This is a genomic window from Paraburkholderia mimosarum LMG 23256 = NBRC 106338, from assembly GCF_000739815.1.
In the GTDB taxonomy this organism is placed as follows: domain Bacteria; phylum Pseudomonadota; class Gammaproteobacteria; order Burkholderiales; family Burkholderiaceae; genus Paraburkholderia; species Paraburkholderia mimosarum.
Genome location: NZ_BBJJ01000046.1, coordinates 1 through 56,393 on the forward strand (window position 1 = coordinate 1; position 56,393 = coordinate 56,393).

Annotated in this window: 46 protein-coding genes; 15 read left to right on the forward strand and 31 right to left on the reverse strand. The window is 65.3% G+C overall.

The window, feature by feature from the left end:
• A partial coding sequence (locus tag BMI01S_RS25925) for a hypothetical protein (protein ID WP_042290975.1) occupies positions 1 to 496 on the reverse strand: 496 nt, incomplete at its 3' end.
• Positions 497 to 1,009: 513 nt separating this feature from the next.
• Here BMI01S_RS25925 and BMI01S_RS42595 point away from each other — a divergent pair.
• Positions 1,010 to 1,219, forward strand: coding sequence for a hypothetical protein (locus BMI01S_RS42595; RefSeq protein ID WP_202905085.1), 210 nt, complete (start codon positions 1,010 to 1,012; stop codon positions 1,217 to 1,219).
• A 264-nt stretch (positions 1,220 to 1,483) separates the two neighbouring features.
• Here BMI01S_RS42595 and guaA read toward each other — a convergent pair whose 3' ends face one another.
• The 3 genes from guaA to guaB form a co-directional block, all read right to left on the reverse strand.
• Positions 1,484 to 3,067, reverse strand: coding sequence for a glutamine-hydrolyzing GMP synthase (guaA, locus tag BMI01S_RS25930; RefSeq protein WP_028211438.1), 1,584 nt, complete (start codon positions 3,065 to 3,067; stop codon positions 1,484 to 1,486).
• Positions 3,068 to 3,268: 201 nt separating this feature from the next.
• Positions 3,269 to 3,991 (reverse strand): hypothetical protein, encoded by a 723-nt coding sequence (locus BMI01S_RS25935; protein ID WP_028211437.1) that lies wholly within the window; start codon positions 3,989 to 3,991, stop codon positions 3,269 to 3,271.
• Between the two features lie 6 nt (positions 3,992 to 3,997).
• Entirely contained in the window at positions 3,998 to 5,458 is a 1,461-nt protein-coding gene (guaB, locus tag BMI01S_RS25940) for an IMP dehydrogenase (protein WP_028211436.1), read from the reverse strand.
• Between the two features lie 291 nt (positions 5,459 to 5,749).
• Between guaB and BMI01S_RS25945 the strand changes: the two genes are divergently transcribed.
• Positions 5,750 to 6,796, forward strand: a complete 1,047-nt coding sequence (locus tag BMI01S_RS25945) for a DMT family transporter (RefSeq protein WP_081723499.1) — start codon at positions 5,750 to 5,752, stop codon at positions 6,794 to 6,796.
• A 144-nt stretch (positions 6,797 to 6,940) separates the two neighbouring features.
• Here BMI01S_RS25945 and BMI01S_RS25950 read toward each other — a convergent pair whose 3' ends face one another.
• Positions 6,941 to 7,273 (reverse strand): RnfH family protein, encoded by a 333-nt coding sequence (locus tag BMI01S_RS25950; RefSeq protein WP_028211435.1) that lies wholly within the window; start codon positions 7,271 to 7,273, stop codon positions 6,941 to 6,943.
• Positions 7,270 to 7,707 (reverse strand): type II toxin-antitoxin system RatA family toxin, encoded by a 438-nt coding sequence (locus BMI01S_RS25955; protein WP_028211434.1) that lies wholly within the window; start codon positions 7,705 to 7,707, stop codon positions 7,270 to 7,272. The genes BMI01S_RS25950 and BMI01S_RS25955 overlap by 4 nt, the downstream gene beginning before the upstream one ends.
• A 102-nt stretch (positions 7,708 to 7,809) precedes the next feature.
• Here BMI01S_RS25955 and smpB point away from each other — a divergent pair, with 102 nt between their 5' ends.
• Positions 7,810 to 8,256, forward strand: coding sequence for an SsrA-binding protein SmpB (smpB, locus tag BMI01S_RS25960; RefSeq protein WP_028211433.1), 447 nt, complete (start codon positions 7,810 to 7,812; stop codon positions 8,254 to 8,256).
• A 101-nt stretch (positions 8,257 to 8,357) separates the two neighbouring features.
• On the opposite strand, the gene BMI01S_RS25965 is transcribed toward smpB, so the two are convergent.
• The 3 genes from BMI01S_RS25965 to ppsA form a co-directional block, all read right to left on the reverse strand.
• Positions 8,358 to 9,317, reverse strand: coding sequence for an SPFH domain-containing protein (locus tag BMI01S_RS25965; RefSeq protein ID WP_028231858.1), 960 nt, complete (start codon positions 9,315 to 9,317; stop codon positions 8,358 to 8,360).
• A gap of 59 nt (positions 9,318 to 9,376) precedes the next feature.
• Positions 9,377 to 9,850, reverse strand: coding sequence for an NfeD family protein (locus BMI01S_RS25970; RefSeq protein WP_028211431.1), 474 nt, complete (start codon positions 9,848 to 9,850; stop codon positions 9,377 to 9,379).
• Between the two features lie 143 nt (positions 9,851 to 9,993).
• On the reverse strand, positions 9,994 to 12,387 hold the full coding sequence (gene ppsA, locus BMI01S_RS25975; RefSeq protein ID WP_042290977.1) for a phosphoenolpyruvate synthase: 2,394 nt from the start codon (positions 12,385 to 12,387) through the stop codon (positions 9,994 to 9,996).
• Positions 12,388 to 12,785: 398 nt separating this feature from the next.
• On the opposite strand from ppsA, the gene ppsR reads away from it, so the two are divergent.
• Positions 12,786 to 13,601, forward strand: a complete 816-nt coding sequence (gene ppsR, locus BMI01S_RS25980; RefSeq protein WP_028211429.1) for a posphoenolpyruvate synthetase regulatory kinase/phosphorylase PpsR — start codon at positions 12,786 to 12,788, stop codon at positions 13,599 to 13,601.
• A gap of 89 nt (positions 13,602 to 13,690) precedes the next feature.
• On the opposite strand, the gene BMI01S_RS25985 is transcribed toward ppsR, so the two are convergent.
• The 16 genes from BMI01S_RS25985 to rpsB all read right to left on the reverse strand — a co-directional run bounded on the left by BMI01S_RS25985 (position 13,691) and on the right by rpsB (position 30,246).
• A complete protein-coding gene (locus tag BMI01S_RS25985; RefSeq protein ID WP_028231859.1) occupies positions 13,691 to 14,476 on the reverse strand; it encodes a TrmH family RNA methyltransferase in 786 nt (261 codons plus the stop codon).
• 105 nt (positions 14,477 to 14,581) lie between these two features.
• A complete protein-coding gene (gene rnhB, locus BMI01S_RS25990; RefSeq protein ID WP_036045841.1) occupies positions 14,582 to 15,358 on the reverse strand; it encodes a ribonuclease HII in 777 nt (258 codons plus the stop codon).
• Positions 15,355 to 16,524 (reverse strand): lipid-A-disaccharide synthase, encoded by a 1,170-nt coding sequence (gene lpxB, locus BMI01S_RS25995; protein WP_028231861.1) that lies wholly within the window; start codon positions 16,522 to 16,524, stop codon positions 15,355 to 15,357. Before lpxB ends, rnhB begins: the two co-directional genes overlap by 4 nt.
• Positions 16,525 to 16,527: 3 nt before the next feature.
• A complete protein-coding gene (gene lpxA, locus BMI01S_RS26000; RefSeq protein ID WP_028231862.1) occupies positions 16,528 to 17,316 on the reverse strand; it encodes an acyl-ACP--UDP-N-acetylglucosamine O-acyltransferase in 789 nt (262 codons plus the stop codon).
• Between the two features lie 78 nt (positions 17,317 to 17,394).
• On the reverse strand, positions 17,395 to 17,859 hold the full coding sequence (gene fabZ, locus BMI01S_RS26005) for a 3-hydroxyacyl-ACP dehydratase FabZ (RefSeq protein ID WP_028211424.1): 465 nt from the start codon (positions 17,857 to 17,859) through the stop codon (positions 17,395 to 17,397).
• 395 nt (positions 17,860 to 18,254) lie between these two features.
• Complete coding sequence (lpxD, locus tag BMI01S_RS26010; RefSeq protein WP_028211423.1) at positions 18,255 to 19,331, reverse strand: UDP-3-O-(3-hydroxymyristoyl)glucosamine N-acyltransferase; 1,077 nt, start codon at positions 19,329 to 19,331, stop codon at positions 18,255 to 18,257.
• 36 nt (positions 19,332 to 19,367) lie between these two features.
• Positions 19,368 to 19,913 carry an OmpH/Skp family outer membrane protein gene (locus BMI01S_RS26015; protein WP_028211422.1) on the reverse strand — a complete coding sequence of 182 codons (546 nt, stop codon included), beginning with the start codon at positions 19,911 to 19,913 and terminating at the stop codon, positions 19,368 to 19,370.
• Between the two features lie 61 nt (positions 19,914 to 19,974).
• Entirely contained in the window at positions 19,975 to 22,281 is a 2,307-nt protein-coding gene (bamA, locus tag BMI01S_RS26020; RefSeq protein WP_028211421.1) for an outer membrane protein assembly factor BamA, read from the reverse strand.
• Positions 22,282 to 22,349: 68 nt separating this feature from the next.
• Positions 22,350 to 23,738 carry an RIP metalloprotease RseP gene (rseP, locus tag BMI01S_RS26025; RefSeq protein ID WP_028211420.1) on the reverse strand — a complete coding sequence of 463 codons (1,389 nt, stop codon included), beginning with the start codon at positions 23,736 to 23,738 and terminating at the stop codon, positions 22,350 to 22,352.
• A 108-nt stretch (positions 23,739 to 23,846) separates the two neighbouring features.
• Positions 23,847 to 25,028 (reverse strand): 1-deoxy-D-xylulose-5-phosphate reductoisomerase, encoded by a 1,182-nt coding sequence (locus tag BMI01S_RS26030; protein ID WP_028211419.1) that lies wholly within the window; start codon positions 25,026 to 25,028, stop codon positions 23,847 to 23,849.
• Between the two features lie 66 nt (positions 25,029 to 25,094).
• Entirely contained in the window at positions 25,095 to 25,904 is an 810-nt protein-coding gene (locus tag BMI01S_RS26035; protein ID WP_028211418.1) for a phosphatidate cytidylyltransferase, read from the reverse strand.
• Complete coding sequence (locus BMI01S_RS26040; RefSeq protein ID WP_028211417.1) at positions 25,898 to 26,674, reverse strand: isoprenyl transferase; 777 nt, start codon at positions 26,672 to 26,674, stop codon at positions 25,898 to 25,900. Before BMI01S_RS26040 ends, BMI01S_RS26035 begins: the two co-directional genes overlap by 7 nt.
• Before the next feature lie 85 nt (positions 26,675 to 26,759).
• Positions 26,760 to 27,320: a ribosome recycling factor gene (gene frr, locus BMI01S_RS26045; protein WP_028211416.1), complete on the reverse strand. Its 561-nt coding sequence runs from the start codon at positions 27,318 to 27,320 to the stop codon at positions 26,760 to 26,762.
• A gap of 92 nt (positions 27,321 to 27,412) precedes the next feature.
• Positions 27,413 to 28,129 carry a UMP kinase gene (gene pyrH, locus BMI01S_RS26050; RefSeq protein ID WP_028211415.1) on the reverse strand — a complete coding sequence of 239 codons (717 nt, stop codon included), beginning with the start codon at positions 28,127 to 28,129 and terminating at the stop codon, positions 27,413 to 27,415.
• A gap of 268 nt (positions 28,130 to 28,397) precedes the next feature.
• On the reverse strand, positions 28,398 to 29,279 hold the full coding sequence (gene tsf, locus BMI01S_RS26055) for a translation elongation factor Ts (RefSeq protein WP_028211414.1): 882 nt from the start codon (positions 29,277 to 29,279) through the stop codon (positions 28,398 to 28,400).
• Between the two features lie 211 nt (positions 29,280 to 29,490).
• Positions 29,491 to 30,246 carry a 30S ribosomal protein S2 gene (gene rpsB, locus BMI01S_RS26060; protein WP_028211413.1) on the reverse strand — a complete coding sequence of 252 codons (756 nt, stop codon included), beginning with the start codon at positions 30,244 to 30,246 and terminating at the stop codon, positions 29,491 to 29,493.
• A 423-nt stretch (positions 30,247 to 30,669) separates the two neighbouring features.
• On the opposite strand from rpsB, the gene map reads away from it, so the two are divergent.
• From map to BMI01S_RS44085, 3 genes are all read left to right on the forward strand, one after another.
• The gene (gene map / locus BMI01S_RS26065) at positions 30,670 to 31,491 is read left to right on the forward strand and encodes a type I methionyl aminopeptidase (protein WP_028211412.1); all 822 of its coding nucleotides are present in this window, start codon (positions 30,670 to 30,672) and stop codon (positions 31,489 to 31,491) included.
• A gap of 307 nt (positions 31,492 to 31,798) precedes the next feature.
• The gene (locus BMI01S_RS26070; protein ID WP_028231863.1) at positions 31,799 to 34,378 is read left to right on the forward strand and encodes a [protein-PII] uridylyltransferase; all 2,580 of its coding nucleotides are present in this window, start codon (positions 31,799 to 31,801) and stop codon (positions 34,376 to 34,378) included.
• A 26-nt stretch (positions 34,379 to 34,404) separates the two neighbouring features.
• Entirely contained in the window at positions 34,405 to 36,507 is a 2,103-nt protein-coding gene (locus BMI01S_RS44085) for a pseudouridine synthase (RefSeq protein WP_081723500.1), read from the forward strand.
• Positions 36,508 to 36,588: 81 nt separating this feature from the next.
• Here the strand turns inward: BMI01S_RS44085 and def are convergent, their stop codons facing one another.
• The 5 genes from def to BMI01S_RS26105 all read right to left on the reverse strand — a co-directional run bounded on the left by def (position 36,589) and on the right by BMI01S_RS26105 (position 45,802).
• Complete coding sequence (def, locus tag BMI01S_RS26085; protein ID WP_028211408.1) at positions 36,589 to 37,122, reverse strand: peptide deformylase; 534 nt, start codon at positions 37,120 to 37,122, stop codon at positions 36,589 to 36,591.
• On the reverse strand, positions 37,119 to 39,197 hold the full coding sequence (ligA, locus tag BMI01S_RS26090; protein WP_028211407.1) for an NAD-dependent DNA ligase LigA: 2,079 nt from the start codon (positions 39,195 to 39,197) through the stop codon (positions 37,119 to 37,121). The genes def and ligA overlap by 4 nt, the downstream gene beginning before the upstream one ends.
• Positions 39,198 to 39,535: 338 nt before the next feature.
• Complete coding sequence (locus tag BMI01S_RS26095) at positions 39,536 to 40,819, reverse strand: cell division protein ZipA C-terminal FtsZ-binding domain-containing protein (RefSeq protein WP_028211406.1); 1,284 nt, start codon at positions 40,817 to 40,819, stop codon at positions 39,536 to 39,538.
• 144 nt (positions 40,820 to 40,963) lie between these two features.
• Positions 40,964 to 44,482 (reverse strand): chromosome segregation protein SMC, encoded by a 3,519-nt coding sequence (gene smc / locus BMI01S_RS26100; RefSeq protein ID WP_028211405.1) that lies wholly within the window; start codon positions 44,480 to 44,482, stop codon positions 40,964 to 40,966.
• A gap of 348 nt (positions 44,483 to 44,830) precedes the next feature.
• Positions 44,831 to 45,802 carry a DMT family transporter gene (locus BMI01S_RS26105; RefSeq protein WP_042290980.1) on the reverse strand — a complete coding sequence of 324 codons (972 nt, stop codon included), beginning with the start codon at positions 45,800 to 45,802 and terminating at the stop codon, positions 44,831 to 44,833.
• Positions 45,803 to 46,156: 354 nt separating this feature from the next.
• Between BMI01S_RS26105 and dapC the strand changes: the two genes are divergently transcribed.
• From dapC to cls, 6 genes are all read left to right on the forward strand, one after another.
• Positions 46,157 to 47,380, forward strand: a complete 1,224-nt coding sequence (dapC, locus tag BMI01S_RS26110; protein ID WP_028231866.1) for a succinyldiaminopimelate transaminase — start codon at positions 46,157 to 46,159, stop codon at positions 47,378 to 47,380.
• Between the two features lie 81 nt (positions 47,381 to 47,461).
• Complete coding sequence (dapD, locus tag BMI01S_RS26115; RefSeq protein ID WP_028211403.1) at positions 47,462 to 48,289, forward strand: 2,3,4,5-tetrahydropyridine-2,6-dicarboxylate N-succinyltransferase; 828 nt, start codon at positions 47,462 to 47,464, stop codon at positions 48,287 to 48,289.
• Complete coding sequence (locus BMI01S_RS26120) at positions 48,289 to 48,654, forward strand: ArsC family reductase (RefSeq protein ID WP_028231867.1); 366 nt, start codon at positions 48,289 to 48,291, stop codon at positions 48,652 to 48,654. Before dapD ends, BMI01S_RS26120 begins: the two co-directional genes overlap by 1 nt.
• A 109-nt stretch (positions 48,655 to 48,763) precedes the next feature.
• On the forward strand, positions 48,764 to 49,903 hold the full coding sequence (gene dapE / locus BMI01S_RS26125; protein ID WP_028231868.1) for a succinyl-diaminopimelate desuccinylase: 1,140 nt from the start codon (positions 48,764 to 48,766) through the stop codon (positions 49,901 to 49,903).
• Between the two features lie 21 nt (positions 49,904 to 49,924).
• Positions 49,925 to 50,821 carry a 50S ribosomal protein L3 N(5)-glutamine methyltransferase gene (prmB, locus tag BMI01S_RS26130; protein ID WP_028211400.1) on the forward strand — a complete coding sequence of 299 codons (897 nt, stop codon included), beginning with the start codon at positions 49,925 to 49,927 and terminating at the stop codon, positions 50,819 to 50,821.
• Between the two features lie 156 nt (positions 50,822 to 50,977).
• Positions 50,978 to 52,420 (forward strand): cardiolipin synthase, encoded by a 1,443-nt coding sequence (gene cls, locus BMI01S_RS26135; protein WP_028231869.1) that lies wholly within the window; start codon positions 50,978 to 50,980, stop codon positions 52,418 to 52,420.
• Between the two features lie 24 nt (positions 52,421 to 52,444).
• On the opposite strand, the gene BMI01S_RS26140 is transcribed toward cls, so the two are convergent.
• Positions 52,445 to 52,927 (reverse strand): glutathione peroxidase, encoded by a 483-nt coding sequence (locus BMI01S_RS26140; protein ID WP_028211398.1) that lies wholly within the window; start codon positions 52,925 to 52,927, stop codon positions 52,445 to 52,447.
• Positions 52,928 to 53,075: 148 nt separating this feature from the next.
• Here BMI01S_RS26140 and BMI01S_RS26145 point away from each other — a divergent pair, with 148 nt between their 5' ends.
• Together BMI01S_RS26145 and BMI01S_RS26150 are read left to right on the forward strand one after the other, a co-directional pair.
• Positions 53,076 to 55,034: an ATP-binding cassette domain-containing protein gene (locus tag BMI01S_RS26145; protein WP_028231870.1), complete on the forward strand. Its 1,959-nt coding sequence runs from the start codon at positions 53,076 to 53,078 to the stop codon at positions 55,032 to 55,034.
• A gap of 80 nt (positions 55,035 to 55,114) precedes the next feature.
• Entirely contained in the window at positions 55,115 to 56,266 is a 1,152-nt protein-coding gene (locus BMI01S_RS26150; RefSeq protein ID WP_081723501.1) for a CaiB/BaiF CoA transferase family protein, read from the forward strand.
• The last annotated feature ends 127 nt before the right edge of the window (positions 56,267 to 56,393 follow it).

The window sequence follows — 56,393 nt, forward strand, 5'->3', positions numbered from 1 at the left end:
CCGGGCCGAGTGTGGTTCCGGAAAACGCATGGGGAAACCTTAAATTGACCAGCTGATAGGCATAGGCCCAAATCATGCCGATCAGGATGTAAAGGGCTATCGCTCCGTCGATCCGGTCAAATGTGACTTTGCCCGGGCCGAACACGATCATCCCGAGGGTTGCACCAATCAGCGCGACCGCCGCGAGAGCGGTTTCGTCACGTATCGCCAGCGTGTAATCCGCCGGAAACAGCCAGCTGGCGCAGCGCACCGTTACGGCAATGAGAGCACCCAGAGCGATCAGAGGGAAGACGCCGGGTCGTTCTTTTGACGTCACGACCCCGGCCGCGAGGATCAACGAGAAAAGCACGTCCTGCACGATACGGCTGACCTGACTACCGGGCTCGCTGAAGAACGGGATACCGAAAAGCGATACAACGAGGAGCGCAAGAAGTGCGGCCATGCTGGCCTTGCGCAGCCGCGTGAGGCAGTCCGCAAGTCGTTGGACGTACGTCATCGTTTCTCCCGTCAGGCAACAACAGCACGGTCAGCCGTGAAGAGTGGATACGAAAGCGGGATTCGCAATCGCATTGCCGGGCGCTCGCTGCTCACCCTCGGCCCACGATGAGTCGCGGTGGAAGTTCGAAGCGCACTGAATCCGTGATGCGATAAAGCGAATATCACACTGCCGGCCGGCAAATGGACGCTTGATGCAGATCAAAAAGGGTGCATCGAGCACCGCTGACGCTCGCCACACGAGCGGGAATCCGGCAGATTGCGGCTTTGAGTCGTGGTGTCGGTGTGCCAGTCAAGGGCCGGTGAGTCGTCGAGCCCTATGACTGCCAGAATGGCAATCACCCTCCGAATGGCTGTTTGCTGATGCGACGACAATAAGCATAATGCAGCAAATCACTAAATACAGGACGAGCGTTCTTTAACATGCTTGGCCCGGAATGGACCAAACCGGAAGGGATGTTAAATTACGGATACTGGTTGTGGCCTATCAGCAGGTATGTCGAGCGGCACGGGAATGAAAACGGAAATTGTCATTGTCCTTTTTAAAGGAGCTGAACAATTTACCGGTGAGTACGGCATCCGTCCACTGCTGAAAGAGCACCCCAAGGAAGTTATGGACGAGTTGATCTTGTGGACTAGCGATGAAAATTTTCATGTCCGAAGGCTTGCCAGCGAAGGGGTTAGAATACGCCTACCGTGGTCACAAAAACTTTTTTTGCATTAGATGAATTTGAACGATACACAATGCACCGGAAAAAGCCAAGTATATAATTGCAGAGTGTGAGAAGACTAAAAAGAGCACGGCGCGAGAATGGATTGTCAAGCATGGCATGAGAAATCAATCATAGAAATTAATTGAAAAACGCCACCCTTATTAATGATCCATACAAACGACAAGAACATGAAAAAAGCCCGCAGAATCGCGGGCTTTTTTGGCTTTACTTCGGGTCGTCGCCAGACCTTGCCAGATCACGCACCAAAATGACACTCACTCCCACTCGATCGTCGCAGGCGGCTTGCCCGAGATGTCATAGACAACGCGATTGATGCCGCGCACTTCGTTGATGATGCGGTTCGACACGTGGCCAAGCAACTCGTGCGGCAGATGCGCCCAGTGCGCCGTCATGAAGTCGAGCGTCTGCACAGCGCGCAGTGCGACGACGTATTCGTACGTCCGGCCATCGCCCATCACGCCCACGCTCTTCACCGGCAGGAACACCGCGAACGCCTGGCTCGTGAGGTCGTACCACGACTTGCCCGTTTCCTTGTCGATCGTGGTGCGCAGCGTCTCGATGAAGATCGCATCCGCGCGGCGCAGCAGGTCCGCGAAATCGCGCTTCACCTCGCCGAGAATGCGCACGCCAAGGCCCGGGCCCGGGAACGGATGGCGATACACCATGTCAGGCGGCAGGCCAAGCTTCACGCCCAGTTCGCGCACTTCGTCCTTGAAGAGTTCGCGCAGCGGTTCGAGCAGCTTGAGGTTCAGCGTTTCCGGCAGGCCGCCGACGTTGTGGTGGCTCTTGATCGTGTGGGCGGCCTTCTTGCCCTTGCCCGCCGACTCGATCACGTCCGGGTAGATCGTGCCTTGCGCGAGCCACTTCGCATCGGTGAGTTTGCCCGCTTCCGCCTGGAACACCTCGACGAACTCGGCGCCGATGATCTTGCGCTTCGCTTCCGGGTCGGTCACGCCCGCGAGCTTCGACATGAACGCCTCGCTGGCGTCGACATGGATCACCTTCACGCCGAGGTTGTCGGCGAACATCGACATCACCTGCTCGGCTTCGTTCAGGCGCAGGAGGCCGTGATCGACGAAGACGCAGGTCAGCTGGTCGCCAATCGCGCGGTGCAGCAGCGCCGCCGCCACCGACGAATCCACGCCGCCCGACAGGCCGAGAATCACGTGCTCGCTGCCCACCTGCTTGCGAATCGATTCGACGGCTTCGTCGATGTAGTGTCCCATCTCCCAATCGGCCCTGGCGCCGCAGATGCCGAGCACGAAGCGCTCGAGCATCGCGCGGCCCTGCACGGTGTGCGTGACTTCCGGGTGCCATTGCAGGCCATAGAAGTGGCGCGCCTCGTCGGCCATTGCCGCGATCGGGCACGATTCCGTCGAGGCCATCAGCTGGAAGCCGGCCGGCATTTCGGTGACCTTGTCGCCATGGCTCATCCAGACCTTGAGCATGCCGTGGCCTTCGCTCGTGCGGAAGTCTTCGATACCTTCGAGGAAGCTCGTGTGGTTGCGCGCGCGCACTTCGGCGTAGCCGAATTCGCGCAGATGGCCGCCGTCGACCTTGCCGCCGAGTTGCTCGGCCATCGTCTGCATGCCGTAGCAAATGCCGAGCACCGGCACGCCCAGCTCGAACACGGCCTGCGGCGCGCGCGGGGTGTCGGTGTCGGTGACCGAGTTCGGACCGCCCGAAAGGATGATGCCCTTCGGCGCGAATTCGCGCACGAAGGCGTCGTCGACGTCATACGGATGGATTTCCGAGTAGACGTGGGCTTCGCGCACGCGACGGGCGATGAGCTGGGTGACTTGCGAGCCGAAGTCGAGAATCAGGATTTTGTCGTGCATGGCTGCGGACGAGACCTAAAAAAGAACGGATACAGAAAGCCGCGCCACATGCGAGAAGCGCGGCATGATTTCATCAGGACCGGGGCACCGCGCTACGGCGGAACCGGGTGGCGCAATTGCGGACGCGATATGCGTGCTGTTTCGGGCGCTGCTTCGGGCGCATTATGTCTGGCGTTTCGGAGGCCGGGTTTGCGCGCGGCATCAGCCACGCAGTGGAGGCCTCGGTGCGTCGGCCGCTTCGTCGCGAGCCGCCAGCCGCGCCTCTTCAGCTTGCGCCGGGCCAGCGGCCGGCGGGGCCACAGTCGACGCTCGTGGCGTTACCGGCGGAACGGCGGCGGGTGTCACGGTCGGGACTTCCACAGCGGATTCGACCGGCGGCGCCGGCCGTTTCGGCTCGTTCGCACCGCCCCACGCCACCGTTCGCAGAAAACCCGGCTTCGCGTACGACACCGGCTGTTCACGAAGTTCGCGCTCATCCTTCGCCGCCTTGCGCCGTTGCGCGGAACTGCCGCTCGTCTGGCCTTTCTGGCGCTGGCGCACCGCGCCCGCGAGCCGGGCGCCGCCGAGTCCGAGGATGATCAGCCACACGCCAACCGCACCGGCCACCAGTTGCCCAAAACCCGAGAGCCGCGGCGCACGCAAGCCTATCAGCCAGACCAGCATGAGCACGCCGGCAATCCAGTTGACGTGTCCCACCGTGCGCCCTACCGGCACCGTCATTTCGCCGTGGAACGCAGCGCGCAGCGCAAGCCACGCGAACCCGAGCAGCACCACGCCAAACGCCTGCCCGACGAGCACCGGCTGCGTCTGCTCGAGTTGCAACGCGTTGTAGACCGCGGTCCAGGGCGTGAGGACAAACAGCACGCCGAACCCCAGCAATGTCAACGCATCGACAATCAGCAGCACGCGCAGCAGCGGCTTCATCGGGGCTTAGTCCACGTGATAGTTGGGCGCTTCCTTGGTGATCTGCACGTCGTGCACGTGCGATTCGTTCAGGCCCGCGCCAGTAATCTGCACAAACTCCGCCTTCGCATGCAGATCGTCGATCGTACGGCAGCCGCAGTAGCCCATTGAAGCACGCACGCCACCGATCAGCTGGAACAGGATTGCATTGATTGGGCCCTTGTAGGCGACGCGGCCTTCGATGCCTTCCGGCACGAGCTTGTCGATATTGGCCGAGTTGTCCTGGAAGTAGCGGTCCGCAGCGCCGTCCTTCATCGCGCCGACCGAGCCCATGCCGCGGTACGACTTGAACTGGCGGCCCTGGTACAGGAACACGTCGCCCGGCGACTCTTCAGTGCCGGCAAACATGCTGCCCATCATCACGGCGTTCGCGCCGGCTGCCAGCGCCTTCGAAACGTCGCCCGAGTAGCGCACGCCGCCGTCGGCGATGCACGGCACGCCCGTGCCCTTGAGCGCATCAGAGACGTTGGCGATCGCACTGATCTGCGGCACGCCCACGCCTGCCACGATACGCGTCGTGCAGATGGAGCCCGGGCCGATACCGACCTTCACGCCGTCGGCGCCGTACTCGACGAGCGCGCGCGCCGCGTCGGCCGTGGCGATGTTGCCGCCGATCACCTCGACGTGGGGGAAGTTGCGCTTGACCCACTTGACGCGCTCGAGCACGCCCTTGCTGTGGCCGTGCGCCGTATCGACCACGATCACGTCCACGCCGGCCTGCACCAGCAGTTCCACGCGCTCTTCATTGTCGGGACCGACGCCGACTGCCGCGCCTGCGCGCAGCTTGCCGTGCTCGTCCTTACAGGCGGCCGGGTGCTCGGTCTGCTTGGTGATGTCCTTGACGGTCATGAGGCCGCGCAGTTCGAACGCATCGTTCACGACCAGCACGCGCTCGAGGCGGTGGCTGTGCATGAGCGCCTTGGCTTCGGTCAGCGGCGTGCCTTCCTTGACGGTGACGAGGCGCTCGCGCGGCGTCATGATCGAGCGCACCGGCTCTTCCAGACGCGTTTCGAAGCGCAGGTCGCGATTCGTGACGATGCCGACGAGCTGCGCGCCCTCCACGACCGGGAACCCCGAAATGCCATGCTGCTGCGAGAGTGCGATGACTTCCGCGACCTTCATTTGCGGCGGAACCGTGATCGGATCGCGCACGACGCCCGACTCGAAGCGCTTCACCTTCGCGACCTCGCGCGCCTGTTCGGCCGGCGTGAGGTTCTTGTGGATGATGCCGACGCCGCCCTGCTGCGCCATGGCGATGGCCAGACGGCCTTCGGTGACGGTGTCCATCGCGGCCGACACGAGCGGAATGTTCAGGGAGATATTGCGGGTCAGCCGGGTCTTCAGGCTGGTGTCGCGCGGGAGAACGTCGGAGAAGGCGGGGACGAGGAGCACGTCATCGAACGTGAGTGCTTTCTGGATCAGACGCATGGCAAATCCTATAGGCGCAAAAGCAGATTATACGCGATAGCGCCCTGGAAATCATCAGTGTGAACAGTAGCTTAGCGTCGTTTTCGGGATTATTTCCATTGCCTGCCCCCACTAACGCACGCCATGCCCAAGCGCCGCACCTCCGACCCGAATATCCGGCCCGGCCGCCGCCTGCGCCCGACGCACGGTGCAGGATCGAACAAGACGGCCGCGCGGGCCGCCGGCTAAGCTTCGCGACATTCCGTTAGACAGGCCCGGTCGGGCCATCCGAAGTTTCTGGAGGCAATGCAAATGCAGCGTGGTGTGTTGTACGGCGTGCTCGCCGGCGCGTTATGGGGAACCGTGTTCGTCGTGCCCCGGCAGCTGGCGGAGTTCTCGCCACTGCTCCTCAGCGCTGGCCGCTATGTCATGTACGGGCTCGTCTCGCTTGCCGCGCTCGTACCCATGCTACGTCGCGTGTGGCCGCGCATCACGCGGGCCGACCTGATCGCGCTCGTGAAACTCGCGCTCGTCGGCAACGTGCTCTATTACCTCTTTCTCGCAAGTGCGATCCATCTGGTGGGCATCTCGCCCGCATCGCTGATCGTCGGCGTACTGCCCGTCACGGTCACGCTGCTCGGGCGCCGCGACCACGGCGCGGTGCCCATTTCACGGCTCGTCTGGCCACTCGCGATGATCGCGGCCGGCATCGTCTGCATCAACGTGGACGTATTCACCGCCGCGAACGCCGGCGGGCCGGCGAGCGCGCTTGCGCGCCTCGCCGGCATCGGCAGTGCCGTCGGCGCGCTCGTGTGCTGGACGTGGTTCGCAGTCGAGAACGCCCGCTATCTGCAGCGCAATGCGCACTTCGGCGGCAACGAATGGTCGGTACTGTGGGGCGTCGTCACGGGCGCGCTCGGCGGCCTGCTTTGGCTCGGCATTCTCATCCTGCCGTCGGGGTGGGTGCAGGAAAGCGTGGCAAGCTCCCGCTGGTCCACCTTCTGGCAGCTCAACCTGGTACTCGCGATCGGTGCGTCGTGGCTCGGCAACGGCCTCTGGAACGCCGCCGCCAAGCGCCTGCCGCTCACGCTCTCGGGTCAAATGATCGTCTTCGAGACACTCTTCGCGCTGCTGTACGGCTTTATTTACGATCACCGGCTGCCGCGCGCGCTGGAAGTCGCGGCGATCGTATTGCTGGTGGCGGGCGTGAGCTGGTCGGTACGCCAGCACTCGGGCGACGCTCAGGAAACCCTGCATGGCGACGGGATCGTGCCGGAAGGCGATCTGCCGGGGACCACCAACGAAACTCGCCGCGAGCGGCGGAACACGGACCTGCGGCGAAGCGGCACTACCGCGTAAACGGACTCGCGCGCGCGCACGAGGGAAGAAGCTCAGAGCCGGCGCGCCCCAGGAAGCCGAATGGGCGGGACAGCGCAAGCCGTCCCGCCCATTACGTTCGTGCGGCATCGGTGTGGCGGCCTCCCGGCAACCCGTTTTGTCGCCCTAGCGTGAATCCTTGGGCAGCCACTTGCGCCCCTCGACCGAACCTTCCCGGCGGCTCTTGTCGACGCGGCGCTGGCGCGCCATCTTCGGATCGACGATCAACGGGCGATAGATCTCCACGCGGTCGTGGTCGGCGAGGACGGTGTCGAGCGGCTTGAGCTTGCCGAAGACGCCCACCTTCAGCCTGTGGGGATCGATTTCGGGATGGCGCGCGAGAATGCCGCTCGCCTCGATGGCCTGCTGGACCGTCGCCCCCGGCGCCAGTTCGATGCTGATGAGCGTTTGCGCATCCGGCAGCGCGTAGCAGACGTCGATGGAAAGATTGGCGCTCATGGCTTGCCGTAGCGCTGGTCGGCGCGCTTCACGAAGGAGTCGACGAAGGTGTTCGCGATGTGATTGAACACCGGCCCGATGAGCTTCTCGAGGATGATGCTCGAGAACTCGTAATGCAGCGCGAACTCGATCTTGCAGGCGTCGGCGCGCAGCGGCGTGAAACGCCAATAGCCCGTGAACTTGCGGAACGGACCGTCGGCGAACTCCATGTCGATCCGTTCGGGCCGCTTTTGCGAGTTGCGCGTGGCGAAGTGCTGCTTGATGCCCTTGAAGTTGATGTCGATCTTCGCCTCCATGCCGGTTTCGTCCTGTCGGCGGATCTCGACGCCGCCGCACCACGGCAGGAAATTGGGGTAGTCGGCGACGTCGGTGACGAGGTCGAACATCTGCTCCGCCGAATGGCGAATCAACACGGTTTTCTGGACATCCGCCATAAATTGCGCAATGCGTGGCAAGGTTGAAAGCGCCGCGGGCTTTCGGGAGCCCGCTTTGCTAAAATCGTAATTTTAAACGAGTTGGGCCGATCCCATTTTCCTATGAGCATCATCGATAACAGAAAAGCGTTCTTCGATTACTTCATCGAAGAACGCCACGAGGCTGGGCTCGTGCTGGAGGGATGGGAAGTGAAGGCGATGCGCGCCGGGCGCGCCAACATCAAGGAGAGCTACGTCATGATCAAGGACGGCGAGCTCTACCTGATCGGCACGCACATCAGCCCACTGCCCGAAGCCTCGACGCACATCCACCCGGACCCCACCCGCATACGGAAGCTGCTGCTGCGCCGCGAGGAAATCGACAAGCTGATCGGCAAGGTCGAGCAGCGCGGATTCACGCTCGTGCCGTTGAATTTTCACTACAAGGGCGGGCGCGTGAAGTGCGAGATCGGACTCGCCAAGGGCAAGAAGTTGCATGACAAGCGCGAAACCGAGAAGAAGCGCGACTGGGAGCGCGAGAAAGCGCGCCTGATGCGCTCGCCGACCTGATCCGGCAATCGTTCGATCGTTGTCGATCGTTGAATAGCAAGCGGGCCGCTCATGCGGCCCGTTTTTGTTTCGTCCCTCGCGGCGCCCTGCCGCTGCGACGCCTAGGCACCCTTCGCCGCACCCGCTCCTCTGATCTGCCCCTCCCGCAAGCCCGCGCGGTTCACGATCGTGAGCGCCGAGGCGATCATCGAGCTGAGGTCGCCCATGTTTCCCGGCACGATCAGTGTGTTGCCCTGCTTCGCGAGGTTGGCGAACGCGTTCACGTACTGCTCGGCGACCTTGAGGTTGACCGCATCGATGCCGCCATGCTCCTGGATCGAAGCGCCGATCTTCTGGATGGCCTGCGCATTCGCTTCGGCCACCGCCAGAATGGCCGCCGCCTGCCCCTGCGCCTGGTTGATCGCGGCCTGCCGCTCGCCTTCCGACTTCTGGATCGCCGCCTCGCGCGCGCCCGACGCCAGATTGATCTGCTCCTGCTTGCGGCCCTCGGAAGCCGCGATCAGCGCACGCTTTTCGCGCTCGGCGGTGATTTGCGCCTGCATGGCGTGAAGAATTTCCTTCGGCGGCGTGAGGTCCTTGATTTCGTAGCGCAGCACCTTCACGCCCCAGTTCGACGCGGCTTCATCGAGCGCCGACACGACGCTGTGATTGATGAAATCGCGCTCCTCGAAGGTCTTGTCGAGTTCGAGCTTGCCGATCACGGAGCGCAGCGTGGTCTGCGAGAGCTGCGTGATCGCGAACACGAAGTTGCTCGACCCGTACGATGCCTTCATCGGGTCGGTGACCTGGAAGTACAGCACGCCGTCTACCTGAAGCTGCGTGTTGTCGCGCGTGATGCAGACCTGGCTCGGCACGTCGAGCGGGATCTCCTTGAGCACGTGCTTGTAGGCCACGCGGTCCACGAACGGCAGCACGATCGTCAGCCCCGGCGTGAGCGTCGCGTGATAGCGCCCGAGCCGCTCGACCACCCAGGCGTGCTGCTGCGGCACGATCTTGATGGTCTGGGCGATCAGCACGACGACGATCACGAGCAGAATCAGGCCGACGACTGGGACTTGCATACGGGACCTCCGTTCGCTTCAGTGTGGTTTATTGGTTGCGTTTTTCTCTACCCCGCCGGTCACGCATGGCGGGCGCCGCCGGGTGCATCGGCTGCATGGCGCTCCCGCTTCGCCGCAACGACGAGACAACTGCCGCGCACCGCCTTGATGACATAGAGCTGAGCGTCTTCGGGCTCGCCGGGCGCGAGTTCGACGTCCCATTCGGCGCCGCGATACATGGCGCGCGCGCGGCCGTTGCGCCAGGCGGCGACGGCGAGCGTCGCGCCGATGTCGAGATTCACGCCCGGATCGGTCGAAGCGTCGTTCATGCGCCGGCGACGGCCAAAGCGCGAGCGCCGCAGCGTGACCACGGCCGCGAGACCCACCACCGCCGCAACGATCAACTGCACGTCGAGCGGCGCGCCGAGTTCATAAGTCAGCGCGCCCGCGAGAAAGCCGAGCGCGATCATCAAGAGGTAGAACGTCCCTGTCATCAGCTCCGCGACGATGAGCACGCCAGCGGCAATCCACCAGAACAAGCCATGCGGACCCACGACGACCTCCCAAAGTAAAACACCCCGGCTAGACCGGGGTGTTATAGCACGAAGCTGACACTTTTTTCCGCAGCGTGCGAAGCCGCAGGGGAATCCACATCAAGCCCAGTATGCACCGGGGGCTCGCGCCCCCGGCGCAGTGCTTACTTCGCCTTCGCCAGCGCCTGCCACGTCTCGACGACCGTATCCGGGTTCAGCGAGATCGACGCAATGCCTTCTTCGGCGAGCCACTGGGCGAAGTCCGGATGATCGGACGGGCCCTGGCCGCAGATACCGACGTACTTGTTGAGGCGGCGGCAGGTTTCGATCGCGCGCTTCAACATGAACTTCACGGCAGGATCGCGCTCGTCGAAGTCGACGGCCAGCAGTTCCATGCCCGAATCCCGGTCGAGGCCCAGCGTGAGCTGCGTGAGGTCGTTCGAGCCGATCGAGAAACCGTCGAAGTACTGCAGGAACTCTTCGGCGAGGATCGCGTTCGACGGCACTTCGCACATCATGATGAGCTTCAGGCCGTTCACACCGCGCTTGAGGCCGTACTTCTCGAGCAGGCCCACCACGCGCTCCGCCTGCTTGAGCGTACGCACGAACGGCACCATGATCTCGACGTTCGCGAGGCCCATCTCTTCACGCACGCGCTTGAGCGCGAGGCACTCCATTTCGAACGCCTGCGCGAAGTCCTCGGCGATATAGCGCGACGCGCCGCGGAAGCCGAGCATCGGGTTTTCCTCGTCCGGCTCGTAGCGCGAACCGCCGATCAGCTTCTTGTACTCGTTCGACTTGAAGTCCGACAGACGCACGATCACGGGCTTCGGATAGAACGCCGCCGCGATCGTGGCGATGCCTTCCGTGAGCTTGTCGACGTAGAACGCGCGCGGCGAAGCGTGACCGCGAGCGACGCTTTCCACGGCCTTCTTCAGATCCGCATCGATGTTCGGGTACTCGAGGATCGCCTTCGGGTGCACACCGATGTTGTTGTTGATGATGAACTCGAGACGCGCGAGGCCAACACCGGCGTTCGGCAGTTGCGAGAAGTCGAACGCGAGCTGCGGGTTGCCGACGTTCATCATGATCTTCACGGGAATCGCCGGCAGCTCGCCACGCTGGACTTCGCTGACTTCGGTTTCCAGCAGACCGTCATAAATGCGGCCTTCGTCGCCTTCGGCGCACGAAACCGTGACGAGCGCGCCGTCCTTCAGCACGTCGGTTGCGTTGCCGCAGCCCACCACGGCCGGCACGCCAAGCTCACGCGCGATGATCGCCGCGTGGCAGGTACGGCCGCCACGGTTCGTGACGATCGCCGAAGCGCGCTTCATCACCGGCTCCCAGTTCGGGTCGGTCATGTCGGCGACCAGCACGTCGCCCGGCTGCACGCGTTCCATTTCCGACGGGTCGTGAATCACCTTCACGCGGCCGGCGCCGATCTTCTGGCCGATTGCGCGGCCCGTGGCGAGCACCTGCGACTGGCCCTTGAGCTTGAAGCGTTGCTCGACCTTGCCCGCGGCCTGGCTCTTCACCGTCTCCGGACGCGCCTGGAGAATGAAGATCTTGCCGTCGAGACCGTCCTTGCCCCACTCGATGTCCATCGGACGCTGGTAGTGCTGCTCGATGATGACGGCGTACTTCGCCAGCTCGATCACGTCTTCGTCGGTGATCGAGAAACGGTTGCGCTGTTCGTGCGAGACGTCGACCGTCTTCACGCGGCCCGGCTCGCCCGGCTGCGTGAACTCCATCTTGATGAGCTTCGAGCCGATCGAGCGGCGGATGATCGGAGCCTTGCCCTGTGCGAGCGTGGTCTTGAAGACATAGAACTCGTCCGGATTCACGGCGCCCTGGACCACGGTTTCACCGAGGCCATAGCTCGACGTGATGAAGACGGCGTCCTTGAAGCCCGATTCGGTATCGAGCGTGAACATCACGCCTGCGGCACCACGGTCCGAGCGGACCATGCGCTGCACGCCAGCCGACAGTGCGACTTCGGCGTGGGTGAAGCCCTTGTGGACGCGATACGAAATGGCGCGGTCGTTGTAGAGCGACGCGAACACGTGCTTCAAGCGATCGAGCACATCTTCGATGCCCACGACGTTCAGGTAGCTTTCCTGCTGACCGGCGAACGAAGCGTCGGGCAGATCTTCCGCCGTTGCCGACGAGCGCACGGCGAACGAGAGTTCAGCCGGCGAGCCTTTCTGCAGCGTCTCGAAGCCGGCGCGGATGTCCGCTTCGAGCTTCGGCTGCAGCGGCGCGTCGACGATCCACTGACGGATTTCCTTGCCCGCTTCGGCCAGCGCCTTGACGTCGTCGACGTCGAGCGTTTCCAGACGAGCGGCGATCCGTTCGGTCAGGTTGTTGTGTTTCAGGAAGTCGCGGAAGGCGAGCGCAGTCGTAGCGAAGCCCGTGGGCACACGCACGCCAGCTTCAGCCAACTGGCTGATCATTTCGCCGAGCGAGGCGTTCTTGCCGCCTACGATCTCGACATCGGTCATCCGCAACTGCTCGAAAGGCACTACATACGCCTGATCCTTGGCAACGGTGTTAGTCATACAAGCCCCTAAGTGTGAAAAAAATTCACGATTGCGCAAGTGGGCTCGAACGCGGTCCACCCATTGGAGGCGGAGTCGCGTCTTGCGCAACCTGTTGGAAAAACAATCGCTCAGGCGCCAGGCGAATTTCCGGGAGCGGAAAAGCACGAAGATGCGCGCGATTGCCGATAGTTAGAAGGAATCGCTGCAAATTGACACCAGAATGCGCCGCGATGGGCGGCTGTTTGGCGCGGTTGCACTGCAATTGCTTATCCAACAGGTTGCCGCTATTCTACCGTGCCGACTCCCGAAATTGTGCCAGTCGGCGAGAATTGCCCCTCGGTCTCGCCGGACGGGGCTTTCCGGGCGCCCAAGCCTGTCCCGAGCGGCCCTGCAGCTCACGTACCCAGCCTCAACCGATGCCGCCTACCGTATTCATCGTCTCCGACGGTACCGGGATCACTGCCGAAACCTTCGCGCATTCGATCCTGTCGCAGTTCGACCAGAAATTCCGCCTCGTGCGCGTGCCCTTCGTCGATTCGACCGACAAAGCTTTCTCGACGGCCGAAAAGATCAATGAAGCCGCCGTGCAGGAAGGCCGCCGCCCGATCGTCTTCACGACGCTCGTGGACAGCAACTCGAACGAGATCGTCAAGCGCGCGAATGCGCTCGTGCTGGACATGTTCCAGACCTTCGTGGAGCCGCTCGAGCAGGAGCTGGAGCTCAAGTCGAGCCACGCCATGGGCCGCGGCCACCAGAACGCCGACACCGACGAATACAAGAACCGTATCGAAGCGATCAACTTCTCGCTCGCGCACGACGACGGGCAGTCCGACCGCAATCTCGCCGACGCCGACGTGATCCTCGTGGGCGTGTCGCGCAGCGGCAAGACCCCGACGAGCCTCTACCTCGCGATGCAGTACGGGGTGAAGGCGGCGAATTACCCGCTGATTCCCGACGATTTCGAGCGCGGCAAGCTGCCGAATTCGTTGCTTGCGCATCGCGCGAAGATTTTCGGTCTGTCGATCGACCCACAGCGCCTCACCGAGATCCGCAACGAGCGGCGCCCGGGCAGCAAGTACGCCGCGCTGGAAAACTGCCGTTACGAAGTGAACGAAGCCGAAGCGATGATGCGCCGCGAAGGCATCAAGTGGCTCTCGTCGACGCACAAGTCCATCGAGGAAATCGCCACGACGATCCTGCAGGAAATTCGCATCGACAAGCCCTCGTATTGAGGGGCGCAGCCGCTAGTCGAAGCGATTGAATATGAAAACGCCCGCGTCTTGTGACGCGGGCGTTTTCGCTTTGATGGTTCAGGCAAGGGTCAGCGGGCGTGCCGCTGCTGCCGGCATTGCTCGAACACGCATACGGCCGCCGCGGCCGCGACGTTGAGCGACTCCATGCCGCCGGGCTGAGGAATCGTCACGCGCAGCGCCGCCGCGTCGCGCCACACCTGCGAAACACCTGCCCCTTCGTTGCCGAACACCCACGCGACCTGGCCAGTGAGATCGGCTTCGTCGAGCGCCTGCGCACCGTGCGAATCCGTGATCACGACCGGCACGCCGAGCATCTCGACGAGCGCATCGGGCTCGACGTTTTCGAACACCTGCAACAGGAAATGCGCACCCATTGCCGAGCGCAGTACCTTCGACGACCACACGTACGCCGTGCCCGGCGTGCAGAACACCTTGTCGATGCCGGCGGCCGCCGCGCTGCGCAGGATCGAGCCGACGTTGCCGGCGTCCTGCAGGCCGTCGAGCACGAGACAGGTCGAGTCGACGCGCGTGGGCAGCTGCATCTCGGGCATATCGACGAGCAGCAGCAGCCCGACTCCGTGGACCACGTTCGAGAGTTGACCGAAGAGCGCATCGGGCAGCGTGATCACGCGGCGTTCGTCCACGCGGGCGACGATGGCCTGCGCTTCGTCATGCGCCATCGCGCCTTCGGTCACCACGCAATATTCGGGCTGCGAGCCGCCGTCGAGCCAGGCACTCGCGAGATGGAAGCCTTCGAGCAGGGCCTGATGGCTGCGCCGCTGTTGATGCGTCGAACCGGCCAGCGCTTTCAGGCGCTTGTAGAGCGGATTGTCGCGCGAGGTAATGGCTTTCACGGGCGGGCCTGGCGTTTCAAGAGAGGATCGGGGAAAAGTAAAACGGCGACGAAGCCACCCTGCGAAGCGGCGCCAGCGCGCCTGAGCGACGCCGCCGGCGGCGACTCAGGGCACCGGCGCGAATGCGTCGCCTTCAGCGAGGTCGGCGGCGCTGACGACCACCGTCGCCACGCCGGGCAGCGCGAGGCCGTGCAGCGCGTACGCGTCGCGCACGGGGGCGAACGAGCACCGGTGATGCTCGCACGGACCATGCACGCGCAGCGCCTCGAGGTGCTGCGGCGTGCCATAGCCCGCATGTGCATCGAAACCGTAATGCGGATGACGCTGGTGAAGTTCGACCAGCATGCGGTCGCGCGTGACCTTCGCGATGATCGAGGCGGCCGAAATGCTCGGCACGAGCGCGTCGCCGCCGACCACCGCCTCGCTGCGCACCGGCATGACCGGGCAGCGATTGCCGTCGATCTTCGCGAGCGTCGGCACGATGGTCAGGCCTTCGACGGCGCGTCGCATCGCCAGCATCGTCGCGTGGAGGATGTTGAGCGTGTCGATCTCCTCGACCGTCGCCGACGCGACGCTCCATGCGAGCGATCGCTCGACAATGCGTTCGTACAGCGTCTCGCGGGCCTGCGCCGTCAGCAGCTTCGAATCGTTGAGTCCGCGGATCGGCCGGGCGGGATCGAGAATGACGGCGGCCGCGACCACGGGTCCGGCGAGCGGCCCGCGCCCCGCTTCATCCACGCCGCAGATGACGTCGTCGGGCGACTCGAACAGCAGGCCGGCCTGCCGCGCAGCCTTGCGACGCGCGGCGAGCTTGAGCGCCGCCGCCGACGGCGATTTCTTCGCAGCCGGCGCCTTCGCGCGTTGGATCGTGCCCTCGCTCATGTCCGCCCCCTGCGGCCCTCGACGATGCGCACGACCACTTCAGCCGCGCGCTCCGAGGTGTTCTGACGCAGGCTCAAATGCATCTGCGTGAACACCTCGGTCAGCGTGCGCCGGTTTGCCTCGTCGTGCAACTGCGTGAGCGTCGCGTCGGCAAGCGCCTCGGGCGTCGCGAAATGCTGCAGGATTTCCGGCACGACAAAGCGGCCCGCCAGGATATTCGGCAGGCCCACATAAGGCAGATAGGCCTGGCGGCGCATGATCTGCCCCGTGAGCCAGGGCACCTTGTAGGAGATGACCATCGGCTTCTTGAGCAGCGCCGCTTCGAGCGTGACGGTGCCGCTCTTCACGAGGATCGCGTCGGCGGCCGTCATGGCGAGCTGCGACTGCCCGTCGATGATCGTGAGGGCGAGACCCTCGTGCGCGTTCGCGAGTTCCTGCAACTGTGCATGGATTGCGGGCGTCGCCGCCGGCATCACGAAGCGCAGCGCCGGCTCGCGTCGCTGCATGATCTGCATCGCATCGAAGAAGGTCGGTCCGATCAGGTTGATTTCCGAACGGCGGCTGCCCGGCAGTACCGCGATCACCGGACCGCTTTCCGGCAGGCCGAGCGCGCGTCGCGCGCCGGTCATGTCCGGTTCGAGCGGAATGTCGTCGGCGAGCGGATGGCCCACATAGGATGCGGCCACGCCTGCCTTTTCGAGAATCGCCGTTTCGAACGGAAAGACGCACAGCATGTGATCCACGGCCTTCTGGATCTTCTTGATACGACCGCCCCGCCACGCCCAGATCGACGGGCAAACGAAGTGGATGCTCGGAATGCCCGCATCGCGCAGGGCGTGCTCGAGACCGAAGTTGAAGTCCGGCGCGTCCACGCCGATGAAGGCGTCGGGCGGGTCGGCCAGCAGCTGGTGCTTGAGCTCGTTGCGGATGCGCAGAATGTCGGGAATGTGCCTGAGCGCCTCGACATAGCCGCGCACGGAAAGCTTTTCCATCGGCCAGTGCGCATCGAAGCCGGCGGCCGTCATGCGCGGGCCGCCGATTCCATAGTACTGCGTAGTATCGGGCAGGCGAGCCTTGAGACCGGCGAGCAGCGAGGCCGCAAGCAGGTCGCCGGACGGTTCGCCGGCGACCATCGCGAGGCGCAGCGGACGCGTTTGCAGCGCCATCGGTCAGCGAATGATGCCGCGTTGCGACTGCTCGACGAAGTCGAGCAGCGCTTGCACGTGCGTGTCGCCCTCGCCACCCGCCTGCGCGAGTTCGGCGAGCTGCGCCTTCGCCTCTTCCAGCGAGAGCCCGTTCTTGTAGAGCGTGCGGTACGCCGAGCGCAGCGCCGAAATCGCGTCGGGCGTGAAGCCGCGGCGACGCAGACCTTCCACGTTGATGCCGTGCGGCACCGCCTTGTTGCCGGCCGCGATGACGAACGGCGGCACGTCCTGCACGAGCGCCGAGGCGCCGCCCACCATCGAGTGCGCGCCGATGCGCACGAACTGGTGCACGCCGGTCATGCCGCCGACGATCGCGTAGTCGTCCACGATCACGTGGCCGGCGAGCTGCGCATTGCTCGACATGATGATGTTGCTGCCCAGTCGACAGTCGTGACCCACATGTACGTAGGCCATGATCCAGCAATCGTCGCCGATGACCGTGACGCCGGTGTCCTGCACCGTGCCCGTATGCAGCGTGGTGAACTCGCGGATGGTGTTACGGTTGCCGATCACTAGCTTCGTGGGCTCGCCCTTGTACTTCATGTCCTGCGGACGGCCGCCGATCGACGCGTAGTGGCCGATGGTATTGTCTTCGCCAATCGTCGTGTGGCCTTCCAGCACGCTGTGCGAACCGACCTTCGTGCGCGCGCCGATGGTGACGTTAGCACCCACGACCGCGAACGGTCCGATTTCGACCGATTCGTCGATCTGCGCGCCTTGTTCGATGACCGCAGTGGAGTGGATCCTGCTCATTCGTCCTCGCTTTCCGATTCTGTTTCCGTGCCGGGGCGCCCCTGGGTCAGGGCGCGCCGCGGCATACGGCTGCGGGTCTTACTGCGCCGCGTCCATTTTCTTCACGGTGCACATGAGTTCGGCCTCGCAGGCGACGACGCCATCCACTTCGGCCTTCGCCTTGAACTTCCAGATGCCGCGCATGTAGCGCTCGAACGTCGCGTTGAGGATGAGCTGATCGCCCGGCTCGACCACACGCTTGAAGCGCGCACCGTCGATGCCGACGAAGTAGTACAGCGTGTTCTCGAAATCCTGCTCTTCCTCGGAGAAGGTGAGCAGCGCGGCGGTCTGCGCGAGCGCCTCGAGAATCATCACGCCCGGCATGACAGGACGCTGCGGGAAGTGGCCGGTGAAGAAAGGTTCGTTGACCGTCACGTTCTTCAACGCCTTGATGCTCTTGTGCGGCTCCAGCTCGATAACCCGGTCCACCATCAGGAACGGGTAGCGGTGCGGCAGCAGCGTGAGAATCTTGTGGATGTCGAAGTTGAGTTTTTCGATGTTCATGGTGGTTCTGCTCACGCAGGAATTGCGCGTGTGACTTTTCGATTTCGATTTTCAAGGCGCCCGGCGCGTCCCGCCCGGCCCATATGGGCCAGCCCCGATGGGCCAGCCCCAATGGGCCAGCCCTTAGGGTCCAAACAGGCACGCGCTGACGCGAAGTATGCGCCACGCCCGGTCTCCCGTGCATGAGGAATGCCCCAGGCGGGGAGCCCCAGGCGGGCAGCCCCAGGCGGGTAGCCCCAGGCGGGTGGTAGCTCCGGGGCGTTGTGGCCCCGGACAGCTGGCCCGTTACCCGAAGCGGCCGCAAAAACTGACGCCGCCCCGTGCGGCCGCCGTTGCACGGCGCTCCGGCGGCGTGCCGCTTGCGCGATACGCCGCCCGTTACCCGAATTGCTTTCTTATTCGCTGCCCTGCGGTTTCTGGGCGACGGCCGCCTCGAGCGCCTTGATGCGCTCGCGGAGCTTGTCGATGTTCCGCAGGATCGCAGCGCTCTTGTTCCACTCGGCATGATCGACTGCCGGAAAAGCGCTCGTGTAGATGCCCGCCTTCGGCAGCGACTTCGAGACACCCGACTTCGCCGTGACGATCACGTAGTCGCCCAGCGTGACATGCCCCGCAATGCCAACGGCGCCGCCGATCATGCAGTGGCGGCCGATCGTCGTACTGCCAGCGATGCCGGCGCAGCCCGCAATGACCGTATAGGCGCCGATCTTGCAGTTGTGGCCGATCTGCACGAGGTTATCGATCTTCACGCACGTTTCGATGATCGTGTCGGCCATCGCGCCACGGTCGATCGTCGTGTTCGCACCGATCTCGACATCCGGCCCGATGGACACGCCGCCCACCTGCGGAATCTTGACCCAGCTACCCGTGCGCGCCTCGCCCTCGCCCGTGAAATCGGGGGCAAACCCGAAACCGTCCGAGCCGATCACGGCGCCGGCATGCACGATGGCGCGTGCGCCAAGTTTGCAACCGTGATAGACGGTCACGCCCGGGTACAGATGCGAGCCCTCGCCTACGTGGGTGCCGCGGCCGATGAAAACGTTCGCGTCGAGCCGGACATTCTCGCCGATCACGGCGCCAGCCTCCACCGTGACGTTGGGGCCGATCACCGCGCTCGCGGCAACCTGCGCCTTCGCGTCGACATGCGCGCTGGCGTGTACGCCGGGCCGCGCCTTCGGCGCCGCAAGGTCGATGAACGCCTGCGCGACACGCGCGAAGTAAGCATACGGATTGGGTGTGACGATGAAGTTGCGACCCTCGCGCGACGCGAGCTTTTCGAGGTCGCCCGGGCTGATGAGCACCGCGCCCGCGCGGGTCGTCTCGACCTGCGCGAGATACTTCGGATTGGCGAGGAACGCGAGCTGTTGCGGACCAGCCTGGTCGAGGGGCGCGAGCGACGAGACGCGTTGCGTCGCATCGCCCACCACCTCGCCGCCGAACCGCCCGACGATGTCCTCAAGCGTAAATGCCATGCGCGTGCTGCTCCTGCCTTGGTTGCTTTAGTTGCGTCAGTTGCTGCTACTGCCGGCGCTGTTCGCGGCAAGCGCCTTCAGCACCTGGTCGGTGATGTCGATGCGCGGGCTCACATAGACCGCTTCCTGCACGATCAGGTCGTAGTGCTGCTGTTCGGCGATCTGCTTGATCACCTTGTTCGCGCGGTCGAGCACCGCCGCGAGTTCCTCGTTGCGGCGCTGGTTCAGATCTTCGCGGAATTCACGCTGCTTGCGCTGGAAGTCGCTGTCGAGCGCCGAAAGATCGCGTTGCTTCTGCGCGCGATCGGTCGGCGACATCGACGGGCCGTTCTTGTCGAGCGAGTCGGACATCGCCTTCAGGCGCTGCGCCATGTCCTGCAGATCCTTGTCGCGTTTGGCGAACTCGGCCTCGAGCTTGGTCTGTGCGGCCTTCGCCGGAACCGACTCGCGCAGAATGCGATCCGAGTTCACCGCCGCGATCCTGGCTTCCTGCGCCTGCGCGAGTCCCGTCCCGGTAGCGACGAGCGCCAGCGAAACCGTTATCGCCCCGATCGCCCGTCTGGAAAACATACCCGTTAGCAAAGTCATCCTCTCGTTTCCTGGATTCCGGCGCCGCGCTTCGCGGCGCCGGGCTGAACATACGTCAGAACGCCGTCCCGATCTGGAACTGGAACTTCTGGTACTGGTCGCCCGTATGCTTGGTGATCGGGAAGCCCAGGCTCAGCTTGAGCGGGCCGATCGGCGAGATCCAGGCGAGACCGAAACCGTAGCTGTAACGCAGGCCGTTGGCGCCGATACTGTTGCCTTCCGTGCCCCAGACGTTACCACCGTCGACGAAGGTAAATACGCGCAGCGTCCGGTCATAGCCCGTGCCCGGCAGCGGGAACGTCACCTCGATGTTGCCGACCAGCATCTTCGAACCGCCGATCGGGTCGTTCGTCGTCTTGTCGCGCGGACCCAGCGAGCTCGGCTGATAGCCGCGCACCGAACCGATACCACCCGCGTAGTAGTTCTTGAAGATCGGGTACGGTTTGCCGCCGAGGCCGTTACCGTAGCCGCCCTGGAAATTCATGCCCAGCACGAAGCCGCGCGCGAACGAATAGTAGTACTGGGCCTGGATGTCGGCCTTGTAGTACTGTGTGCCGCCGACCGGCGTGCCGTACTCGGCGTTAGCTTGCGTGAAGTAGCCCTTGCTCGGCACGAGCGCGCTGTCACGCGCGTCGCGCGACCAGCCCACCGTGAGCGGGACGTTGTTCGACACGCGGCCGAACTCGTTCACGTAGTCCTTGTAGCTCTGCGGCGTGTTCGCGTCGACGTCGAGCGTATCCTGCTCGAAGCCCGCGCCGAAATAGACCGTGTCGACTTCCGAGAACGGAATGCCGAATTTGAGGTCGCCGCCCATCGTGATGATGCGGAAGCTCGAATCCGTGGAGTAGTACAACGGCTGGTACGTGCGGTAGTAGACGTCGGTGATGCGCTTGATGCCGTCCACCGTGAAGTACGGGTCGACCTGCGTGAGGGCCAGCGTGCGGTACGTCTTCGCGGTGTTCACGTTCAGCGACAGCGACGTGCCCGAACCGAACACGTTGTCCTGCGAGACGCCCGCCGACAGCACCACCTTGTCCGTGGACGAGAAACCCGCACCGAGCGTGATCGCGCCGGTTGGCTTTTCGGCGACCTTGACGTTCACGTCCACCTGGTCGGCCGTGCCTTCCACGGGCACCGTGGTCACGTCGACGTCCGTGAAGTAGCCGAGACGGTTGATACGGTCCTTCGAGAGCGCGAGACGGTTCGAATCGAACCACGAGCTTTCGAGCTGGCGCATTTCGCGGCGCACGACTTCGTCGCGCGTGCGCGTGTTGCCCACCACGTTGATGCGGCGCACGTACACGCGGCGGCTCGGGTCGACCTGCAGCGTGAGGTCGACCGTGTGATTCTGCTGGTCGATCTGCGGCAGCGCGTTGACGGTCGCGAACGCGTAGCCGTACTCACCGAGCTTGTCGACGATGGCCTTGGTGGTGGCCTGCAGCTTCTCGGCCGAGAAGGTGTCGCCCGGCTTGATCTTGATGAGCTTCCTGAGCTCGGCCTCGCGGTCGAGCAGGTTGCCCGCGAGATGCACGCCCGACACCTTGTACGGCTCACCTTCGTGAATGCCGATGGTGAGGTACATGTCCTTCTTGTCGGGCGAGATCGAGACCTGCGTCGAGTCGATGTTGAACTCGAGGTAGCCGTGGTTCAGGTAGTACGAGCGCACGTTCTCGAGGTCGCCCGTGAGCTTTTCCTTCGAGTAAAGGTCGTTCTTCGTGTACCAGGAGAACCAGTTCGGCGTGGACAGCTGCATCTCGGCGAGCAGCGTGCCGGAGCTGTAGGTCTTGTTGCCGATGAAGTTGATCTGGCGGATCTTCGCGCTCGGGCCTTCGACGACCGAGAACAGCAGGCCGACACGGTTGCGGTCGATCGGCGTGACCGTGGTGGTGACCTCGGCGGCGTAAAAGCCGCGCGTGAGGTACTGCCGCTTGAGCTCCTGCTCGGCCTTGTCGACGAGCGCCTTGTCGTAATAGCGGCCTTGCGAGAGGCCGACTGCACGCAGCGCCTTCGTGAGGTTGTCCTTGTCGAATTCCTTGATGCCCGCGAAGTCGATCGTGCCGATCGCCGGGCGCTCCTGGACCTGCACGACCACCACGCCGCCTTCGGTGGCGATCTTCACGTCGTTGAAGAAGCCCGTCGCATAGAGTGCGCGGATGGCCTCGGACGCCTTGTCGTCGGTGAACGTATCGCCCTGCTTGATCGGCAGATAGGCGAACACGGTGCCCGGCTCGACGCGTTGCAGCCCTTCGATGCGGATGTCCTGAACCACGAAAGGCGTCGTTGCTGCGTGGGCAACGAGTCCATGCGCGGCAATCGCCGCGGCCGCAACCGTTTTTGGAACCAAGCGATGAGGTCTAAACAACGTGCTTCCCCAATTATGTATAGCTGCATCAGGTCAGGCGGCCCGCCCTCGGACGCCGCCAGACATCTTTAGAAATGGATTAACCGAGCCAGATCGTTGAACAACGCGATCGCCGACAGCGCGACGATGCAGGCAAGCCCCGCTCGCTGCAGCACCAGCTGCCAGCGATCCGATACGGCTTTGCCCGTTACGGCTTCAACCAGATAATATAACAGATGCCCCCCGTCCAATACCGGAATTGGGAGCAGATTCAATACACCGAGGCTGATGCTCACAAGGGCGAGGAACGATAAAAACGCGGCAGGGCCGAGTCTTGCGCTCTTGCCGGCGTAGTCGGCAATCGTCACCGGCCCGGACAGATTCTTCAGCGAAGCTTCGCCGGTCACCATGCGGCCGAACATCCGCAGCGAATAGACGGCGATGTCCCACGTGCGATACGCACCGAGGCGCACGCTCTCCAGCGGCCCGTAGCGAACGTCCACCGAAGGCGCCTGCGCCGAGAGCGCCGCGCCGATGCGCCCCACTTCGTCGCCGGTTTGCGCATCGCGCTGAAGCGTTGGCGTGACCGTCAGCATGAGCGTTTGCTGCGTGTGCCGGGCGCCGTCATCGCGCGTCACCGTGAGCAGCACCGGCTTGCCCGCATGCGCCTTGACGTAGGCGATGAATGTGGTTGCGCTGTCCACGGGACGGCCGTCGATGGCGCGCAGCTGATCGCCCGCTTGCAGCCCGGCATGTTGCGCCGCACTACCCGCCTCCACGGCAGCCACTTTCAGCGTGCTGCCCCCCGCTTCGAGGCCGAGCTTCGTCATGAAGTCGTCGTCGAGATCCTTGCCCGTGAGCTGCGAGAGGTCGAGCGGAAAATCATAAGTGCCCGCGCCGTCACGCGCGGAAAGCACGACGCGACCCTGGTCGAATGCCGAAGCGAGCAGCTTCCAGCGCAGGTCCGACCACGAACGTACGCGCTCGGTGTCGCTGCCGTTTGCATCGCTCACCGAAAGAATCGTCTCGCCACCCTGAAAACCCGCACGCGCCGCCGCCGATTGCGCGGGCGGCGCCGCGACGATGGCCGACTGCTCCGTCACGCCGCTCGCGTACACCACCGCGAACAGCGCAACGGCCAGCACGAAATTGGCGATCGGCCCGGCCGCAACGATCGCAATGCGCTTGCCGACCGACTGGCGGTTGAACGCGTGCGGCAAATCGCCCGCCGGAATCTTTTCGTCCGACTCGCGCTCGTCGAGCATCTTCACGTAGCCGCCGAGCGGCAGCGCCGAGATGGTCCACTCGGTACCGCTCTTCTTGTTGACCCACCGGACAAGCGGTCTGCCAAAACCGATCGAGAAGCGCAGGACCTTCACGCCGCACAAACGCGCGACGCTGTAGTGCCCGTACTCGTGGACGACCACGAGCACGCCGATCGCCACAACGAACGCGATGAGTTCAGTAAGCAGGTTCATGAGCGCCTCCCTGGCTGGAAGCAGCGCACCGGTGCGGGAGCGGCCCCGAGGTCAGGCTCGCGTGCCCGTGGTCCTCCGGGAACCGTTCGCGAGCCCCTCGGCGACCTGTCAGGCCGGCACCGGCAGGCTGTCGATGATGGTGTGAGCCGCACGGCGGGCAGCCGCGTCGGCTTCGAGCACGACTTCGAGACTCGAGGCGCTGCGGTTCTCGAGCGCGCTCAGTACGGCGTCCACCGTCTGTGCGATGGCCATGAAGCCGATGCGCCGATTCAAGAATGCTTCCACTGCGACCTCGTTCGCCGCGTTGAGCGCCGCGCTCGCGACGCCACCGGCGGCCAGCGCCTGCATCGCGAGCGCGAGGCACGGAAAGCGCGCGTAATCGGGTTTTTCGAACGTGAGCGTCGCGATCTGCGCCAGATCGAGCTGAGCGACTCCGGAGTCGACCCGCTCGGGGTAAGCCAGCGCGTGGGCGATCGGCGTGCGCATGTCGGGGTTGCCTAGTTGCGCGAGCACCGAACCGTCGGCGTACGAGACCATCGAGTGGATCACGCTTTGCGGATGGATCAGCACGTCGATGCGCTCGCCCGGCAGGTCGAACAGGTAGTGCGCCTCGATCACTTCGAGGCCCTTGTTCATCATCGTGGCCGAGTCGACCGAGATCTTGCGGCCCATCGACCAGTTCGGGTGCTTGCAGGCCTCGTCCGGCGTCACGTTCACGAGCGTCGAGGGCTCGCGCGTGCGGAACGGGCCGCCCGAGGCCGTGAGGATGATTTTGGTCACGCCACCATGTTGCGTGCCCTCGCGGGGAAAGCACTGGAATACGGCGTTGTGCTCGCTATCGAGCGGCAGCAGCACCGCGCCGCTGTCGCGCACCGTATCCATGAAGATGTCGCCCGACATCACGAGCGCTTCCTTGTTGGCGAGCAGGATCTGCTTGCCGGCCTTCGCTGCCGCCAGCGTGGGCGCGAGACCCGCCGCGCCGACGATCGCCGCGACCACGGTGTCGCAGCCATCGCTCTTCGAGACTTCCACAAGGGCTTGCGGCCCGTAGGTCACGATCGTCTTCGAGCCGGCTTCGCGCAGCTTGCGCTCGACCTGCCCGGCGGTGGCGGCGTCACCGACCACGGCCACTTCGGGCGCGAAGCGCAGGCATTGCTCGACGAGCTTGTCGCCGTTGCGATGCGCAGTGAGCGCGTAGACCGAGAAGCGTTGCGGATGCCGCGCGACGACGTCGAGCGTGCTGTCGCCAATCGAGCCCGTGGAACCGAGCAGAGTGAGTCGTTTTTGCATATTGAAATCTCTAACCGAGCGTCTCTAACCGAGCGTCTCTAACCGAGCGTCTCTAAACAGGCACCTCTAGCCAAGCAGCAGCATGGCGAGCGGCAGCACGGGCAGCAACGCGTCGATGCGGTCGAGGACCCCGCCGTGACCGGGCAGAAGGCCGCTCGAGTCCTTCACGCCAGCCTGGCGCTTGAGCATCGACTCGAACAGATCGCCGACCACGCTGAACGCGACCAGCACGGTAAGTACGAAAAGCGCACGGCCAAGTCCGGTCTGGGCCGCGAGCGCGGAATACAGCGTGGGTTCGAACGCGTGAAGCGCGATCGCCGCGCTGGACACGACCATCACGGCGGCCCACCCGCCCACGGCGCCCTCCCACGTCTTGCCGGGGCTGATCGCAGGCGCGAGCTTATGCTTTCCGAATGCCTTACCTGCAAAGTATGCGCCGATATCGGCCAGCCATACGACGAGCAGAAGGGACAGGACGAAAGCCACGCCCGCCGTGCGCGCTGCCACCAGCGCATGCCAGCAGGCAGCGAACAGGATGAGCCCGGCAGCGAGCAGGAAGGCGCGCCAGGCGCCCGCGGCCAGCACCGGCTTGCGCAGCAGCACGTACGGGCCGGCGATGATCCAGAACACCGCCGCCGCCTGAAAGAGCGGCAGCGGCGTCGGCAGGCGCGTGCTGAGCACGACGACCGCCGCCGCGACCACCGCATAGACGATCGAGCCGGTGGCGCCGGCCTTCAGGAGGCGCGCCCACTCCCACGCGGCGAACACGACCACGACGCCGATCAGCGCGCCGAACCACGCCACCGGCGCGTACAGGGTAACTGGCAGAAAGACGGCCAGCAGGACGAGCGCCGTGATGACGCGGGTCTTCAGCATGAAAGCGAATCGACGTTCTGGGCGACGACCTGCGCGCTGGTGCGGCCGAAACGGCGCTCGCGCTCGGCGTACGACGCGATGGCGCGGTTGAGCGCTTCGGCGTCGAAATCCGGCCAGAACGTGTCGGTGAAATAGAACTCGGCGTACGCGAGTTGCCAGAGCAGGAAATTGCTCACCCGCTGCTCCCCACCCGTGCGGATGAACAGATCGGGCTCGGGCGCATAGGCCATTGCGAGATGCTGGGCGAACGAGTCTTCGGTCACGGGCACCGGCTGGCCCGTGGCCGCGGCCTCCTCGACCAGCTTGCGGGTCGCCTGCATGATGTCCCAGCGACCGCCGTAGTTCGCAGCGATCGTGAGCGTGAGACGGGTATTGCGCGCGGTCCTGGTTTCCGCGCGGCGGATCAGGTCCTGGATGCGCTCGTTGAACATCGACAGGTCGCCGACCACGCGCAGGCGGATGCCGTTCGCGTGCAGCCGCGCCACCTCGCGCTCGAGCGCGCTGACGAACAGGCGCATGAGGAACGAGACTTCGTCGGTCGGGCGGCGCCAGTTCTCGGAACTGAACGCGAACAGCGTGAGGTACTCGACGCCGCGCTCCACGCACGTCTCGACGACCGAGCGCACGGCGTCCACGCCGCGCGTGTGGCCTGCGACGCGTGGCAGGCGGCGCTGCGTTGCCCAACGGCCATTGCCGTCCATGATGATCGCGATGTGGCGCGGTACGGCCGCCACGTCGGGCACGTGAACGGTTGAGCTGGTATAGGTCATGGCCGTCGGACTATAACTGCTGTGAAAAAAGGAAATCGCCGGGAAACACATCCAGACACCCAGCGAATCTGCGAGCCCGAGGGCCTCAGACCGTCATGATCTCGGCTTCCTTCGTCTGCACGAGCTTGTCGATCTCGGCCACGAAGCGGTCCGTCAACTTCTGGACGTCGTCGCCGCCGCGGCGCTCGTCGTCTTCGGAAATCTCCTTGTCCTTCACGAGCTTCTTGAGCTGCTCGTTCGCGTCGCGGCGCAGATTGCGCACGGCCACCTTCGCCGTTTCGCCTTCGTTCTTGACGATCTTCGTCAGTTCCTTGCGGCGCTCTTCGGTGAGCGCGGGCATCGGCACGCGGATCAGATCGCCGTGCGTAGCCGGGTTCAGGCCGAGATCCGACTCGCGGATCGCTTTTTCGATGACCTGGACCATCTTCTTTTCCCACGGCTGGACGCCGATCGTGCGCGCGTCGACGAGCGTGAGGTTCGCGACCTGCGAGATGGGCACGGGCGAGCCGTAGTAGTCGACCTGGATATGGTCGAGCAGACCGGTATGGGCGCGGCCCGTGCGGATTTTCGCCAGGTCGCTCTTGAACGCTTCGATCGAGCGCTGCATTTTCTGCTCGGCGCCCTTCTTGATGTCAGCCACAGCCATTTTGATACCTCCCAACCTTGATAACGGTACGGGCCCGCCGGCGCGCTGGTGGGCGGCGCGGCCCGTGTTCGAATCTCTCGTGAGACGAGAGTTTACACGTGGACGAGCGTACCTTCGTCTTCGCCCTGAACAATGCGCTTGAGGGCACCGGGCTTGTTGATCGAAAAAACCCGGATCGGCAGCTTCTGGTCGCGGCACAGCGCGAACGCGGTGGCGTCCATGACCTGCAGGTTGCGGCCAATTGCCTCATCGAAGCTGATCGTCGAATAGCGCGTGGCGCTCGCGTCCTTCTTCGGGTCGGCCGAGTAGACGCCGTCGACCTTCGTGGCCTTCAGCACGACCTCGGCGCCGACTTCCGAGCCGCGCAGCGCGGCAGCCGTGTCGGTGGTGAAGAACGGGTTGCCCGTGCCCGCGGCGAAGATCACGACCTTGCCCTCTTCGAGCTGGCGGATCGCGCGGGGGCGGATGTACGGCTCGACGACCTGGTCCATGCGCAGCGCCGACTGCACGCGCGCCTCGATGCCGGCGTGGCGCATGGCGTCCTGCAAAGCCAGCGCGTTCATCATCGTCGCCAGCATGCCCATGTAGTCGGCGGTCGCACGGTCCATGCCGGCTGCGCCGCCCGCGACGCCGCGGAAAATGTTGCCGCCGCCGATCACGACCGCGAGCTGCGTGCCAAGCCGCACCACTTCGGCCACGTCCGCAACCATACGTTCGATCGTGGCGCGATTGATGCCGAATGCATCATCGCCCATCAGGGCTTCGCCGGAAAGTTTGAGCAGGACGCGTTTATAGGCGGGTGTGGGCATGGAGGTATCCAGAATCGCGCGCAAAGGGCAATAACTTGAAACTGTAGGGGTGAAATACGGCTTCGGGCAAGCGCCGCAGAAATTGCGAAGATTGCCGACGCCGCGCGCGGCGGGGACTGCCTTGCGCGGTGTCGCTACGCTGCCCACCGCGGCGGATTGCTCCGCCGCGATTTACGACTTGTACAAAATGCGAATGCAGACTGCGGTACTGCAACAACTGCGGTTGCCGCCGGCCGCGCAATCCGCGCCCGGGCGGCGATGACCGTCTTTATTGCTGCTTTGCAGCAGCGACTTGCGCGGCCACTTCGGCGGCGAAGTCGTCCTGGCGCTTCTCGATGCCTTCGCCGACGACGAACAGCGCGAACTTCTGCACCGACGTGTTGGCCGCCTTCAGCATCTGTTCGATCGTCTGCTTGTCGTTCTTCACGAACGGCTGGTTCAGCAGCGAGACTTCCTTCAGGTACTTCTGCACCGAGCCTTCGACCATCTTCGCGACGATCTCAGCCGGCTTGCCCGATTCGGCGGCCTTCTGCTCGGCGATGCTGCGCTCCTTGGCGATCAGGTCGGCCGGCACGTCGTCCGACGACAGCGAGACCGGCTTCATCGCGGCGATGTGCATCGCGACGTCCTTGCCCACTTGCTCTTCGGCGCCCGTGTACTCCACGAGCACGCCGATGCGCGTGCCGTGCAGGTACGAAGCCAGCTTGTTGGCGGTTTCGAAGCGCGCGAAACGGCGGATCGAGACGTTTTCGCCGATCTTGCCGACCAGCGCGAGACGCACTGCGTCGACCGTCGAGCCTTCCAGCGGCAGGGCCGACAGGGCTGCGACGTCAGCCGGGTTTTGCGCGGCGACCAGCTGGGCCACCGTGTTCGCGAAAGCGAGGAAGTCGTCGTTCTTGGCGACGAAGTCGGTTTCGCAGTTCAGCTCGACCACGGCACCCGCGTTGCCGCCGATGAACGAAGCGATCACGCCTTCAGCCGTGACGCGCGACGCAGCCTTGCTCGCCTTGTTGCCGAGCTTCACGCGCAGCAGCTCTTCAGCGCGCGCCAGGTCGCCGTCGGCTTCCGTCAGGGCCTTCTTGCATTCCATCATCGGCGCGTCGGTCTTTGCGCGCAGTTCTGCCACCATGCTTGCGGTAATTGCCGCCATCATTCGCTCCTTGAGTCTGTCAGGTACACGCCGCCGCGCTTTTGGACGCGGCCGGCAGAAATTCGTTTCCGTTTCCGCCTGCGGAGAAACGCTTTCTTACAGCTGTTTCTACAGGGCTACGGTGCCGCATAGATGACGCGGCGACGAAAGTCGCGGCTTAAAAAAAAGGGGCCTATGGAAAGCCCCCTTTTCTTGCCGGACACGGGGCAGCTTACGCCTCCGAATTGACCTCGACGAACTCGTCGTCGCCGTCGTTGCCGCGCGCGGCCGCAACCACGTCGTTGACCGCGTTCGCACGGCCTTCGAGGATCGCGTCAGCCACGCCTTGCGTGTAGAGCGCAACGGCCTTGCTCGCGTCGTCGTTGCCCGGGATCACGTAATCGATGCCTTCCGGCGAGTGGTTCGTGTCGACCACGGCGATCACGGGGATGCCCAGCTTGTTCGCTTCCGTCACGGCAATCTTGTGATAGCCGACGTCGACCACGAAGATCGCGTCCGGAATGCCGCCCATGTCCTTCACGCCGCCGATCGACTTTTGCAGCTTGGCGATTTCGCGTTCGAACAGGAGCGCTTCCTTCTTGCTCATCTTCTCGAGCTCACCCGCTTCCACGGCTGCTTCCATGTCCTTCAGGCGCTTGATCGAAACCTTCAGCGTCTTGAAGTTGGTCAGCATGCCGCCGAGCCAGCGCGCATTGACGAACGGCATGCCGGCGCGCTGCGCTTCCTCGGCGATCGTGTCGCGCGATTGACGCTTCGTGCCGACGAACAGGATCGTGCCGCGGTTGGCTGCCAGTTGACGCACGTACTTCAGCGCGTCGTTGTACATCGGCAGCGTCTTTTCGAGGTTGATGATGTGAATCTTGTTGCGATGGCCGAAAATGAAGGGGGCCATCTTCGGGTTCCAGAAGCGCGTCTGGTGACCGAAGTGGACACCGGCTTCCAGCATTTGGCGCATGGTAACTGCCATGAGAAATTCTCCGCTAGGGTTTGGGTCTGAAGCCGGCTGCCGTATCGTTGCGCCATCCCGCTCTCTTTGGGATCGGCGCGCACGACACCCTGGGTGCGCCGGCTCGCGAGTGTGCTGCCAGGAGAAAATGCTTCCGAATGTTCTCCGTGCGCCCCACCGTGTTCCTGCATTCCCGGCAAGGCGCTCCGCGGCAACGGCGGATTCCGCCGCGACCCATGCAAATATAAAACACATGGGAAGCGACTTAGCCGGAGAGTATAGCACGCAAACGACGCCCCACTCAAGCCAGCTATTACCCGCGGAACAAGGCGCAGATCCTTGCAAGCACGGCGCACCGGACCGCGGCCCGCCTTTTCAAAAGCCAGCGACCGCTTGCATTAGGTGCGATAATTCAATATTCGACTGCATTTTCGGGCGCACACCATGGCCATTTCGATCAAGAACGAACACGACATCGCGCAAATGCGCGTCGCCTGCCGGCTGGCGAGCGAGGTGCTCGATTACATCACGCCGTTCATCACGGCCGGCGTGACCACCGGCGAGCTCGACCGCCTGTGCCACGAATACATGACCAATGTGCAGGGCACGGTGCCCGCGCCGCTCAACTATCAGCCGCCCGGCTACCCGCCCTACCCGAAGGCGATCTGCACCTCCGTGAACGACGTGATCTGTCACGGCATTCCGGGCGACAAGGCGCTGAAGAACGGCGACGCGCTCAATATCGACATCACGGTCATCAAGGACGGCTATTTCGGCGACACGAGCCGCATGTTCATCGTCGGCGAAGGCTCGATTCTCGCAAAGCGGCTCGTGCAGACCACGTATGAGTGCATGTGGCTCGGCATCGACCAGATCCGGCCGGGCGCGCACCTGGGCGACATCGGCCATGCCATCCAGCGTTACGCCGAAAGCCAGGGCTACAGCGTGGTGCGCGAATACTGCGGCCACGGCATCGGCACGGTGTTCCACGAAGATCCGCAGGTGCTCCACTACGGCCGACCCGGCACCGGCATCGAACTCGTGCCCGGCATGATCTTCACCGTCGAGCCGATGATCAACGCTGGCCGCCGCGACATCCGCACCATGCCGGACCAGTGGACCGTGAAGACGAAAGACCGCAGCCTCTCCGCCCAGTGGGAACACACGGTGCTCGTGACCGAAACCGGCTACGACGTCCTGACAGTCTCGGCGGGCACGCCGGCCAAGCCGGCCATCGTCGCGCAAATGGCGGGCACGGCGGCCTGACGGCCAACCGAAAGCTCCGGAAAAGGGCTTCGTGGCGTGATCCGGCGCAAAATGGATGCGGTCGCGAGGTGCACTTGCGCCGCATTCCAGCCCGGTGCAAGCAGGCAGTGCAGGCGGACACGCCGCGCAGCGCCCGCGCAATGACGTAGCGAACGACGGAACATTCAACGAAGCACCCGACGCAGAACCAGCCGACAAACCAACGTGGCGGCAGCGCCGCCCTGACGGGAGCCGACATCCGCGAGCGCGAGGCTTCCCCGCGCGCGACCGGCCACCCGCCCAACCACGCCACACACGATTCCAGCCCATGAGCGCTCCCGCTGTCGCCGTTCCCGATACGTCGTCGCTGAAGTCCGACTACAAGGCCGCCAAGGCCCAGTTGCTCGAGCGATTCAGGACCGCAACCAACGTCGACTCGTTGATGCGCGCCCTCGCCCGCACGACCGACGACACCTTGCGCAGCGCATGGAACCTCTGCGAGCTGCCGGCGACGCTGGCGCTCGTCGCCGTGGGCGGCTTCGGCCGCGGCGAGCTCGCGCCCTGGTCCGATGTCGATATCCTCGTGCTGCTGCCGGACGACGAGGCGCTCGCCCCGCTCGAAGCACGCATCGAGCGGTTCATCGGGCTCGCATGGGACCTCGGGCTCGATATCGGCAGCAGCGTGCGCAGCGTCTCGCAATGTCTCGAAGAGGCCGCCAACGACGTAACCGTGCGCACGTCCCTGCTCGAGGCACGCCGCATAACGGGTAGCGCAACGCTCTTTGGCGACTTCGCGCAGCGTTACCGCGACGCCATGGATCCGCGCGCGTTCTTCCAGGCGAAGGTGCTCGAAATGCGCCAGCGCCACGCGCGCTTCCAGGACACGCCTTACTCGCTCGAACCCAACGTCAAGGAGAGCCCCGGCGGACTGCGCGACCTGCAACTGATCCTCTGGATCACCGAGGCCGCGGCCTTTGGCAGCAGCTGGAAGGAACTGGATCAGCGCGGGCTCATTACCGGGCGCGAAGCGCGCGAGCTGCGCCGCAACGAAGCGTTCCTCAAGGCGCTGCGCGCGCGACTGCATGTCATCGCGGGGCGCCGTCAGGACATCCTCGTGTTCGATCTGCAAACGGCCGTGGCCGAGAGCTTCGGCTTCAAGGCAAGCGGCGCGCGGCGCGCGAGCGAGCAGCTCATGCGCCGCTACTACTGGGCGGCGAAGGCAGTCACGCAGCTCGCCACCATCCTCATCCAGAACATCGAGGCGCAGCTCTTCCCGAGCACGAGTGGCATCACGCGAACGCTCTCGGACCACTTCGTCGAAAAGCAGGGCATGCTGGAAATTGTCAGCGACGACGTGTTCGAACGCGAGCCGCACGCGATTCTGGAAGCGTTCCTGCTCTACGAGCAGGTGCCCGGCGTGAAGGGTCTCTCGGCGAGGACCCTGCGCGCGCTCTACAACGCGCGCGAGACCATGGATCAGAACTGGCGCCGCGACCCGGAGAACCGCCGGCTGTTCATGGAGATTCTCAAGCAGCCGGCCGGCATCACGCATGCCATGCGGCTCATGAACCAGACCAGTGTGCTCGGGCGCTACCTGCTGAATTTCCGGCGCATCGTCGGGCAGATGCAGCACGACCTTTACCACGTCTACACGGTCGATCAGCACATCCTGATGGTGCTGCGCAACATGCGCCGCTTCGCCGTGGCCGAGCATGCGCACGAGTATCCGTTCTGCAGCCAGCTCATCGCGAACTTCGAGCGCCCCTGGGTGCTCTATGTCGCGGCCCTGTTCCATGACATCGCGAAGGGCCGTGGCGGCGACCATTCGCAGCTTGGCATGGCCGACGCGCGGCGCTTTTGCCGCGAGCACGACATCGCGGGCGACGATGCCGACCTGATCGTCTGGCTCGTCCAGCAGCACCTGACCATGAGCCAGGTCGCGCAGAAGCAGGACATCACCGACCCCGAGGTCGTGAAGCGCTTCGCGGATCTGGTCGGCACGGAGCGGCGCCTTTCCGCGCTGTATCTGCTGACGGTCGCCGATATCCGCGGCACGAGCCCGAAAGTCTGGAACAACTGGAAAGGCAAGCTCCTCGAAGACCTTTACCGCTCGACGCTCGCCGTCCTTGGCGGCGCCCAGCCCGACGCACATTCGGAACTCAAGACGCGCCAGGAGCTGGCGCTCGCCCTGCTGCGCCTCGAGACGGTGCCGGAGCACGCGCATCGAGCGCTGTGGGACCAGCTCGACGTGGGCTACTTCCTGCGCCACGACGCCGCCGACATCGCCTGGCAAACGCGCGTGCTCTACCGCCATGTCGAGGCGCCGGAACCGGTCGTGCGCGCGCGCCCGTCGCCCATCGGCGAGGCGCTCCAGGTGCTCGTCTACGCGAAGGACCGCCCCGACCTCTTCGCGACGATGTGCGCGTACTTCGACCGCAGCGGCCTCTCCGTGCTCGACGCGCGCGTGAGCACGACACGCCACGGCTATGCGCTGGACAACTTCATCGTCGCCCACACCGAAGGCGACGTGCATTATCGAGATATCGCGAACCTCGTCGAACAGGAACTCGCGGCGCGGCTGAGCGCCACCGGCAAGGCACTGCCCGAGCCGTCGAAGGGACGCCTCTCGCGCCTGTCGCGCACCTTCCCGGTGACCCCGCGCGTCGACCTGCGCGCCGACGAGCGCGGCCAGTACTACATCCTGTCCGTGTCGGCGAACGACCGGCCGGGCCTCCTCTATTCCATCGCACGCGTGCTCGCCGAACACCATGTCGGCGTCCACGCGGCGCGGATCAATACGCTCGGCGAACGCGTGGAAGACGTGTTTCTGCTCGACGGCTCGGGACTGTCCGACAACCGCCAGCAGATTCGCGTCGAGACCGAATTGCTGCGCGCCATTGCAGTGTGAATGACCCAAGCGAAATACCCAGATCCATGCGAGCCAAACTGACAGCCAAACATCCGCGTCCGACCACTCCGGAACGCGCCCCCGTCCGCCGCGGCAGCACGACCGCGCGTAAGCCGGTGCGGCCGGCTGAGGTGCGGCCGGCTGAGGCGCGGCCGGCTGAGGCGCGGCCGGCATCGGCTTCCAAAACGGGGGCGGCGAAGCCCGCGCGCACCTCCACCGGCCGCACGGCGACGCGCACCGCCGATGCGCGCCCAGGCGAACGCCCGGCGCGGCCGGCGACGACGCGCGAGCGCGACAGTTCGAGCCGCCCGGCGCGGCCCGCTCGCGAAGGCGGCTTCGGCGACGACCGTCGCCCGGCGCGGCGTTCAGCCGATGAACCACGAGGCTTTGCGCGTGGCCGTGAAGAAGGCAGCGAGCGACGTTTTACGCGACGCACGGAAGGCGATGACCGCCGCCAGCCGCCCAGCCGCGACGAAGGTGGTGAGCGACGTTTCGCGCGACGCACCCAAGGAGACGAACGCCGCCCGCCGCGCAGCCGCGAGGAAGGTGGTGAGCAACGTTTCGCACGGCGCGCCGAAGGCGACGAACCCCGCCCGCCGCGCAGCCGCGAGGAAGGTAGTGAGCAACGTTTCGCACGGCGCGCCGAAGGCGACGACCGCCGCCAGCCGCGCACCCGCGAGGAAGCTGGTGACCGACGTTTCGCGCGACGCACGGAAGGCGATGATCGCCGGCCGCCCCGCAGCCGCGAAGAAGGCGGCGAGCGACGTTTCGCGCGACGCACGGAGAGCGATGATCGCCGGCCGCCCCGCAGCCGCGAGGAAGGCGGTGAGCAACGTTTCGCACGGCGCGCCGAAGGTGGTGACCGGCGCTTCGCACGCCCCGCCGAGGGCGGCGACCGTCGCCCGCCGCGCAGCCGCGACGAAAGCGGTGAGCGACGCTTCGCAGGCCGCGCCGAAGGCGACGACCGCCGCCCGCCGCGCAGCCGCGAGGATGGCGGTGAGCGACGTTTCGCGCGCCGCACGGAAGGCGACGACCGCCGCCCGCCGCGCAGCCGCGAGGATGGTCGTGAGAGACGCTTCGCGCGACCCACGGAAGGAGACGACCGCCGACCGCCGCGCAACCGGAGCGAAGGCGGCGAGGAGCGCTTCACACGTCGCACAGACAGCAACGACCGCCGCCCCGCACGGGGACGCGACGAGGGTACTGAGCGCAGTTTCGCGCGCCCGGTGAAATCCACCCGGAGCGACGACCATCGAGTTGGCGGCGATCGCAAATCCGCCCGCCCCGTCAAGTCGGCCGACAAGCCATTACGCCGCAGCGACGACGCCGGATCGGCGCCGCGCCGTGCGCCGCGGGAAGAAGTCGACGGCGACAACACGCTGCGCCTGTCCAAGCGCATGTCCGAACTGGGCCTGTGCTCGCGCCGCGAAGCCGATGAATGGATCGAAAAAGGCTGGGTGTACGTCGATGGCGAAGTCGTCGACACCCTCGGAGCCAAGGTCACGCCCGATCAGCGCATCGAGGTCGACCCGGCCGCGCTCGCCGCTCAGGCGCGCCAGGTGACGATCCTGCTGCATAAGCCCGTTGGCTATGTGTCGGGCCAGGCGGAGGACGGCTACGAGCCCGCCGCCACGCTCATCACCGGCGAGAATCATTGGGAAGGCGACCGCTCGGGCATTCGTTTCTCGGCAAAGCATCTGCGCACGCTCGCGCCGGCAGGCCGGCTCGACATCGACTCGACGGGCCTGCTCGTGCTGACCCAGGACGGTCGGGTAGCCAAGCAGCTGATCGGTGAGAGCTCGGACATCGACAAGGAATACCTCGTACGCGTCACCTATAACGACATCGACACGGAAATCGATCAGCACTTCCCGGCTGAGCTGCTGGCGAAGCTTCGCCACGGCCTGTCGCTCGACGACGTGCCGCTCAAGCCAGCCCAGGTGAGCTGGCAGAACGGCGAGCAGTTGCGCTTCGTGCTGCGCGAAGGCAAGAAACGCCAGATCCGCCGCATGTGCGAACTCGTCGGCCTCAAGGTGGTGGGTCTCAAGCGCGTGCGCATGGGCCGCGTGCTGCTCGGCGCCCTGCCGCAGGGCCAATGGCGCTATCTGGCGGCTGACGAAGCGTTCTGACGCGACTCCGCCGTAAACACCGCGCCGAATGAATAAACGGGAGCCATCGGGCTCCCGTTTTTTCTTGAGAAGATCCGACGTTCAGTCGTCTCTGCTCGGGTCGAGTTCCGGAAACAGCACCTCGGTAAAGCCGAACTTCGAGAAATCGGTGATGCGCATGGGGTACAGCTTGCCGATCAGGTGGTCGCATTCGTGCTGGACGACCCGCGCGTGAAAACCCTCGGCCACGCGCTCGATGGGCGTGCCGTACTGGTCGAAGCCGTTGTAGCGGATCATCGAGTAGCGGCTTACCGCGCCCCGCATGCCCGGCACCGAAAGGCAGCCCTCCCAGCCCTCTTCCATGTCGTGCGACAACGGATGAATGACCGGGTTGATGAGCACCGTTTGCGGCACCGCCGGCGCCTCGGGATAGCGCTCGTTTTGCTCGAAACCGAAGATCACCACCTGCAGGTCCACGCCGATCTGCGGGGCAGCGAGGCCCGCGCCGTTCGCCGCATGCATGGTGTCGAACATGTCGGCTATGAGTTCGTGCAGCTCGGGCGTATCGAAGTGATCGACCGGCTTTGCGATGTTGAGCAGGCGCGGATCGCCCATCCTGAGAATTTCGCGAATCATGTCGTTTGCCCCTCCAGGAGCTTGCGCATTCCTTCTTCGTCGAGCACCGGCACACCAAGTTCCTCGGCTTTCGCAAGCTTGCTGCCCGCGTCGGCGCCCGCCACCACATAATCGGTCTTCTTCGACACCGAGCCGGCCACTTTCGCACCGGCTGCCTCCAGCATCTCCTTCGCCTCGTCGCGCGCGAGCGTGGGCAGCGTGCCGGTGAGCACCACCGTCTTGCCTGCCAGCACGCCCACGGGCGCCCTCGGCGCGGGCGGACCTTCCGCCCATGTTACTTTGCCCGGCGCACGCAGTTGCTCGATCACTGTGCGGTTGTGCGCTTCCGCAAAGAACTCGTGAATGGCGAGCGCGACGATCGGCCCGACATCATTCACTTCGAGCAGTTCCTCGACCGAGGCGTTCATGATCGGATCGAGCGAGCCGAAATGCTTCGCAAGGTCTTTGGCCGTCGACTCGCCCACGTGCCGGATGCCGAGGGCGTAGATAAAACGCGCAAGCGTCGTGGACTTGGCCTTTTCGAGCGAATCGAGCAGGTTCTGCGCCGACTTGTCCGCCATGCGATCGAGTTGCGCGAGCGTGCCGAAGCCGAGATTGAAAAGATCTGCGGGCGTGCGCACGAGGTTCTGGTCGACCAGCTGGTCGATGATCTTCTCGCCCAATCCGTCGATGTCGAGCGCCCGGCGCTGGGCGAAGTGCCACAGTGCCTGTTTGCGCTGCGCCGGACAGAAGAGGCCGCCCGTGCAACGCGCGATCGCTTCGTCCGGCAGGCGCTCGATGCGCGAACCGCACACAGGGCAGGCGCTCGGCATCACGAACTCGCTGGCGTCGGCAGGACGCCGGTCGAGCAGCGCACTGACCACTTCGGGAATCACGTCGCCCGCGCGGCGCACGATCACGGTGTCGCCGATGCGGATGTCCTTGCGGCGCACTTCGTCTTCGTTGTGCAGCGTGGCGTTGGTCACGGTCGCACCGCCGACGAACACCGGCTCGAGCCGCGCGACCGGTGTGATGGCGCCGGTGCGGCCCACCTGCACGTCGATCGCCAGCAGCTTCGTGAGCGCTTCCTGGGCCGGGAACTTGTGGGCGAGCGCGAAGCGCGGTGCGCGCGAGACAAAACCGAGCGCGTCCTGCTCGTCGCGGCGGTTCACCTTGTAGACCACGCCATCGATGTCGTACGGCAGGCTCTCGCGTTTCTCACCCACGGCGCGGAAAAATTCGAGCAGACCTCGCGCACCCTTCACGACCGCGCGCTCGGAATTCACCGGCAAGCCCAGTTGCTCGTACCAGTCGAGCAGCTCGCTATGAGTGGCCGGCATCGGCTCGCCCTCGAGCACGCCAATGCCATAGGCGAAGAACGATAGCGGCCGCTGCGCCGTGATTTTCGGATCGAGTTGCCGCAGGCTGCCCGCCGCAGCGTTGCGCGGATTCGCGAATTCCTTCTGGCCGGCGTCGCGCTGCCGCTGGTTCATGCGCTCGAAGTCGCGGCGGAACATCAGCACTTCGCCGCGTACGTCGAGCACCTTCGGCACGTGCTTGCCCTTCAGGCGCAGCGGCAGCGAGCGAATCGTGCGGACGTTCTCGGTGACGTTCTCGCCGGTCGTGCCGTCGCCGCGCGTGGACGCCTGGACAAATACGCCATCGACATAGCGCAGCGAGATGGCGAGACCGTCGAACTTGAGTTCGCACGCATACTCGACCCCGGCGGCATCGACGGACTGGGTGCCCCCGATCTTGCCAAGCGCATCGGCCACGCGCTTGTCGAACGCGACGATGTCGTCGTCGGCGAAGCCGTTGTTGAGCGAGAGCATCGGCACGTCGTGCACCACGGGCTCGAAGCCCGCGGCCGCCTTGCCGCCCACTCGCTGGGTAGGGGAATCAGGCGTGACGAGATCCGGGTGCTCTGCCTCGAGCTGCTGGAGTTCGCCAAACAGCTTGTCGTATTCCGCGTCGGGCAGTTCCGGCTGGTCGAGCACGTAGTAGGCGTGATTCGCCCGCTCGAGTTCGGCGCGCAACCACGCCGCGCGCTGCGCAGCGGTGACATCTTCGGGAGGACGGGCGGGGGTACGGACCATGCCTTGGGCAACTCGCTTGGAAAAGATTTCGGACGTCAGATTATCTCAGGAAGCGGCGCGTGTCGCATCGGCCGAACGGCCAGCTTCGTGCGTCGCCGTACGGCCCTACCGATGGTCCTGGCCGAAAGGCTAACGCTGCATCGATGCCGTTGACGCCCGGGCCCGGTGATGCGAACTTGAGTGCACCGCAACACGCTGCCGGTAACGGCATCCGGGCCACCATGAACCATCGCCACGACCTGCCCGCGCCGCCCATGCCGTCTCGCCGGCGCGCAAAAAAGGCGCGGCGCCATTACGGCGCCGCGCCTTCTCTGGCGGCCGATCGCTGGCGGTCCGCGTTACTGGCTGAACAGCCGTCGCGTGGCCGGCGACCCTGCCGGAATGCCTGCTTGCTCGAGCTTTGCGTAGAGCGTCATGAGCTGCTTGTCGATGGACTGCAGCACCGTTTCCGGAAGCGGCCGGCGCTGGTCATCGACCACGCGCCCGCCGATGCGCTCGGCAAGCGACTTCGCGTAATCGCACATCAGGCGAAATGGCAGGATGTCCTCGTCGGCGACCGGCACATCGAGGATCAGCGTAATCAACTCGCCGCCCTTGTACGTGAGGTCGTCGCGCAGGAAGTTGGTGTCGCCGAACTGCAGCATGAAAACCGGGCTCTGCTTCGCGTCGAGCTTCACGAAGCGCGTGCCGTCGCGCGAAAGCAGGAGGCCGTCCTGCGCGGCGACGGCCTGCACGTAGTTCGCCGACCACGGCGCGCCGTCCGACATCACGTTGATGGAAAGCTGCGCATCGCATTGGGCCGCGAAGCCGTCGAGCTCGCGCGCCATCGCGACTGTCTCCATCATGTCGGGGAACTCGGGCGCGGCGTCGAGCGCGTCGGCGAACTGCTGCACACCCGTCACGAACTCCGAGAATTCGAGCTCGTTGAGCGGGCCGTTACGGTTCGCGAGCTGCGCGGCCGCACGCAGTTCCTCGTAGCGCACGCCGTTTTGCAGCAATTCCCAGCTGTCGCCGCCCTCGGGCTTGCCTTCGATATGAACGGGCTTGCTGCCCGCGCGGCGCAAACGCTGCGCGGACGGAATCACGCGCTCGCCCGCCACGGGCGCGCCGAGCCGGATCGGCACGATGCAGTCGATACGGCGGTCGACGACAGCAGGCGGCGCGGAGGAAATCGTGGTGGCGGCCGGCATGACGGGCTCGATGCGTTCGGCTTCGTCGGCGTTTTCCTTCGCGGATTCCGGGGCAGCGGCGCTCGCGGCCGGCGCTGCTTCGCCGCGCTCGTTCGCCGCCGTTTCGTCTTCCTGGAAACCATTCGGCGTCGTGGATTCCGCCTGGATGTCGGCCGGCGTGTCGAGCGGAGCCGCACTGGCAAAACCCGGCTCCATGCGCCCGCCTTCCATGCCGCCCGCGAGCGACGGCTCACGCCGCGACGGCGTGTGTGCTGGCTCGATGAACGGGCTCGGCTCCGGGAACTCGTCGCGTTGCGCCGACTCGACCGCCTCTTCCGGCATCGGTCGCGGCATGCGCCGGCGCACCCTGGCACCCTGCCACGCGTTATAGACCACCACGCCCCCGACTACCACGGCGCCCGCGCCGATCAATCCGAGAGTCAACTCGTCCATGCATGCTCCATCAGCAATTCTTTTTCGACGGCGCACACACGGTGCGCGCCGTTACCGTGGCGCTCGCGTCACGCGCGGCGGCTGCCTGAGCAACGGCGCCGCCGGCTGCGCGGCGCGCGCCGACCGTTAGACCGTAAAAATCGATTAGATCGTATTCTGGGCGAAACCAGCCGCCGTTTCCATGTCGACCGCGACGATGCGCGAAACGCCCTGCTCCTGCATCGTCACGCCGATGAGCTGCTGCGCCATCTCCATGGCGATCTTGTTGTGCGAAATGAACAGGAACTGTGTTTTGTCCGACATCGCGCGAACAAGGTTCGCGAAGCGCTCGGTGTTCGCGTCGTCGAGCGGCGCGTCCACTTCGTCGAGCAGACAGAACGGCGCAGGGTTGAGCTGGAACATCGCGAACACGAGGGCCGTGGCCGTGAGCGCTTTCTCGCCGCCGGAAAGCAGGTGAATCGTCGAGTTCTTCTTGCCGGGCGGCTGCGCCATCACCTGCACGCCGGCGTCGAGTATCTCGTCGCCAGTCATGATGAGCCTCGCCTGGCCACCGCCGAAGAGCCGCGGGAACAGCTCGCCGAAATGACGGTTCACTTCGTCGAACGTGCCCTGCAGCAGCGTGCGCGTTTCCTGATCGATCTTGCGGATCGCGTCTTCGAGCGTTTCGATCGCGCTCGTGAGGTCGGCCGACTGGGCGTCGAGGAAGGTCTTGCGCTCCTTCGCCGCGGCCAGTTCGTCGAGCGCCGCCATATTGACGGGCCCAAGCGCCGCTATGGCGTTGTTGATGCGCGTGACTTCGCCTTGCAGATACGACGGCTTCATGTCCGCCGTGAGCTTCTCCTGCAGCGCGGCTTCATCCACGCCCGCCGCCTGCAGTTGCTCGACGAACTGCTCGCCGTTCAGGCGCGCCGCCTGCTCCTTGAGCTGAAGCTCGGTGATGCGCTCGCGCAGCGGCTGCAGCGCGCGTTCGGCGACGAGGCGGGTTTCGTCGGCGGCCCGCAGCTTCGCGCTCAGGTCGTCGAGTTCCGCGCGTGCGGCGCGCAACGTGTCTTCCTTCTGTGCGCGAATTTCCAGCGCGTCCTGCAAACCCGTGTGCGCGGTCTGCTGGTTGATCGTTTCCAGCTCGGCACGCGCGTCTTCGAGCGAGCCGGCCACGCGCTCGCTCTGGTCGTGCGCGACCTGAATGTTGCGCCGCAGTTCCTCGATGCGGTTAGCCATGTTGCGCGCCGCAAAGCGCGCGTCCGCGGCAGCGCGTTCGAGGTCGCGCGCCTCGTTGCGCGCCGCGCCCAGTTCCTCGTCGAGCGCTTCGAAGGCGAGCTGGTTGTCCTCGAAGCGGGCCTGCAGTTCGGCAAGCTCGGCGTCGTGGCGCTCGAAGTTCGCTTCCGACTCCGCGCGCAGCGCGCGCTGCTCTTCGATCTGCGCGCGAATTTCGCCGAGCTCCTCGCGAATCTGCGTGCTGCGCGCCGTATAGCGCTCATGCGCCTGGGTCAGCTTCAGGACGTCCATCTGCAGCGCGTGCACGCGCTGGGTCGCGCGCTCGGCCTGCTGACGCATTTCCGTGAGCACCTGGGCGGCCTGCGTGTGTGCCGCCTCCGCGCGCACGACGGCCGTGCGCGCCTCGTCCGCAAGCAGCGCCTGGGCGCGCAACTGGCGCTCCAGATTCTCGATTTCCTGCTGACGCGCGAGCATGCCAGCCTGCTCGGTATCGGCAGCGTAGAGCTGAACGCCCACGCGCGTCACCATATGGCCGGCCTTCACGACGAACGCGCCGCCGCCCGGCAATTGCGCGCGCTGGGCGAGCGCCTCGGTCAGATCGCTGGCAACGTAGGTCGAGCCGAGCCATTCGGTGAGCACCGCGCGCAGCCCTGCATCGTCGATACGCACGAGCGAGAGCAACGGCGTGAGGCCCGCGGGCGCGGCGCTCGCCTGCCCCGCAACGGGCGGCGAATAGAACGCGAGCTTCGCGGGCGGCGCGTCGCTCGCGAACGCCTTCACCCAGTCGAGGTTGGACACTTCGAGCGCGGCAAGCCGCTCGCGCAGCACGGCTTCGAGCGCCGTCTCCCACCCCGCTTCGACATGCAGCTTCTTCCACAGCCTCGGCAGCGCACCCAGTTCGTGACGTTCGAGCCACGGCTGGATCTTGCCCTCGGTCTGCACGTTCTCCTGCAGTTGCTTGAGGGCGGCAAGCCGGGCTTCGATCTGGTGGATCTGCGCGTTTTCCGCCTGGACGCGCTCGTGAGCCGCACGGCGTTGCGCGTCGAGGCGCGGCACGGTTTCCTGCGCATCGGCAAGGCGCGCCTGCGCCTCGTGAAGGATCTCTTCCTGCTCGGCCAGCTGCATGCGCAGCTCTTCGAGCTGGGCTTCGTCGGGCGCGTCGAGTCCGCCTTCCTCCGACTTCAGGCGCTCATGGCGTTGCTGAAGCTGCTGGAGCATCTGGTCGGCGTTGCGCTGGTGTGCCGCTTCGAGCTTGATGGCCTGCTCGGTGCGCGCGATGCCCGCGCGCTCGTCGTTCAGTTGCGCCTGCGCATCGCGCCAGCGGTTCTCGAGCGCGGGCAGCGATTCCTGTTTTGCCGCCGCCTCTTCCTCGGCGAGTGCCGCCTTTTCTTCGGCGATCGCCAGTTGCTCTTCGGCGTCCTCGATGTCGTCCTGCGCCTTCTGCGCCTGCACCTGCCATTGCTCGCGCTGCGCAGTGAGTGCGGCGATTTGCGCCTGCGCGCGGTTGCGCGACTCGACAATGAACTTGATCTCGGCTTCGAGACGGCTCACTTCGGCGTTCGCTTCATAGAGCGCACCCTGTGCGCCCTGCATGGCGTCGCTTGCCGAGTAGTGGGCGACGCGCAGCGTCTCGAGCTGCGCTTCGACTTCGCGCAACTGCGCGGTGTGGCGCTCGAGGTCGATCTGCGCCTGCTCGATCGCGCGCTGCTGGCGCTGTTGCTCGCCCGCCGCCTCGTTTTTGCGCAAGAGCCAAAGGAGGCGCTGCTTCTCCTCGCCCTCGGACTGCAGTTCGCGAAACTTCGTGGCGACAACCGCCTGGCCCTCGAGCTTTTCGAGGTTCGTGGACAGCTCGCGCACGATGTCCTCCACGCGCGTGAGGTTCTCGCGCGTATCGTGCAGGCGGTTCTCAGTCTCGCGGCGGCGTTCCTTGTACTTCGAAACACCGGCGGCTTCTTCGAGAAATACGCGCAGCTCTTCGGGCTTCGCCTCGATGATGCGGGCGATCATGCCCTGCCCGATGATCGCGTAGGCGCGCGGACCGAGGCCCGTACCGAGGAATATGTCCTGGATGTCGCGCCGGCGCGCCGGCAGGTTGTTGATGTAGTAGCTCGATGTGCCATCGCGCGTCAGCACGCGCTTCACGGCAATCTCGGCATACTGGCCCCACTGGCCGGCCGCGCGTCCGTCTGCGTTGTCGAACACCAGTTCGACGCTCGCGCGGCTACCCGGCTTGCGCGCCGTGGACCCGTTGAAGATGACGTCCTGCATCGACTCGCCGCGCAACTCGGACGCACGGGATTCTCCGAGCACCCAGCGCACCGCGTCGATGATGTTGGATTTCCCACAGCCGTTCGGCCCGACCACCCCGACGAGTTGGCCCGGAACCTGGAAATGCGTGGGATCGACGAATGATTTGAAGCCAGCGAGTTTAATCGAGGTCAGACGCACGGCGATATCGCTGTTTGAATAGTGGTGAACGGGACCGCCCGTGCCGCTCGCCGCGCGCCGCCGCCAATCCGGTATCGATCGCACGGCGGTACACGCTCAGGGCAGCCGCCACGGCTCGCCGCGCGAACGCGCTTGCGCGCGAGCGGTCGGCGGGAATCAGCGGCAATCATACCATCGCACGCGCGCCATTCCGCGCGCGGGAAGGCCCTGGGCCGAGCCGCCGCTGCTATTGCGGCCGTTGCCACCGCCGTCGTTACCGCTGTTGTCACCGTCCTTGTCGCCGCACCTGCCACCGCTCACGCCATTGCTCCCGGCGCCCTTGCCGGTGTCATCCCCGTTGCCGTCCGCTTAGTCGGTACGGCTCGCGTCCGCGTGGGTCATGACGCTTGCGTCGGCGCTCGCGTGCGCGCCGCGCTTGCGCGCGTCCTGCGCGCGGTGCAGCCAGCTCGAGAGCAGCGAGGCCAGCACGATGCAGGCGCCGCCCGCCCATTCGCGTGGACCCGGCGTCTCGCCGGCGAAGAGCCACGACGAGAGCGCCGTCACGACGATCTCGAACAGCATGATGATCGAGGCGCGGTTTGCCGGCACGCGGGCTAGCCCGTATTGAACGAGCATGTTGTTGCTGCCGAGCACGACGCCGAGCGCCAGCACCAGCAGCACGACACGCGCGAGATGCTCGCCTGCCGGAACCGCCGCCATCGGCTCGAAGCAAGAGGTCAGTGCGCCGAGCAGCGCCGCGCCCGCGAAGATCACGGCCGTGCGCATCTCCGGCTTCATGTGCGGAAGCACGCGGCTCGTCTTCACGACCAGCACGTTGCTCATCGCGAACCCCATCCCGCCGATGAGACCGGCCCATTCGGCGGCGTTGGCAGGCAGCGGCACACCCAGTTGCGGCGACCAGAGCATCAACACGGCACCCAGCAACGAGAGCGCGCCGAGCGCGCCACCCGCCCACGTGAGACGCTCGTGCAGGATGAAGTGCGCGAAGAGCGCCGTCCACGCCGGGGTCAGATAAAAGAGCAGCAGCACGCGCATCACTTCGCCGTGGATCGCGCCCCACACGAACCCGACATTGGTCACGCCCGCGGCAAGGCCGAGCAATGGCAGCACCCAATGCCAGCGCACGGTCGCGAGCGAACGCCAGCGCAACACGAGCACGAAGGCGCAGCCCGCTGCGCTCGTCGCCGCGCTCGCGGCCGTGCCGGTCAACCCGAACGCCGCCAGCATGCGCAGCGGATACCAGACAAAACCCCATACGGATGCGCCGACCATGATGGCGAGGGTCGGCCAGGCGGCGCGCAGGCCTGTGCTCTGACTCATCGCTCGCGCTTCCCTTGGCTCGACCGGGCGTTGGCGGCACCTGCGTCGCTACTCGAAAATCCCATGTTTTTCCTTTTGTCTGTCCGCCCGGCATCGATGGCGGCACCGGAGCGCGATCGGGCCGGCGCCCGCAGCCGCATCAGCGCCACGCTATAATCCACCGCTTGCAGACGCAAAGCCGCGCTGCCGTATTTTTCGCTCGGCCCGGCCCATCGGGCTAGCGGCAAAAGCGGCAAAAGCGGACAAACAGCGGGCAAAAGGCGGGCAAACTACGAGCCCGCAGCGGGCTCGCACAAGCTGTCAATCCCGCGCGCCGCGCCTTCCGTCTTTTACCCACGCCAGTCCGCCGCCCAAGTGAATCCGCTACTCGACACCCTTCAGTCCTATCCCTTCGAAAAGCTGCGCGTGCTCTTCAAGGAGGTCACGCCGAACGCCGGCCTGCGCCACATCAGCTTTGGAATCGGCGAGCCGAAACACCCGACGCCGGCACTGATCCGCGACGCCATCGTCGCGTCGCTCGACGGCCTTTCGTCGTACCCTGCCACGGCGGGTACGCCCGCGCTGCGCGAGTCGATTGCAAACTGGGTGAAGGCGCGCTACGGGCTACCGGCCATCGACGCAAACACGCAGATCCTGCCCGTCTCGGGTTCGCGCGAGGCGCTGTTCGCGCTTGCGCAGGCCGTGATCGACCCGACGGCGGGCGTGAAAGACCCGGCGAAGCGGGCGATCGTACTCTGCCCGAACCCTTTCTACCAGATCTACGAAGGCGCCGCGCTGCTGGGCGGCGGCGAGCCCTACTTCGTGAACAGCGATCCGGCCCGCAACTTCGCCTGCGACTATTCGCAGGTTCCGGAAGCCGTCTGGGCACGCACGCAACTGCTCTACGTGTGCTCGCCGGGCAACCCCACGGGCGCCGTGATCACGCTCGACGACTGGCGCGAGCTCTTTGCGCTCTCGGACCGCTACGGCTTCGTGATCGCCTCCGACGAGTGCTACTCCGAGATCTACTTCGACGAAGCGAACCCGCCGCTCGGCGGCCTCGAGGCGGCGCACAAGCTGGGCCGCGGCTTCGAGCGCCTCGTCATGCTGTCGAGCCTCTCCAAGCGCTCGAACGCGCCGGGCATGCGCTCGGGCTTCGTCGCCGGCGACGCCGCCATCCTCAAGCAGTTCCTGCTGTACCGCACCTACCACGGCTCGGCCATGTCGCCCGTCTGGCAGTCCGCCAGCATCGCCGCCTGGGGCGACGAGGCGCACGTGCGCGAGAACCGCGCGAAGTACGTACAGAAGTTCTCGACGGTGACACCGATGCTCGCCGACGTGCTCGACGTGAAGCTGCCCGACGCCGCCTTCTACCTCTGGGCCAACGTCGCGAGCACCGGCCTGTCGGACACCGCGTTCGCCCAGCGCCTCTACGCCGACTATAATGTGACGGTTCTGCCCGGCTCGTTCCTCGCGCGCGAGGCGCATGGCACGAATCCGGGCAAAGACTTCGTCCGCATGGCGCTCGTCGCCGACGTCGAGGAGTGCATCGAGGGCGCGCAGCGCATCGTCGAGTTCTGCCGCTCGCTCAAACCGTAAAGCCTTCCCCTGCGCGCCGGGGTCCAGCGCCCCGTTGCGCGCAACGCCGCTTTCAACCATCCATCTCACGAAATCACCACCATGTCGCAACAACTTCAGCAGACCATCGACACCGCCTGGGAAAACCGCGCCGACTTCTCGCCCAAGGCAGCCCCGAACGACGTGCGTGAAGCCGTCGCCCACGTCATCGCCGAGCTGGACAAAGGCACGCTGCGCTGCGCCGAAAAGAAGGACGGCGACTGGGTCGTCAACCAGTGGGTGAAGAAGGCCGTGCTGCTGTCGTTCCGCCTCGAAGACAACGTGCCGATGCCGGCGGGCGGCTACAGCCAGTTCTACGACAAGGTGCCCTCGAAGTTCGCCAGCTACACGGCTGAGGACTTCGCCGCGGGTGGCTTTCGCGTCGTGCCGCCGGCCATCGCGCGCCGCGGCTCGTTCATCGCGAAGAACGTCGTGCTGATGCCCTCGTACACCAACATCGGCGCCTACGTAGATGAAGGCACGATGGTCGACACGTGGGCGACCGTCGGTTCGTGCGCGCAGATCGGCAAGAACGTGCACCTCTCGGGCGGCGTGGGCATCGGCGGCGTGCTGGAGCCGCTGCAGGCCAATCCGGTCATCATCGAAGACAACTGCTTCATCGGTGCGCGCTCGGAAGTCGTGGAAGGCGTGATCGTCGAGGAGAACTCGGTGATCTCGATGGGCGTCTATCTCGGCCAGTCGACCAAGATTTACGACCGCGAAACCGGCGAGATTTCGTACGGCCGTATTCCGGCGGGCTCGGTCGTGGTCGCGGGCAATCTGCCTTCGAAGGACGGCACGCATAGCCTCTACTGCGCCGTGATCGTCAAGAAGGTCGACGCGAAGACGCGCGCCAAGGTCGGCCTGAACGAACTGCTGCGAGGCGACTGATGGCGAAGGCCGCCACGACCGTCGTCTACGGCATTCCGAACTGCGACACCGTGAAGAAGGCCCGCGTGTGGCTCGAAGAGCACGGCGTCGAGTTCGAGTTCCACGACTTCAAGAAGGCGGGGGTGTCGAATGCGCTGGTGCAGGACTGGCTCAAGGACGCGCCGCTGGATCAACTCATCAACAAGCGCGGCACGACCTGGCGCGGCCTGTCGGACGTGCACAAGGCCGAGGCCGACACGACCGCTGGCGCGATCGCGCTGATGATCCACAAGCCGTCGATCATCAAGCGGCCCGTGGTCGTGGTGAACGGCCGCGTGAAGACACTCGGTTTTTCCGCCGACCAGTATGCGGAGCTGTTCGCCTGATTTTCGCTTCTGACCGGTGCGCCTCCGCGCGTGCGCGCAGTCATGACAAGTTGTTGCCGGCCCCTGCTCCATCAGCGGCGCCGGCATTTTTATTGAAAGTGGTCTCCCTATGTCCGCCACCCTCGCCCTCACCGAAGCCCTGATCGCGCGCGCGTCCGTCACGCCCGACGACCAGCACTGCCAGCGCATCATGACCGAACGCCTCGGTGCGCTCGGCTTCGCATGCGAAACCATCGAATCCAACGGCGTGACGAACCTGTGGGCCGTCAAGCGCGGCACGTCGGGCATGCAAGGCCCGCTGCTCGCCTTCGCAGGCCACACCGACGTCGTGCCGACCGGCCCCATCGAGCAATGGAGCTCGCCGCCGTTCCAGCCCTCGCACCGCGACGGCGTGCTCTACGGCCGCGGCGCCGCCGACATGAAGACCTCGCTCGCGGCCTTCGTGGTGGCGAGCGAAGAGTTCGTGGCGGCGCACCCGCAGCATCGCGGCGCGATCGCCTTTCTCATCACGAGCGACGAGGAAGGTCCGGCCACGGACGGCACCGTGAAGGTCGTCGAGGCGCTGCAGGCGCGCGGCGAGAAGATGGATTACTGCATCGTGGGCGAGCCCACTTCGACGCATACGCTCGGCGACTGCGTGAAGAACGGCCGCCGCGGCTCGATGTCGGGCAAGCTCGTCGTGAAGGGCGTGCAAGGCCATATCGCCTATCCGCATCTCGCGAAGAACCCGGTCCATCTGCTCGCTCCTGCGCTCGCCGAACTCGTTGCCGAAAAGTGGGACGACGGCAACGAATATTTCCCCCCCACCACGTGGCAGGTGTCGAACCTCCACAGCGGCACGGGCGCGAGCAACGTGATTCCGGGCCACGCCGAAGTGATGTTCAACTTCCGCTTCTCGACCGCGAGCACCGTGGAAGGCCTGCAACAGCGCGTGCACGCGATCCTCGACAAGCATGGCCTCGAGTATGACCTGCACTGGAGCGTGAGCGGCCTGCCCTTCCTCACCCCGCGTGGCGCGCTCTCGAACGCGCTCGAGAAGGCGATTCACGACGAAACCGGCGTGAGCACGGAGCTTTCGACCACGGGCGGCACGTCGGATGGCCGCTTCATCGCGCGCATGTGCGAGCAGGTGGTCGAATTCGGCCCGCCCAACGCCAGCATCCACAAGATCGATGAGCATATCGAAGTGAAATTCATCGATCCACTCAAGAACGTGTACCGCCGCGTGCTCGAACAGCTGATTGCCTGAATACGCTCTGGAGACCATAACATGCCTCATCCGCTAGCCAACACCTTTGCCACCGTGCGCGACCTGCTGCGCTATGGCGTCTCGCGCTTTTCGGCCGCGCAGCTCGCGTTCGGTCACGGCTCGAGCAATGCCTACGACGAAGCCGCGTACCTGATCCTGCACACGCTGCATTTGCCGCTCGACCTGCTCGACCCGTTTCTCGACGCGCGCCTGACGACCGAGGAAGTCGACCAGGTGCTAGGCGTGATCGAGCGCCGCGCGACCGAGCGCGTGCCGGCCGCCTACATCACGCACGAAGCGTGGATGCACGGCCTGCGCTTCTACGTGGATGAGCGCGTGATCGTGCCGCGCTCGTTCATCGGCGAGCTGCTCGAAGACGGCCTGCAGCCGTATGTGGAAGATCCCGAGCAGGTGAGCGCAGTGCTGGAGCTGTGCACGGGCTCCGCGAGCCTCGCGATTCTCGCGGCGCACGCGTTCCCGAACGCCGACATCGACGCCGTCGATCTCTCCGCGCCCGCACTCGAAGTCGCGCATCGCAACGTGCACGAGCATGGTCTGGACGAGCGTATCGCACTCTTCGAAGGCGATCTCTACGCACCGCTGCCCGAGCGCCGCTACGACGTGATCATCACGAACCCGCCGTACGTCAACGCCGCTTCGATGAAGGCGTTGCCCCCCGAATACCAGCACGAGCCGGAAATGGCGCTCGCGGGCGGTGCGGATGGCATGGACATCGTGCGCCGCATCATCAAGGATGCGCGCAACTGGCTCACCGACGACGGCGTGCTGGTCGTCGAGATCGGCAACGAGCGCGAGCACGTCGAAGCCGCGTTTGGCGGCCTTGATCTCGTGTGGCTCTCGACGAGCGCCGGTGACGATCAGGTATTCCTGATCCAGGCCTGCGACTTGCCGGTCTGACCGTCATGTGCGAATGAGACGCGGCGCCTGTGCGCCGTGTCTCGTCGCGCGCAGGATTGGGACGATAGCCGCCGTCGCAGCGGGTTCGGTAAGATTGACCCCTCCGGCCATGCCTGGCCGGCAGCGCCGCAGGCCCTGGGAGCGTCCCACGCATCTATGCCATTCGACTGGTCACACCTCGGCACGCTGCTCGCGATCATCCACTTGCTGGGGCTGGTCGCGGCATGCCACGCCATCCTGAACACACGCACCTCGCAGGGTGCGATCGCCTGGGCCGTCTCGCTCGCGGCGATGCCCTACCTCACGCTCATCCCGTATCTCTTTCTCGGCCGCAGCAAGTTCGCGGGCTACGCCGACGCAAGGCGACTGCGCAATGAAACCTTGCGCACGCGGGCCCACGCGCCCGATTGGGACAAGCTCGTCAGCGCCGGCGAATGGTCGGCAGACGAGCTGGGTGCGCGCGTGATCCGCACGTTCGCGCGCCTGGGCGGCATGCCGCTCGTGCCCGGCAACGCGGTGCGCACGCTCGTGAACGGAGAGGCGACCTTCACCGCCATCTTCGATGCGATCGAACGTGCCCGGCATTACGTGATCGTGCAATTCTTCATCGTGCGCGCCGACGCGCTCGGCGACATGCTCAAGGACGTGCTGGTCCATTGCGCGAAACGCGGCGTGCGTGTGTACTTTCTCTACGACAGCATCGGCTCTTTCGACCTGCCTTCCAGCTACGTGCGCGCGCTGCTGGACGCCGGCGTGGAAGTCCATCCGTTCTCCGCGAAGCGCCATTTCGTCAACCGCTTCCAGCTCAACTTCCGCAACCACCGCAAGATCGTCGTGGTGGACGGCCAGCACGCATTCGTCGGCGGCCACAACGTGGGCATCGAATACCTCGGTGCGAATCCACGCCTCTCGCCCTGGCGCGACACGCACATCGAACTGCGCGGGCCGGCTGTCGCGAACGTCCAGTTCGCGTTCACGGAGGACTGGTACTGGGCCACCCAGCAGCTCCCCGGCTGCGAACCGCCGACGGTCGCACCGCGGGACGGCGACGACATGCACTGCCTCGTCTTGCCAACGGGTCCGGCCGACCGACAGGAGACCTGCTCGCTCTTCTTCGTCGAGGCGATCAACGCAGCGAAGCAACGCGTATGGATCACGACGCCGTACCTCGTGCCCGACGAAGCCGTGCTCGCGGCGCTGCGCCTCGCGGTGCTGCGCGGCGTGGACGTGCGCATCATGATCCCGAGCCGGCGCGACCATTACGTGGTGTTCGAGGCTTCGATGCTGTATGCCTACGATGCGGTGCGCGCGGGCATCCGCATTTTCCGCTACAAGCCGGGCTTCCTGCACCAGAAGGTCGTGCTGATCGACGACGTGGCCGCCGCTATCGGCAGCGCGAATCTGGACAACCGGTCGTTCCGCCTGAACTTCGAGATCATGGTGCTGACCGTGCATCGCGGCTTCGCCGCTGAAGTCGACGCGATGCTGCTGCGCGACTTCGACGAGACGTTCGAAATCGACCGCAGCGAGTACCGCGACGCGCCCGCCTGGCGCAAGATCACCATGCATCTCGCGCGGCTATTCGCGCCGATCCTCTAGCGTGGCGCCAGGCACCCCGCGCGCTCAGAGCTGCTTTTCGATGTCGACTGCGATGGCCTCGGGTTTCGTGACCGGAGCATAGCGCTTGACCACGTTGCCGGTACGGTCGACGAGGAATTTCGTGAAATTCCACTTGATGCCTTCGAGCCCGAGAAGACCCGGCGCCTCGCTCGTGAGCCAGCGATAGAGCGGGTGCGCATTCGCTCCGTTCACGTCGATCTTCTCGAACATCGGGAACGTGACACCGTAGTTCTTCTCGCAGAAACCGCCGATCTGCGCGGCGTCGCCGGGCTCCTGCTTGCCGAACTGGTTGCACGGGAAGCCGAGCACCGCGAGCCCGCGCGCAGCATATTGCTCGTACAGCTTCTGCAGGCCGGCGTACTGGGGTGTGAAACCGCACTCGCTCGCCGTGTTGACGATCAGGAGCACCTTGCCCGTATAGCGTTCGAGGCTCACCGGCTCCCCGCCGCCGAGCGGTTGCGCCGAAAACGAATAGATCGAAGTCATCTGGCTCTCCCGTGGAAAAGCGCCAGTCTACGTGAGAACGAGTGGAATTCGCACTCGACCACGCGGCTAGCCGAACGGCCGACGCCGGCGCGGCTCGCTACCCGGCTAAAATAGCGCTTTCTTTCGTTTTCTTCCTGCCGGCGCCGTCGTGATCCGCTTCAATCAATTCACTCTTGCCCGTGGCACCAAGCCGCTTTTCGAACAGACCTCGTTCACGCTGAACCCCGGCGAAAAGGCGGGTCTCGTCGGCGCGAACGGCGCGGGCAAATCGACCCTCTTCGCCGTGCTGCGCGGCGAACTGCATGCCGACGCCGGTGACTTTTCGCTGCCGCCGTCGTGGCGCATCGCGCACGTGGCGCAGGAAACCCCGGCCGTCGACCGCACCGCGCTCGACTACACGCTCGATGGCGACGCCGCACTGCGCGAAATCGAGGCGCGCATCGCCGCGGCCTCGGCCGCGCACGATGGCGCCGCCGAGGCCGAAGCGCACGGCGCGTTCGCCGACGCCGACGGCTACACCGCGCCCGCGCGCGCCGAAGCACTGCTGCTCGGCCTCGGCTTCACGCTGGAGCAAACGCGCCAGCCGGTGGCAAGCTTCTCGGGCGGCTGGCGCATGCGCCTGAACCTTGCGCAGGCGCTGATGTGCCGCTCCGACCTCCTGCTGCTCGACGAACCCACGAACCACCTGGATCTGGACGCGATCGTCTGGCTGGAAGACTGGCTGCACCGCTATCCCGGCACGCTCGTCGTGATCTCGCACGATCGCGAATTCCTCGACTCGGTCTGCAACGTCACGCTGCATCTCGAAAATCAGCAGGTCAAACGCTACGGCGGCAACTACTCGCAGTTCGAGATCCTGCGCGCGCAACAACTGGCGCTCCAGCAAAGCGCCTATGAGAAGCAGCAGCGAACCGTCGCGCACCTGCAAAGTTTCATCGACCGCTTCAAGGCCAAGGCGACCAAGGCGCGCCAGGCGCAAAGCCGCGTGAAGGCGCTCGAAAAGATGGAGCTGATCGCGCCCGCGCACGCCAGCTCGCCGTTCACATTCGAGTTCCGCACGCCCGACTCCGCGCCCAACCCCATGCTCGTGATGGAAGACGTGCGCTGCGGCTATCGCGCCGAGGACGGCAAGGAAACGCCCATCGTCGAGGGCGTCAACCTGTCGATCCAGAACGGCCAGCGCATCGGCCTGCTTGGCGCGAATGGCCAGGGCAAGTCCACCCTCATCAAGACGCTCGCGGGCACGCTCGCACCCCTTTCAGGCGACCTGCGCACGGGCAAGGGCCTGCAGATCGGCTATTTCGCGCAGCATCAGCTCGAAACCCTGCGTCCCGACGATTCGCCCCTGCGGCATCTCGCGCGCCTCGCGCCCGACACGCGCGAGCAGGAGCTGCGCGACTTTCTCGGCGGCTTCAACTTCCCGGGCGAGATGGCCACAGCGCCCATTGCGCCGTTTTCGGGGGGCGAGAAGGCGCGCCTCGCGCTCGCGCTCATCATCTGGCAGAAACCCAACCTGCTGCTGCTCGACGAGCCGACCAACCACCTCGACCTCGAAACGCGCCACGCGCTGACCGTGGCGCTCGCACAGTTCGAAGGCACGCTGATCCTCGTCTCGCACGACCGGCATTTGCTGCGCGCCACCACCGATCAGTTCATGCTGGTGGCGAAGCACCGCCTGCAGCCGTTCGACGGCGATCTCGACGACTACCGCGACTGGCTGCTCCAGCATGCGGCCGAGCAACGCGCGGCGCTCAAGGAAGCCTCGGCCGGCACGGCGAATGCCGGGAACGGCGGCAATGGCTCAAACGCGGGCGATGGCGTCAACCGCAAGGAGCAGCGCCGTCAGGAAGCCGAGCAACGCCAGAAAGTCGCTCACCTGAAAAAGCCGTTGCAGGCGAAAATCAGCAAGATCGAAAACGAAATGGATACCCTCAACGGCGAAAAGAGCGCGCTCGATGCTTTCGTCGCCGATCCGTTGAGCTACGAGCCCGAGCAGAAGAGCCGCCTGACCGATGCGATTCGCCGCCAGGCCGAAGTCGCGTCGCGCCTCGAGACGCTCGAAGCGCAATGGCTCGACGCGCACGAGGAACTCGAGCAGATCGGCTAGCGCGTCGTGTAGCCGTTGCGCCGCCAGCCGCTTTTCGCCACTTTTTCGCCCAGGAGCCACGAGTGCCGTCACCCGCTGCATTGCAGGGCCTTCGCGTACTGGATCTGACCCGCCTGCTGCCCGGGCCCGTGGCCACCTTGCGCCTCGCGGAGATGGGCGCCGACGTGCTGAAAATCGAGCCGCCCGGAGCGGGCGACGCGGCGCGCGTGATGATGCAAAGCGCGGTCGACGAAGTGGCTGCGCGCCCCGGCGTGTTCTATCGCCTCGTCAATCGCGGCAAGCGCGAGACGCGAGTCGACCTCAAGACCGAGAGCGGCCGCGCCGTGCTGCTCGCGCTGGCGCGCGACGCCGACGTACTCGTCGAGAGCTTTCGGCCCGGTGTGATGGAGCGTCTCGGGGTCGGCTATGAGGCATTACGCAAGGTGAACCCCAAGCTCGTCTATTGTGCGATTACGGGCTACGGCTCGACCGGACCGTTTGCCGGCCATCCGGGCCACGACATCAACTATGTCGCGTATGCCGGCGTGCTCGACCAGCTCGCCACCCGCGACGGGGCGCCGGTGCTGCCGAATTTCCAGATCGCCGACCTGCTGGGCGGGGCGCTCAGCGCGGTCACGCAGATTCTCGCGGCGCTTTGGCATGTCGCGCGCGGCGGTGACGGCCGGTTCGTCGACGTTTCGATGGCGCACTCGAGCTACGCGCACAACGTGATCGCCCAGGTCGCGCTCGCCAACGACGACGCCGCGGCACTGCAGCCCGGTGGCGGCCTGCTAAACGGCGGCGTGCCCTGCTACAACCTCTACCGCACGCAGGATGGCCGATGGCTTGCCGTCGGCGCATTGGAACTGAAATTCTGGCAAACGCTTTGCCACGCCATCGGCCGCGACGACTGGGCCGAGCGGCACTGGAGCCTAGGCCAGGCGATCGGCGGCTCGGACGCCGCGGCGCTCACGCGCGAGCTGGCGGCAATCATCGAATCCGAGGGACTGCAGACATGGATCGACCGTCTGGAAGCGATCGATTGCTGCGTTTCGCCGGTTCTCACGCCGGGCGAGGCTTCGCGTCATCCGCTCTTCAATGCCGAAGTGCTGCAAGCCATCATGGATGACATGGCCGCGAAGCAACAGGCTCAGGAGGCGGCGCCACACGCGCAGGCGGCCCCTTTGCACTCCGGGGGGCCAGCAACCAGCGGCTTCGTCTGCGCAAGCTGGCCAGAAGGCCGGCCACGTTAGCCAAAGCGGCAACACCTCGGACACCCCAGGCGGGAAGAAGCCCTTCACCTACGGTCCGTGGGGCTGAGGCTCGTGGGACGAACAATGAAAAATGGGCGCCTCGCAGCGCCCATTTTTCGTCTAGCCC

Bases quoted from the DNA above. Each gene is read 5' to 3' on its own strand.
- BMI01S_RS42595 (WP_202905085.1), top strand. From the start codon at position 1,010: ATGAAAACGGAAATTGTCATTGTCCTTTTTAAAGGAGCTGAACAATTT.
- guaA (WP_028211438.1), bottom strand. From the start codon at position 3,067: ATGCACGACAAAATCCTGATTCTCGACTTCGGCTCGCAAGTCACCCAG.
- BMI01S_RS25935 (WP_028211437.1), bottom strand. From the start codon at position 3,991: ATGAAGCCGCTGCTGCGCGTGCTGCTGATTGTCGATGCGTTGACATTG.
- guaB (WP_028211436.1), bottom strand. From the start codon at position 5,458: ATGCGTCTGATCCAGAAAGCACTCACGTTCGATGACGTGCTCCTCGTC.
- BMI01S_RS25945 (WP_081723499.1), top strand. From the start codon at position 5,750: ATGCAGCGTGGTGTGTTGTACGGCGTGCTCGCCGGCGCGTTATGGGGA.
- BMI01S_RS25950 (WP_028211435.1), bottom strand. From the start codon at position 7,273: ATGAGCGCCAATCTTTCCATCGACGTCTGCTACGCGCTGCCGGATGCG.
- BMI01S_RS25955 (WP_028211434.1), bottom strand. From the start codon at position 7,707: ATGGCGGATGTCCAGAAAACCGTGTTGATTCGCCATTCGGCGGAGCAG.
- smpB (WP_028211433.1), top strand. From the start codon at position 7,810: ATGAGCATCATCGATAACAGAAAAGCGTTCTTCGATTACTTCATCGAA.
- BMI01S_RS25965 (WP_028231858.1), bottom strand. From the start codon at position 9,317: ATGCAAGTCCCAGTCGTCGGCCTGATTCTGCTCGTGATCGTCGTCGTG.
- ppsA (WP_042290977.1), bottom strand. From the start codon at position 12,387: ATGACTAACACCGTTGCCAAGGATCAGGCGTATGTAGTGCCTTTCGAG.
- ppsR (WP_028211429.1), top strand. From the start codon at position 12,786: ATGCCGCCTACCGTATTCATCGTCTCCGACGGTACCGGGATCACTGCC.
- rnhB (WP_036045841.1), bottom strand. From the start codon at position 15,358: ATGAGCGAGGGCACGATCCAACGCGCGAAGGCGCCGGCTGCGAAGAAA.
- lpxB (WP_028231861.1), bottom strand. From the start codon at position 16,524: ATGGCGCTGCAAACGCGTCCGCTGCGCCTCGCGATGGTCGCCGGCGAA.
- lpxA (WP_028231862.1), bottom strand. From the start codon at position 17,316: ATGAGCAGGATCCACTCCACTGCGGTCATCGAACAAGGCGCGCAGATC.
- fabZ (WP_028211424.1), bottom strand. From the start codon at position 17,859: ATGAACATCGAAAAACTCAACTTCGACATCCACAAGATTCTCACGCTG.
- lpxD (WP_028211423.1), bottom strand. From the start codon at position 19,331: ATGGCATTTACGCTTGAGGACATCGTCGGGCGGTTCGGCGGCGAGGTG.
- rseP (WP_028211420.1), bottom strand. From the start codon at position 23,738: ATGAACCTGCTTACTGAACTCATCGCGTTCGTTGTGGCGATCGGCGTG.
- BMI01S_RS26030 (WP_028211419.1), bottom strand. From the start codon at position 25,028: ATGCAAAAACGACTCACTCTGCTCGGTTCCACGGGCTCGATTGGCGAC.
- BMI01S_RS26035 (WP_028211418.1), bottom strand. From the start codon at position 25,904: ATGCTGAAGACCCGCGTCATCACGGCGCTCGTCCTGCTGGCCGTCTTT.
- BMI01S_RS26040 (WP_028211417.1), bottom strand. From the start codon at position 26,674: ATGACCTATACCAGCTCAACCGTTCACGTGCCCGACGTGGCGGCCGTA.
- frr (WP_028211416.1), bottom strand. From the start codon at position 27,320: ATGGCTGTGGCTGACATCAAGAAGGGCGCCGAGCAGAAAATGCAGCGC.
- pyrH (WP_028211415.1), bottom strand. From the start codon at position 28,129: ATGCCCACACCCGCCTATAAACGCGTCCTGCTCAAACTTTCCGGCGAA.
- tsf (WP_028211414.1), bottom strand. From the start codon at position 29,279: ATGGCGGCAATTACCGCAAGCATGGTGGCAGAACTGCGCGCAAAGACC.
- rpsB (WP_028211413.1), bottom strand. From the start codon at position 30,246: ATGGCAGTTACCATGCGCCAAATGCTGGAAGCCGGTGTCCACTTCGGT.
- map (WP_028211412.1), top strand. From the start codon at position 30,670: ATGGCCATTTCGATCAAGAACGAACACGACATCGCGCAAATGCGCGTC.
- BMI01S_RS26070 (WP_028231863.1), top strand. From the start codon at position 31,799: ATGAGCGCTCCCGCTGTCGCCGTTCCCGATACGTCGTCGCTGAAGTCC.
- BMI01S_RS44085 (WP_081723500.1), top strand. From the start codon at position 34,405: ATGCGAGCCAAACTGACAGCCAAACATCCGCGTCCGACCACTCCGGAA.
- def (WP_028211408.1), bottom strand. From the start codon at position 37,122: ATGATTCGCGAAATTCTCAGGATGGGCGATCCGCGCCTGCTCAACATC.
- ligA (WP_028211407.1), bottom strand. From the start codon at position 39,197: ATGGTCCGTACCCCCGCCCGTCCTCCCGAAGATGTCACCGCTGCGCAG.
- BMI01S_RS26095 (WP_028211406.1), bottom strand. From the start codon at position 40,819: ATGGACGAGTTGACTCTCGGATTGATCGGCGCGGGCGCCGTGGTAGTC.
- BMI01S_RS26105 (WP_042290980.1), bottom strand. From the start codon at position 45,802: ATGAGTCAGAGCACAGGCCTGCGCGCCGCCTGGCCGACCCTCGCCATC.
- dapD (WP_028211403.1), top strand. From the start codon at position 47,462: ATGTCGCAACAACTTCAGCAGACCATCGACACCGCCTGGGAAAACCGC.
- BMI01S_RS26120 (WP_028231867.1), top strand. From the start codon at position 48,289: ATGGCGAAGGCCGCCACGACCGTCGTCTACGGCATTCCGAACTGCGAC.
- dapE (WP_028231868.1), top strand. From the start codon at position 48,764: ATGTCCGCCACCCTCGCCCTCACCGAAGCCCTGATCGCGCGCGCGTCC.
- prmB (WP_028211400.1), top strand. From the start codon at position 49,925: ATGCCTCATCCGCTAGCCAACACCTTTGCCACCGTGCGCGACCTGCTG.
- cls (WP_028231869.1), top strand. From the start codon at position 50,978: ATGCCATTCGACTGGTCACACCTCGGCACGCTGCTCGCGATCATCCAC.
- BMI01S_RS26140 (WP_028211398.1), bottom strand. From the start codon at position 52,927: ATGACTTCGATCTATTCGTTTTCGGCGCAACCGCTCGGCGGCGGGGAG.